This is a genomic window from Mesorhizobium sp. M7A.F.Ca.MR.245.00.0.0 (assembly GCF_003997415.1).
In the GTDB taxonomy this organism is placed as follows: Bacteria; Pseudomonadota; Alphaproteobacteria; order Rhizobiales; family Rhizobiaceae; genus Mesorhizobium.
On sequence record NZ_RZTE01000022.1, the window covers coordinates 38447 to 93876 of the forward strand.

General features: G+C 61.4%; 58 protein-coding genes, 2 tRNA genes and 1 pseudogene (2 of these 61 running past the window's edge). 29 read left to right on the top strand and 32 right to left on the bottom strand.

Annotated features, from left to right (window positions below; all coding sequences use genetic code 11):
- From EOB80_RS21295 to EOB80_RS21315, 5 genes are all read right to left on the bottom strand, one after another.
- Positions 1-2522: the 5' portion of a valine--tRNA ligase gene (locus EOB80_RS21295; protein WP_127329525.1), read on the bottom strand. Its footprint begins 268 nt before the window's first position; the window shows 2522 of its 2790 coding nt (coding positions 1-2522); it begins with the start codon at positions 2520-2522; its stop codon lies beyond the left edge, outside the window.
- Between the two features lie 219 nt (positions 2523-2741).
- On the bottom strand, positions 2742-3566 hold the full coding sequence (locus tag EOB80_RS21300; RefSeq protein ID WP_127329527.1) for a PopZ family protein: 825 nt from the start codon (positions 3564-3566) through the stop codon (positions 2742-2744).
- A 206-nt stretch (positions 3567-3772) separates the two neighbouring features.
- Positions 3773-5164 carry a TolC family outer membrane protein gene (locus EOB80_RS21305; protein ID WP_127322716.1) on the bottom strand — a complete coding sequence of 464 codons (1392 nt, stop codon included), beginning with the start codon at positions 5162-5164 and terminating at the stop codon, positions 3773-3775.
- Between the two features lie 181 nt (positions 5165-5345).
- Positions 5346-6014, bottom strand: a complete 669-nt coding sequence (locus tag EOB80_RS21310) for a protein-L-isoaspartate O-methyltransferase (protein ID WP_127329529.1) — start codon at positions 6012-6014, stop codon at positions 5346-5348.
- Positions 6015-6104: 90 nt separating this feature from the next.
- Positions 6105-6178: transfer RNA gene (locus EOB80_RS21315), tRNA-Cys, on the bottom strand.
- A gap of 221 nt (positions 6179-6399) precedes the next feature.
- Here EOB80_RS21315 and EOB80_RS21320 point away from each other — a divergent pair.
- A complete protein-coding gene (locus EOB80_RS21320) occupies positions 6400-6603 on the top strand; it encodes a hypothetical protein (protein ID WP_127267807.1) in 204 nt (67 codons plus the stop codon).
- A gap of 24 nt (positions 6604-6627) precedes the next feature.
- On the opposite strand, the gene EOB80_RS21325 is transcribed toward EOB80_RS21320, so the two are convergent.
- Entirely contained in the window at positions 6628-6885 is a 258-nt protein-coding gene (locus EOB80_RS21325; protein WP_024503836.1) for a hypothetical protein, read from the bottom strand.
- Between the two features lie 223 nt (positions 6886-7108).
- On the opposite strand from EOB80_RS21325, the gene EOB80_RS21330 reads away from it, so the two are divergent.
- Together EOB80_RS21330 and EOB80_RS21335 are read left to right on the top strand one after the other, a co-directional pair.
- Positions 7109-7183, top strand: a tRNA-Asn gene (locus EOB80_RS21330).
- A gap of 92 nt (positions 7184-7275) precedes the next feature.
- Complete coding sequence (locus tag EOB80_RS21335; protein ID WP_127329531.1) at positions 7276-8643, top strand: tyrosine-type recombinase/integrase; 1368 nt, start codon at positions 7276-7278, stop codon at positions 8641-8643.
- A gap of 8 nt (positions 8644-8651) precedes the next feature.
- Here the strand turns inward: EOB80_RS21335 and EOB80_RS21340 are convergent, their stop codons facing one another.
- The 3 genes from EOB80_RS21340 to EOB80_RS21350 form a co-directional block, all read right to left on the bottom strand.
- Entirely contained in the window at positions 8652-9686 is a 1035-nt protein-coding gene (locus tag EOB80_RS21340; protein WP_127329533.1) for a hypothetical protein, read from the bottom strand.
- Between the two features lie 70 nt (positions 9687-9756).
- Positions 9757-11778 carry an ATP-binding protein gene (locus EOB80_RS21345; RefSeq protein ID WP_127329535.1) on the bottom strand — a complete coding sequence of 674 codons (2022 nt, stop codon included), beginning with the start codon at positions 11776-11778 and terminating at the stop codon, positions 9757-9759.
- Positions 11775-13190: an SIR2 family protein gene (locus tag EOB80_RS21350; protein WP_127329537.1), complete on the bottom strand. Its 1416-nt coding sequence runs from the start codon at positions 13188-13190 to the stop codon at positions 11775-11777. The genes EOB80_RS21345 and EOB80_RS21350 overlap by 4 nt, the downstream gene beginning before the upstream one ends.
- Positions 13191-13375: 185 nt before the next feature.
- On the opposite strand from EOB80_RS21350, the gene EOB80_RS34585 reads away from it, so the two are divergent.
- Complete coding sequence (locus tag EOB80_RS34585) at positions 13376-13525, top strand: hypothetical protein (RefSeq protein ID WP_164762677.1); 150 nt, start codon at positions 13376-13378, stop codon at positions 13523-13525.
- A gap of 78 nt (positions 13526-13603) precedes the next feature.
- Here EOB80_RS34585 and EOB80_RS21355 read toward each other — a convergent pair whose 3' ends face one another.
- The gene (locus EOB80_RS21355; RefSeq protein WP_127329539.1) at positions 13604-14098 is read right to left on the bottom strand and encodes a hypothetical protein; all 495 of its coding nucleotides are present in this window, start codon (positions 14096-14098) and stop codon (positions 13604-13606) included.
- Here EOB80_RS21355 and EOB80_RS21360 point away from each other — a divergent pair.
- Positions 14070-14639, top strand: a pseudogene (locus tag EOB80_RS21360) (sulfite exporter TauE/SafE family protein); the annotation flags it as partial. The gene EOB80_RS21355 and the pseudogene EOB80_RS21360 overlap by 29 nt on opposite strands.
- A 167-nt stretch (positions 14640-14806) precedes the next feature.
- Here the strand turns inward: EOB80_RS21360 and EOB80_RS21365 are convergent.
- A complete protein-coding gene (locus EOB80_RS21365) occupies positions 14807-15049 on the bottom strand; it encodes a DUF982 domain-containing protein (protein WP_127329541.1) in 243 nt (80 codons plus the stop codon).
- Between the two features lie 199 nt (positions 15050-15248).
- Between EOB80_RS21365 and EOB80_RS21370 the strand changes: the two genes are divergently transcribed.
- The 10 genes from EOB80_RS21370 to EOB80_RS21415 all read left to right on the top strand — a co-directional run bounded on the left by EOB80_RS21370 (position 15249) and on the right by EOB80_RS21415 (position 22964).
- On the top strand, positions 15249-15956 hold the full coding sequence (locus tag EOB80_RS21370; protein ID WP_127329543.1) for a Crp/Fnr family transcriptional regulator: 708 nt from the start codon (positions 15249-15251) through the stop codon (positions 15954-15956).
- Between the two features lie 1094 nt (positions 15957-17050).
- On the top strand, positions 17051-17722 hold the full coding sequence (locus EOB80_RS21375) for a recombinase family protein (protein ID WP_127329545.1): 672 nt from the start codon (positions 17051-17053) through the stop codon (positions 17720-17722).
- Between the two features lie 326 nt (positions 17723-18048).
- Positions 18049-18642, top strand: a complete 594-nt coding sequence (locus EOB80_RS34820; protein WP_127329547.1) for a hypothetical protein — start codon at positions 18049-18051, stop codon at positions 18640-18642.
- Positions 18643-18808: 166 nt separating this feature from the next.
- Positions 18809-19576, top strand: coding sequence for a hypothetical protein (locus EOB80_RS21385; protein WP_127329549.1), 768 nt, complete (start codon positions 18809-18811; stop codon positions 19574-19576).
- A complete protein-coding gene (locus EOB80_RS21390; RefSeq protein ID WP_127329551.1) occupies positions 19573-19953 on the top strand; it encodes a hypothetical protein in 381 nt (126 codons plus the stop codon). Before EOB80_RS21385 ends, EOB80_RS21390 begins: the two co-directional genes overlap by 4 nt.
- Positions 19954-20037: 84 nt before the next feature.
- Entirely contained in the window at positions 20038-20502 is a 465-nt protein-coding gene (locus EOB80_RS21395; protein ID WP_127329553.1) for a hypothetical protein, read from the top strand.
- A 50-nt stretch (positions 20503-20552) separates the two neighbouring features.
- Positions 20553-20969: a hypothetical protein gene (locus EOB80_RS21400; RefSeq protein WP_127329555.1), complete on the top strand. Its 417-nt coding sequence runs from the start codon at positions 20553-20555 to the stop codon at positions 20967-20969.
- 136 nt (positions 20970-21105) lie between these two features.
- Complete coding sequence (locus EOB80_RS21405) at positions 21106-21570, top strand: hypothetical protein (RefSeq protein ID WP_127329557.1); 465 nt, start codon at positions 21106-21108, stop codon at positions 21568-21570.
- Positions 21560-22087, top strand: a complete 528-nt coding sequence (locus EOB80_RS21410; protein WP_127329559.1) for a hypothetical protein — start codon at positions 21560-21562, stop codon at positions 22085-22087. The genes EOB80_RS21405 and EOB80_RS21410 overlap by 11 nt, the downstream gene beginning before the upstream one ends.
- Positions 22088-22715: 628 nt before the next feature.
- Positions 22716-22964: a hypothetical protein gene (locus EOB80_RS21415; protein WP_127329561.1), complete on the top strand. Its 249-nt coding sequence runs from the start codon at positions 22716-22718 to the stop codon at positions 22962-22964.
- A gap of 381 nt (positions 22965-23345) precedes the next feature.
- Here the strand turns inward: EOB80_RS21415 and EOB80_RS21420 are convergent, their stop codons facing one another.
- The 4 genes from EOB80_RS21420 to EOB80_RS21435 all read right to left on the bottom strand — a co-directional run bounded on the left by EOB80_RS21420 (position 23346) and on the right by EOB80_RS21435 (position 25158).
- Positions 23346-23591, bottom strand: a complete 246-nt coding sequence (locus EOB80_RS21420) for a hypothetical protein (RefSeq protein WP_127329563.1) — start codon at positions 23589-23591, stop codon at positions 23346-23348.
- Between the two features lie 210 nt (positions 23592-23801).
- On the bottom strand, positions 23802-24101 hold the full coding sequence (locus EOB80_RS21425) for a DUF982 domain-containing protein (RefSeq protein ID WP_127329565.1): 300 nt from the start codon (positions 24099-24101) through the stop codon (positions 23802-23804).
- Between the two features lie 44 nt (positions 24102-24145).
- Complete coding sequence (locus EOB80_RS21430) at positions 24146-24601, bottom strand: hypothetical protein (RefSeq protein WP_127322299.1); 456 nt, start codon at positions 24599-24601, stop codon at positions 24146-24148.
- Positions 24602-24669: 68 nt separating this feature from the next.
- The gene (locus EOB80_RS21435) at positions 24670-25158 is read right to left on the bottom strand and encodes an Hsp20 family protein (RefSeq protein WP_127329611.1); all 489 of its coding nucleotides are present in this window, start codon (positions 25156-25158) and stop codon (positions 24670-24672) included.
- A gap of 222 nt (positions 25159-25380) precedes the next feature.
- On the opposite strand from EOB80_RS21435, the gene EOB80_RS21440 reads away from it, so the two are divergent.
- From EOB80_RS21440 to EOB80_RS21450, 3 genes are all read left to right on the top strand, one after another.
- Positions 25381-25812: a cupin domain-containing protein gene (locus tag EOB80_RS21440; protein ID WP_127329567.1), complete on the top strand. Its 432-nt coding sequence runs from the start codon at positions 25381-25383 to the stop codon at positions 25810-25812.
- A 97-nt stretch (positions 25813-25909) separates the two neighbouring features.
- The gene (locus EOB80_RS21445; protein ID WP_245466411.1) at positions 25910-26668 is read left to right on the top strand and encodes a copper homeostasis protein CutC; all 759 of its coding nucleotides are present in this window, start codon (positions 25910-25912) and stop codon (positions 26666-26668) included.
- Entirely contained in the window at positions 26665-27162 is a 498-nt protein-coding gene (locus tag EOB80_RS21450) for a GNAT family N-acetyltransferase (protein ID WP_127329569.1), read from the top strand. The genes EOB80_RS21445 and EOB80_RS21450 overlap by 4 nt, the downstream gene beginning before the upstream one ends.
- A gap of 42 nt (positions 27163-27204) precedes the next feature.
- Here the strand turns inward: EOB80_RS21450 and EOB80_RS21455 are convergent, their stop codons facing one another.
- The 4 genes from EOB80_RS21455 to EOB80_RS21470 form a co-directional block, all read right to left on the bottom strand.
- Entirely contained in the window at positions 27205-28227 is a 1023-nt protein-coding gene (locus EOB80_RS21455) for an acyltransferase (protein WP_127329571.1), read from the bottom strand.
- 268 nt (positions 28228-28495) lie between these two features.
- Positions 28496-29293 carry a xanthine dehydrogenase family protein subunit M gene (locus EOB80_RS21460; RefSeq protein ID WP_127329573.1) on the bottom strand — a complete coding sequence of 266 codons (798 nt, stop codon included), beginning with the start codon at positions 29291-29293 and terminating at the stop codon, positions 28496-28498.
- 85 nt (positions 29294-29378) lie between these two features.
- Entirely contained in the window at positions 29379-31727 is a 2349-nt protein-coding gene (locus tag EOB80_RS21465; RefSeq protein ID WP_023812221.1) for a xanthine dehydrogenase family protein molybdopterin-binding subunit, read from the bottom strand.
- Between the two features lie 122 nt (positions 31728-31849).
- Positions 31850-32347: a (2Fe-2S)-binding protein gene (locus EOB80_RS21470; protein ID WP_127291588.1), complete on the bottom strand. Its 498-nt coding sequence runs from the start codon at positions 32345-32347 to the stop codon at positions 31850-31852.
- Between the two features lie 264 nt (positions 32348-32611).
- On the opposite strand from EOB80_RS21470, the gene EOB80_RS21475 reads away from it, so the two are divergent.
- The gene (locus EOB80_RS21475; protein WP_127329575.1) at positions 32612-33796 is read left to right on the top strand and encodes an FIST signal transduction protein; all 1185 of its coding nucleotides are present in this window, start codon (positions 32612-32614) and stop codon (positions 33794-33796) included.
- Between the two features lie 14 nt (positions 33797-33810).
- Positions 33811-35151, top strand: coding sequence for a hybrid sensor histidine kinase/response regulator (locus EOB80_RS21480; RefSeq protein ID WP_127329577.1), 1341 nt, complete (start codon positions 33811-33813; stop codon positions 35149-35151).
- A 38-nt stretch (positions 35152-35189) separates the two neighbouring features.
- Here the strand turns inward: EOB80_RS21480 and EOB80_RS21485 are convergent, their stop codons facing one another.
- Positions 35190-35873, bottom strand: a complete 684-nt coding sequence (locus tag EOB80_RS21485) for a response regulator transcription factor (protein ID WP_164762678.1) — start codon at positions 35871-35873, stop codon at positions 35190-35192.
- A 174-nt stretch (positions 35874-36047) separates the two neighbouring features.
- Here EOB80_RS21485 and EOB80_RS21490 point away from each other — a divergent pair, with 174 nt between their 5' ends.
- On the top strand, positions 36048-36743 hold the full coding sequence (locus EOB80_RS21490) for a fumarylacetoacetate hydrolase family protein (protein ID WP_127329581.1): 696 nt from the start codon (positions 36048-36050) through the stop codon (positions 36741-36743).
- Positions 36744-36747: 4 nt separating this feature from the next.
- Entirely contained in the window at positions 36748-37398 is a 651-nt protein-coding gene (gene maiA / locus EOB80_RS21495; RefSeq protein ID WP_127321574.1) for a maleylacetoacetate isomerase, read from the top strand.
- Between the two features lie 149 nt (positions 37399-37547).
- Here the strand turns inward: maiA and EOB80_RS35440 are convergent, their stop codons facing one another.
- Together EOB80_RS35440 and EOB80_RS21505 are read right to left on the bottom strand one after the other, a co-directional pair.
- Positions 37548-37760, bottom strand: a complete 213-nt coding sequence (locus EOB80_RS35440; RefSeq protein WP_245463653.1) for a hypothetical protein — start codon at positions 37758-37760, stop codon at positions 37548-37550.
- 105 nt (positions 37761-37865) lie between these two features.
- Positions 37866-39107 carry an MFS transporter gene (locus EOB80_RS21505; protein ID WP_127329583.1) on the bottom strand — a complete coding sequence of 414 codons (1242 nt, stop codon included), beginning with the start codon at positions 39105-39107 and terminating at the stop codon, positions 37866-37868.
- A gap of 102 nt (positions 39108-39209) precedes the next feature.
- Between EOB80_RS21505 and EOB80_RS21510 the strand changes: the two genes are divergently transcribed.
- A complete protein-coding gene (locus EOB80_RS21510) occupies positions 39210-39671 on the top strand; it encodes a helix-turn-helix domain-containing protein (RefSeq protein WP_127321572.1) in 462 nt (153 codons plus the stop codon).
- Positions 39672-39769: 98 nt separating this feature from the next.
- Entirely contained in the window at positions 39770-40810 is a 1041-nt protein-coding gene (locus EOB80_RS21515) for a zinc-dependent alcohol dehydrogenase family protein (protein ID WP_127329585.1), read from the top strand.
- A gap of 121 nt (positions 40811-40931) precedes the next feature.
- On the opposite strand, the gene EOB80_RS21525 is transcribed toward EOB80_RS21515, so the two are convergent.
- A complete protein-coding gene (locus EOB80_RS21525) occupies positions 40932-41822 on the bottom strand; it encodes a DMT family transporter (protein ID WP_127329587.1) in 891 nt (296 codons plus the stop codon).
- 104 nt (positions 41823-41926) lie between these two features.
- Here EOB80_RS21525 and EOB80_RS21530 point away from each other — a divergent pair, with 104 nt between their 5' ends.
- Positions 41927-43336, top strand: coding sequence for a PLP-dependent aminotransferase family protein (locus tag EOB80_RS21530; RefSeq protein WP_127329589.1), 1410 nt, complete (start codon positions 41927-41929; stop codon positions 43334-43336).
- 213 nt (positions 43337-43549) lie between these two features.
- A complete protein-coding gene (gene cml / locus EOB80_RS21535) occupies positions 43550-44746 on the top strand; it encodes a CmlA/FloR family chloramphenicol efflux MFS transporter (protein WP_127329591.1) in 1197 nt (398 codons plus the stop codon).
- Positions 44747-44795: 49 nt separating this feature from the next.
- Here the strand turns inward: cml and EOB80_RS21540 are convergent, their stop codons facing one another.
- Entirely contained in the window at positions 44796-45689 is an 894-nt protein-coding gene (locus EOB80_RS21540; protein WP_127329593.1) for a LysR family transcriptional regulator, read from the bottom strand.
- A 128-nt stretch (positions 45690-45817) separates the two neighbouring features.
- On the opposite strand from EOB80_RS21540, the gene EOB80_RS21545 reads away from it, so the two are divergent.
- Positions 45818-47272 carry an MFS transporter gene (locus EOB80_RS21545; protein ID WP_127329595.1) on the top strand — a complete coding sequence of 485 codons (1455 nt, stop codon included), beginning with the start codon at positions 45818-45820 and terminating at the stop codon, positions 47270-47272.
- A 39-nt stretch (positions 47273-47311) separates the two neighbouring features.
- Here the strand turns inward: EOB80_RS21545 and EOB80_RS21550 are convergent, their stop codons facing one another.
- The 3 genes from EOB80_RS21550 to EOB80_RS21560 form a co-directional block, all read right to left on the bottom strand.
- Positions 47312-47809 (bottom strand): MaoC family dehydratase, encoded by a 498-nt coding sequence (locus EOB80_RS21550; protein WP_127267530.1) that lies wholly within the window; start codon positions 47807-47809, stop codon positions 47312-47314.
- A gap of 191 nt (positions 47810-48000) precedes the next feature.
- Positions 48001-48429, bottom strand: a complete 429-nt coding sequence (locus EOB80_RS21555) for a phasin family protein (RefSeq protein ID WP_127267529.1) — start codon at positions 48427-48429, stop codon at positions 48001-48003.
- Positions 48430-48541: 112 nt separating this feature from the next.
- Positions 48542-49837 carry a DUF445 domain-containing protein gene (locus EOB80_RS21560; protein WP_127329597.1) on the bottom strand — a complete coding sequence of 432 codons (1296 nt, stop codon included), beginning with the start codon at positions 49835-49837 and terminating at the stop codon, positions 48542-48544.
- A gap of 275 nt (positions 49838-50112) precedes the next feature.
- Between EOB80_RS21560 and rirA the strand changes: the two genes are divergently transcribed.
- Positions 50113-50574: an iron-responsive transcriptional regulator RirA gene (rirA, locus tag EOB80_RS21565; protein ID WP_127267528.1), complete on the top strand. Its 462-nt coding sequence runs from the start codon at positions 50113-50115 to the stop codon at positions 50572-50574.
- 29 nt (positions 50575-50603) lie between these two features.
- On the opposite strand, the gene EOB80_RS21570 is transcribed toward rirA, so the two are convergent.
- The 5 genes from EOB80_RS21570 to hemP all read right to left on the bottom strand — a co-directional run bounded on the left by EOB80_RS21570 (position 50604) and on the right by hemP (position 54825).
- Positions 50604-51392: a heme ABC transporter ATP-binding protein gene (locus tag EOB80_RS21570; protein WP_127267527.1), complete on the bottom strand. Its 789-nt coding sequence runs from the start codon at positions 51390-51392 to the stop codon at positions 50604-50606.
- A 6-nt stretch (positions 51393-51398) separates the two neighbouring features.
- On the bottom strand, positions 51399-52496 hold the full coding sequence (locus tag EOB80_RS21575; RefSeq protein WP_127267526.1) for an iron ABC transporter permease: 1098 nt from the start codon (positions 52494-52496) through the stop codon (positions 51399-51401).
- Between the two features lie 11 nt (positions 52497-52507).
- Positions 52508-53416, bottom strand: a complete 909-nt coding sequence (locus EOB80_RS21580) for a hemin ABC transporter substrate-binding protein (RefSeq protein WP_127329599.1) — start codon at positions 53414-53416, stop codon at positions 52508-52510.
- A 10-nt stretch (positions 53417-53426) separates the two neighbouring features.
- The gene (locus tag EOB80_RS21585; protein ID WP_127329601.1) at positions 53427-54488 is read right to left on the bottom strand and encodes a hemin-degrading factor; all 1062 of its coding nucleotides are present in this window, start codon (positions 54486-54488) and stop codon (positions 53427-53429) included.
- Between the two features lie 124 nt (positions 54489-54612).
- On the bottom strand, positions 54613-54825 hold the full coding sequence (hemP, locus tag EOB80_RS21590) for a hemin uptake protein HemP (RefSeq protein WP_127271521.1): 213 nt from the start codon (positions 54823-54825) through the stop codon (positions 54613-54615).
- 198 nt (positions 54826-55023) lie between these two features.
- On the opposite strand from hemP, the gene EOB80_RS21595 reads away from it, so the two are divergent.
- Positions 55024-55430: the 5' portion of a TonB-dependent hemoglobin/transferrin/lactoferrin family receptor gene (locus tag EOB80_RS21595; RefSeq protein ID WP_127329603.1), read on the top strand. 1792 nt of this gene lie beyond the right edge of the window; 407 of the gene's 2199 nt are visible here — the first part of the coding sequence; it begins with the start codon at positions 55024-55026; its stop codon lies off the right edge, out of view.

A 55430-nucleotide genomic window follows, 5' to 3' on the forward strand; every position in this document is an offset into this window, starting at 1 on the left:
GCCGAACCCTTGGGCGCGACATCGGCAAGCGAGATGTCGCCGACCCGCGCCAGCCGCTTGATCGCCGATTCTTCGCGGACAAGCCGTTCGCGTGTCACAGCGTTGGCGCCGACCACGACGAGCGGTGCAATGGCTGCCGGCGGCACGTTCATCTCCGAGCGCACGGAGCGGATGCCGGAGACGAGATCGACCAGCCAATTGATGTCGGCTGCAGCCTCGGCGTCTTCGAAGTCCGGCGACGGCCACGCGGCGTGGCACAGCAGCGAGGGGCGTTGCTTGCCTTCGCCAGCGGTCTGCGCCCACAGTTCCTCGGTCATGAACGGCATCATCGGATGCAGCAGCTTATAGATCTCGTCGAGCACGAAGGCGACGCAGGCACGGCTTTCGGCTTTGGCCGCCTCGTCGGTGCCCATGAACACCGGCTTCAGCAATTCCAGATACCAGTCGCAGAACAGGTTCCAGACGAAGCGGTAGGCGGCACCCGCCGCCTCGTTGAAGCGGTATGAGGTGATGCCGTCGGTGATCTCGCGCGCCGCGCGCGTCAGCTCGGTCAGGATCCAGCGGTTGACCGCCAGCCTGGCGTCGTTCAGCCAGAAATCGTCATTGCGCGCGACCTCGTTCATTTCGGCAAAACGCGTCGCGTTCCACAGCTTGGTGCCGAAATTGCGATAGCCGGCGATGCGCGCCGGATCGAGCTTCACGTCACGGCCTTGTGCCGCCATCACCGTCAGGGTGAAGCGCAGTGCATCCGCGCCATATTCGTCGATAAGGTCGAGCGGATCGATGACGTTGCCTTTCGACTTCGACATCTTCTGCCCGTTCTTGTCGCGCACCAGCGCATGGACATAGACGGTGTGGAATGGCTCCTCGACCATGAAGTGCAGACCCATCATCATCATGCGGGCGACCCAGAAGAAGATGATGTCGAAGCCTGTCACCAGCACGTCGGTCTGGTAGTAGGTCTTCAGCTCGGGCGTCTCGTCGGGCCAACCCAGCGTCGAAAACGGCCACAGCGCCGATGAGAACCAGGTGTCCAGCACATCCTCGTCGCGGGTCAGGATCTCGCCCGGCTTGAAGTTCTCCAGCTTGTCCTCGACCCAGGCCTTCCACGGTCCTTCCAGCGCCAGATAAAATTCGATCGCGGCGCTCAGCGCCTCTTCCTCGGTCTTCTCGACGAAGACGCGCCCGTCCGGCCCGTACCAGGCCGGGATCTGGTGACCCCACCACAGCTGGCGCGAGATGCACCAAGGCTGGATGTTCTCCATCCAGTCGAAATAGGTCTTCTCCCAGTTCTTCGGCACGAAGTTCGTGCGACCTTCGCGCACGGAAGCGATCGCCGGCTTGGCCAGTTCCGCCGCATTGGCATACCATTGCTCGGTCAGGAATGGCTCGATCGGCACGCCTCCGCGATCGCCATGCGGCACGGCGTGGCGATGCGGCTCGACCTTTTCGAGGAAGCCGCCCTCTTCCATCAACTCGACGATCTTCTTGCGTGCGACGAAGCGATCGAGGCCGTCGAGTTCGTCCCAGACAAGCTGGCGCTCCGGCGTCACCTCGAGACCGGCAAGGAAATCCTCATTACCCCTGAGGCTTACCGCCGCCTCCGTGGTCAGGATATTGATCGCCGGCAGCTTGTGGCGCTTGCCGACCTCGAAGTCATTGAAGTCATGCGCCGGCGTGATCTTGACCGCGCCCGAACCCTTTTCCGGATCGGAATACTCGTCCGCCACCACGGGAATCCTGCGACCGACGATCGGCAGGACGATGTTCTTGCCGACCAGATGCCGGAAGCGCTCGTCGTCAGGGTGCACGGCGACGGCCGTGTCGCCCAGCATCGTCTCCGGGCGCGTCGTCGCCACGGTGATGAAGGTTGTTGGGTTTTCCGGGTCGAAGACCTGGCCCTCTATGGGATAGCGGAAGTGCCAGAGATTGCCGTTGACCTCCTGCTGCTCGACCTCGAGATCGGAGATCGCGGTGAGCAGCTTGGGGTCCCAGTTCACAAGGCGCTTATCCTTGTAGATCAGCCCTTCCTTGTAGAGCGTGACGAACACTTCGAGCACGGCTTTGGACAGGCCTTCGTCCATGGTGAAGCGTTCGCGTGACCAGTCGGCCGAGGCGCCCAGCCGCTTCAGCTGGTTGAAGATGGCGCCGCCGGATTCGGCCTTCCACTCCCACACTTTCTCGATAAACTGTTCGCGGGTGAGGTCGCGGCGATGGATCTGCTTTTCCATCAGCTGGCGCTCGACAACCATCTGCGTGGCAATACCGGCATGGTCCATGCCCGGCTGCCACAGGACGTTTTTGCCGCGCATTCGCTCGAAGCGCACCAATATATCCTGCAGCGTGTTGTTGAGCGCGTGGCCCATATGCAACGAACCGGTGACGTTCGGCGGCGGGATGACGATGGTGAAGGCTTCCGCCCCCTCCTCGGCTCCGGCGCCGGCACGAAACGCGTCGGCCTCTTCCCAGACTTTGGCGATCTTCGGCTCGACGGTTTTGGCGTCGTAGGTCTTTTCAAGCATGGGAAAATGGTCCGCGCTGTCGGGAGTTTGCTGGTCCGGTGTAAATCGGAAGGTTTTGGCCAAGTCAACCGCAAGGGCTGTCTCGGACCCTCACAACCAGATAGGCGCGGCCCTGGTCATTTCAACGTAACGCGATCCGTCGTCCTGCCAACAAACTGACCTCACCAAAAGAAACGGCGCCACGAAGGCGCCGTTTCCTCTAGCAATCGGCATGGGGAGCTACTGCGCCCCGCGCGCCACGCGCTCGATCTCCTCGCGCACCAGCCTTTCGACCAGTGTCGGCAGATTGTTGTCCAGCCAATCCTGCAGCATCGGCCGCAGCATCTCTTCGGCCATCTCGTCGAATGTCTTCTTGCTGCGGCTGGCAAACGCATCGGAAAGCTCGCCAAAGGCAGCCGCGACCTGACGGCCGGTATGCTCGGAAACGATCGCCGGACGCGGCGCGTCGCTGGCCGCCACCGGCCGCACCACGCTTGCATCCGGACGAGACGGCTCGGGTTCGACGGCTACTTTCGCGGTCGGTTCGTCCCTTGGAGTCTCCACGGACGGCTGGGCAGCCGTCTTGCGTGCCTCGCTCCGGTCCGACACCGCCCTCGCCTGCTCACCGACCGCGGCGATCTCACGACGCCAATCGGCGATGGAAGCGTCGGCGACAGGACGCGATCCCGGCGATTCAACCGTGATTGGCTCGGCGGCGACGCGGGCGCTGACTTCGGCAAGTGCCATCGATGGCTTTGCCGGGCTGGGATCGGGGCGCGCAGGCGTTTCCATGCGCGCGACCACCGGCTCGGCCGCCGGCAACTGTGCCTGGACTTCCGTCAGCGTCACCGGCTTCCTGCCTTCGGGGGCGGCATGCAGGTCGGCACGGAATGCTTCCACGTCGGGGGCCGCATAGGCGCTCGACGCGCGCTCCAGATCCTGGCTCAGCTCATCGGCGTCGCCCGGCTGCTTGCGGCCGCCGTCGCTGTCCTCGATGATCCGCCTGATGGAAGCCAGTATCTCTTCCATGGAAGGTTCGCGCTGTGCGCTGCTTGCCGTTGCCATCGTCACATCCGCCGCCTTTGTGACCCCTGTGGGTTTCCGCTCCGGCAGAGCCGGATCGAATCATGGCGACAGCGTAACCGACGGATCGCCGCACGAGAATCCCCAATCTGGGGACTTGTGGGATTTCAACAGATTAGCGCAATCTGAACCCGAGTGCGAAAGATTCTGCTCAAACGAGGAATCACGACCAGTCCTGGCCAAACGCCTCAGCGACCGTCCGGCGTGCGCAGGCCGTACCACTTGTCCTTGACCGCGTTGTAATGCTCTTCAGGCTTGTACTTCGCTACCTGCAAGCCAAGGCGGTCGACGGACAGACGGCCGGTCGCCTGCAGAATGGCGTAACTCGCCACCACCACATCATGTTCGTAACCGGCCTGGTTGATCTGGGCGGTGATGACCGTCGCCTGTGCGTTGAGGACGTCGAGCGTGGTGCGCTGGCCGACATTGCGTTCTTCGATGACACCGTTCAGTGCCAGCTTCGCGGCCTCGATCACTTGCCTGTTGGCCGTCAGCTGCTGCTGCGCGGCGGTATACTCGGTCCAGGCGGCGGTGACGGCCTGGCGCACCTGGTCGCGGCTGACGTCGACCTGGATGCGGGCCTGGCTGAGTGATTCCTTGTTCTGGCGCACGATCGCCGAGGTGCGGCCACCCGAATAGATCGGGATGGTCAGCGTTGCCCCGACACTGGCTGAATTGGTCGTGCCATCCTGCGAACCGACGCCTGGCAAAGGCGAGGTATTGCGATAGGCGCTCGAAACGCCGGCCGAAGCCGACAGCTGCGGCAACAGCGCGCCTTCGGCCGACTTCACCGAAAACGCGGCGGCGTCGACCAGATGCTGCGTGGCAAGGATGGCCGGATGCTCGTTCGAGGCCACCCCGACGGCGGCGGCGAGGCTCGACGGCAACAGCTTTGCCACCGGCGAAGCGCCCTTGAGCTTGCCCGGCTCGTCGCCGACGATCTGGCGATAGAGCGCCGCACTTGCCAGCGCCTGCGCCCGGGCAGCACTCAGCGATGCCACGGCGGCGGCGCGTGAGGCGTCGGCCTGGGCGACATCGGTGCGCGTGCCTTCACCAACTTCGAAACGCGAACGCGCCGCGCGCGCCGTTTCGGTCAGGAACTGCAGGTTCTGCTCGGTCAGCACAGCGACCTGCCGGTCGCGAATCACGTTCATATAGGCCTGGGCCGCGCTGAACAGGATGCCCTCTTCGGTGTTGCGCAGGCTTTCGACCGAAGCCCGGACCTGCGCTTCGGCGGCAGCGACATTGTTCCTGGTCTGAAAGCCGTCGAACAGCGTCTGGTCGATCTGGACGCCAAAATTGCCGGTGGTCAGCCGCACGCTTGAATTGGTGCCGTTGAGATGGCTGCTCGAATAATCGATATTCGCCGAGCCGGTGACAACCGGACGGTAGCCCGACTTGGCGATGGCGACGCCCTCGTCGGTGACGCGAACGCCGGCGCGGGATGCATTCAGCGAAGAATTGTACTGGTAGGCCTTTGCAAGCGCGCCGGAGATGGTTTCGGCTGAAGCGGCCAGTGGGGACAGCATGGTCGCCGAAACGAGGACGGCGGTGAAAAGTGACTTGCGTAAAGACGGCACGGTTAAACCCTCATTCGTTTTCCATGGGAACCGCGCCGCGCCTGCTTCTCTCATAGATCAGCCGGCGCCGCGTGTTCGATGTTCCCTGCTGCTCACCCCAAAGTGCCCCCAGTTTGGCATCAGCAGCGATCGTTCAAATGCAAGCGACCATGACAAAGCCTCTGCTGCAAGGCCAAATCATTCAGAATTCGAAAGCACGAATGCGTTCAAACCCCGGTAGTGGCTTAATTGCCGCATTAAATGCCCGTCTTCCGGTTACAACCCCCCCGGCCTTGAAAAAGAGACGAGCCACGCCGGAATTGCCCTGCCCTTCGACGGCGACAAGGCGGCCGCCCTCGGCGAGCTGGTCCAGCAGCGTCACAGGGACTTCCGCGACGCTGCCGCCGACAAGGACGACGTCATAAGGCGCCTGGGCGGCATGCCCTTGCGGCAGCGCACCCTGGACGACGGTCACATTGCCGCAGCCCAGCGACGAAAGCGTCGATCTGGCGGTTTCCGCCAGCGCCGAATCACTCTCAAGCGCCACCACGGACCTGGCCAGCCGCGACAGGATGGCCGAGGCGTAGCCGGTTCCGCAACCGACATCGAGCGCCGAATCGGTCGGGTTGATCTCGGCCAGTTGGATAAGCTTGGCCAACGGGGATGCTTCCATCAGGTACCGTGCGCCGTCCGCGCCGGCGGCAATGCGGATGTCCTCGTCGATATAGGCGAGATCGCGCTGGGCGGCGCCGACAAACATCTCTCTTGGGACGACAAGCATTGCATCAAGCAGCGGCGCACTGGTCACATCGGTGGTGCGGACCTGGCCGTCGACCATCTTGACGCGTAGTTCGGAGAAATCAGCGCTCATGTCCCAACCAATCCGCTTGCCGCGCCAGAACCGCGGTCCATTGTGTCAGGAACTTCAGGCCCCTGCGCTGCCGCGCGGGGGCCCGGGCATTGGAGGCCTCGCCCGGAATCGAACCGGGGTGCAAGGATTTGCAGTCCTCTGCGTAACCACTCCGCCACGAGGCCTCATTGCTCCCGGCGTTCCACCCGGTTCCAATAGGTTGCGGCGAAAATGCCGTCAAGCGGCCACCGTGCATTCCGAACGGTTTCCTAGCGTCAGTCCGGACGGCATCCGGCAAATCGTCGGACCGGGCCTGACCGCTCCATTAGCGGACAATTAAGCATAGCCTGCCCGGAGGAGAAACTCATCGGCGGCCCGTGCGTTGGACATGGCAGGAGGAAGAGCCATGCGCCGGACAATGGCAGCAAATACGAGTGCCTCGTCCGGCCTGTCCCTGCTACAATGCGGAGAGCTTCTGCATTACGCAATCGACCGTCTGTCCATCGAAGGTGCGGACAGCCTGTCGCCGCACGACAGGGCAAGGCTTGCCTCGGCCGCGGCGATTCTCAAGCAGATCCATGAGGCACTGGAAGAACACGCCGCCCGTTGAACACCCACCCTGCGCTATCGGCGGTCAATCGGGCCGGCGACGCCGTTCCCACCAGACGACAAAGCGACGCCGGTGACGGCGAACCATGGCGAATTCATAGGACAGCACCAGCAATCCGAGCGGAACCATCCAGAAGCCGAGGATCGGCAGGAAACCGAGGATACCGCCGATGGTCAGCAGGATGCCGATCGTGATTCTGAGCCCGCGCGAGCGCGGCATTTTGAACTCGCGCCCGAAAACGGAGATTTTCCGCGCCGGCATCTGGTTGTCTTGTGCTGTCATCGTCTCGAAAAATTGACCCGTTTGATTTTTCGCAAGCATGCTGGAACCAAAGCCGCCGCCGCGCTTTCGGTTCCATATCCCTGCCAAGACGGCTAATATGAGGGCAACCGTCGACGATTGCGAGAAAGGCCTGCGCGAAAAAGCCTCGGAAAAATGTGAAAAGCTTCTTTGCAAAGCCGAAAAGGGCAGCTATAGGCTGCGCCACTCACATAAGAGCATCCGTTCCCCGGTAGCTCAGTGGTAGAGCAACCGGCTGTTAACCGGTTGGTCGCTGGTTCGAATCCGGCCCGGGGAGCCACTTATTCCAGAAATGCCTTGAAACCCAAGGACTGCAAGGGTTTCTGCTTCCCCAGAGATACACCGCGAGATACACTGCGGGGTACCCTGAGCATGAAGATTGACGTGAAGCATATACAGAAACGCGGCAAAGCCGGATGGCGCTACAGGCGCAAAATTCCGAAGAAACTTCAGCTCGCTGCTGGCAAGTTGGAAATCCTGATAACCCTTGGGAGCACAGAGCAGGAAGCCCTGAGGGCGTACCCAAAGGTGCATGCTCAGGCAGAGCAACAGTTGCGTGTATGGTCGCGCCCCCATAGCCCTATCAGTACCAATGCCACCCCCTCCCCGACTGAGTTTGAGCAATTCAGGCTGAGTCGCGCCCGGCTTAGGGCTCTCAGCCTTGACCCCGAGTGGGCCGGCCAGGAAGACGACGACGACCCAGAGGCGCTGGCAAGGGAACTGATTGCCGAACAGATCGCCGACAAGTACCCAGTGGACGAATACGGCCACCCTGTCGGCATTGAGACAGAAGACCGAGCCCTCATCCACGCTTTGGTTCTCGGTGAGCGCCGGCGGCGACCAGACCCGACGCTTGAGGACGCCAAGCGGCTCTATCTAAAGGAGCGCGTCGGAGAAGACGAAACGAAGCAGATGGAGCTTGAGAGGGTCTTCAAGCTCGTCAAGGAAGCGCTAAGCAAGGACCGCAAACTGTCGAGCCTCAAGCGAGAGGACGCCAAGGAAGTCCGCGATCACATGCTTGATGGACGCAAAGCATCTTCCGTGGACCGCTATCTGAATGTGGTCCGTGCTGTGATCAACCATGCCGTGCGGGAGTTCGACCTGGCTGGCGTCATCAACCCTTTCATGAATTTGGAAGCGGCACCAAAGGATAAGGCCGAGCCCGACAAAGACAAGCGCCGCCCTTTCACGGACGCCGAGGTCACAGCCATAACCGCCCGCATCGCGTACCATGCGAAGGCAGACCTTCAACACATCTGGGCAATCCTAAATGGTACCGGATGCCGTCTCGCTGAGGTCTCAGGTCTTCGTGTTGCGGACGTGCACGCTGACCACGTCGTTCCGCACATCACGGTTGAATGGCACGATGACCGCCGTATTAAGAATGCGGTATCTAGGCGAAATGTGCCGTTGATCGGTGGGGCGCTGGAGGCCGCAAAGGAAGCCGTCAAGGCTGCCGGCAGCGCAACAATGCTCTTTCCGACCTACGGGCGTCCCAAAGGCGCGTCGTCGGCTTCTGCCGCCCTGGGCAAGCACGTTCGGGCGTGTGTGACTGATCCAAAAGCCACTACTCACTCGCTTCGGCACCTCATGAAGGACCGCTTACGCTTAGCCGGTGTCACCAAGTCAGACCAAGACATTGTTCTGGGTCATTCCTCGGGCAGCGTTGGAGAGGACTATGGTGGCGACGAGGCTCGGCTTGAGATGGCCAGACGGGCGCTTGAGAAGGCTGTAATCTGACGGAACCTTCAGCGCATGACCTTGCTAGTCTCAGCGATGATTTTGGGGTTCGGTCCAATAGCAATCGTGTAGCTAAAGCGCGCCACACCCTTTGCCTGCTTGTGCCTTGGCAGGCTGCGGACAACCCAGTCGTATGTGCCCGAAACCATGCATCGTTCATTGGCACAGGTAACTATGACGCTCTCGTCGTGGAGGTTGTATCCCCGCTCGGGCCATCGTTGGAAATAGCTCCTTTTGTCGGCGATGATAGAGTTTAGGTCCGTTGGCTTCCCGTAATAGTCGACAATGCCAGCATATGACGTTTGAACCTGGGCGATCGCCAAATCTGCGTTATCGCCGTGGTGCTCAATGAGGCCTTTGATAAATGCTACCGCCGCACTCTCTAGCTGTCGTTCATCCACGCTGGCTTGAGCCGGGGGCAGACTGGGCGTGGACGGCACTTGCGATGTATCCACGGACTGCGGTGTGGGGATAAAGTTCGTTACGCGCAGCTCAGCCATTTCACTGGCGGACAAATATCGCATATCAGACCTGTCGTAGGTCAACGCCACGCCCATCAACTTGGGGTCTACACCCATCTCGGTCATGTAAGACATGATATCGGCAGTTGCGGCTTGAACGCTCGAAACAGCCTCATCTGTAGACATCCCGCTGTCGGGAGCGAAGGATGAGCGATGAACACCTATCGAGCCGGCATCTGCGACCCGACGAACACCACCCATAAAAGCCAATGAACAGGCAGACGCGCACTGCAATTGCCGAACTTGAAGCGTATCCAAACCTGCCGCCCGGATCATCCGTCCGAGCTGCATCGCACTTCCGATACTGCCTCCACCCGAGTCGAAGACGATCACCCTGGCTCCGCTGCTGGTAACGGCGCGGCTAAATTCATTCAACGGTTCGTTGATTTTAAATTCACCGGAAACGATGAGAAACGGAAGCGCATCTGGGGATGAAACAGGCTTGTATTCCAAAGCCTTTGCTGAACCAATCGATGCGGCAATAATTGACGCAACGGCAACAACTCTCAAAACGGAACGCATAACTCGCCATCCCAGCCTACCGCCCCAAGTAAGAGCCACTTGCAGAACTATTTCAAGAGGCAACTGAGCATCATTCCATATCGATGAAATCATCGTCGTCTAAATCACCCGCGTTGTCACCAGCGTACGACAGGCGAATGTTGGCGGGTCTTCCCACCTCGTGGAACCAAAGGTCCACAATCTTTGTGTCATCGCTACTTGGTCGCGGTGACGCTTCTCGCACCTTGAAAGTCGTAGGCAAGTTGACCGACGTCCCGAAGACAAGAGCGTGCTGCTTGGGCAGCGATGGAAGGCGTTTCAGAACTGCGTCGGATATGAATGGAGTCATTTGGCGAATCTGCGACAGGTCATCTGGGTTTTGAATGCGGTGCACCACGAAATTGGAGCACTGACTAAGAACCGTCTTGGATAGTTCGCTAGGTCGCTGCGAGGCGAGCATAATGAACATCCCGTACTTGCGCCCCTCTTTGGCTATCCGTTCAAATCCCTTGGTAGCGTCGACCGCGTAACGCGATGGCGTGGCACCGATGTAGCGGTGGGCCTCTTCCAAGAGAAGGTGAATCGGAAATCGGTTCCTTGGATCGGCGCGTCGTAGCAGCTTAAAAAGCATCCGAGCCGTGACGGAACTTACCAGTTCGACCACCTCATCCTCGACGTCGTTCATATCTAGGACGACTATCTGGTTCTTCTTAGTGACGGATACGCCTTCGCCCTCTAGCCCCAGAAGCCGAGTGAGAAAGTCGATAGGAGATGGTGCTTCAGCCAATTCCGGATTGCTATGCCGGAGAAAGGCGTACTCGGCCCGGTCTTTCAGTGACTTTAACCGGGTGACCATGGATGAGCAGTAGTCACGGATTTGGCGGTTGCCGTGAGCTTCCTCGTAGAGAATTGCAAAGTCCATGCACTCTTCCAGATCTTCAAACGCGAAGGGTGTGTGGTCGTAAGAGGGGAAATGGACGTCTTCGTGGACTCTGACGCGAACCTGCGCGAGGAAGGCCTCCTGACTGTTGGCTCCGACGAAGTTGCCGTATTGGAGGTTGGGATTGAACTGGTTCAGCAACGCCATGTTGAGGTTGGATGTCGGGTACTTTTGCAAAAGGGATACTACCCGCTGGAATTTCGCGACAGGCGAATCTCCGTCAGCTCCGCGAAAGCACTCTACGATGCAGGTGGCAATGAAATGCTCTTTGATTTGGAGAGATGCTGTGGAGCTGCCGTGGAACAGGCTTGTTAGACCAAGCGCCATCCTCAAAACGGGCAATTGGGTCCTCTCGCTGGCCTGGAGCAATAGTTCCCATTCCGCCATCTCTAGATACCAATGGGGAAGGCGGAAACCAGTGGCCGCCCCGTTGAGGACGATGTGCTCAACGCCGATCCGGCCCGGTTTGGCTAGTGGCTCAAACGCAGCCCGATACTCGCCGTTCACGTCAAAGACGACGAACGTCGCGCCACGCGCGAGGTGCTCATCCGGCTTCTCGAACAACGACTGAAGGATTGATGCAACGGTGCAGGACTTACCGCTGCCGGTGTTTCCGAGAATCGCGACGTGGCCACCGAAGAACTCGTCGAGGTGAACCTTCACTTCATAGTCCTCGAAGATCACCGACTTACCTATGGAAAGCACGCGATATCTACTGGCGTTGGCCGGAATGCAACCTTCGCCATTGAATCCAATTGACGGTTCAACAGCCGTCTGCGTCTCGAAGATGCGATCTAGCTCATGATCCAGCGCGTAGAGTGCATCGGCGTAGAGCGACGGAAAGACCGACACACCGAAGCGGAATGTTCCGCCGCGCGCGGGGAGCATCCCAACAGGTACCACGTCCAGGAATTTGGAAGAGCCCGCCCGATCAAAGTCCGAGCGCTCGTCCGTCCGGCTCACATCCCTCTCGCGCAGTCCAACGACCTCTACGACCACGTACTCCGACTGGCTAGGGATCATTAGAAACGAGCCTAGCCTTGCCACATAGTGAACGTCGTCAAATCCGACAACCGTGAAGTTGTCAGTGCCTGCGTGCATTTCAACGATGAAGTGATCGGCAGCGACAGACACCAGCTTCCCAACCGCCCGCTTGCGATCATCGTTACTCATTCCCCGTCATCCTTCGCTGGCGGTGCCATCTCCAGTATGGCCTTCCGCACAGCCTCATCGATCCGGTCGCTCGGGCGCTGGGGCATGAAATGCTCGACGATGGTATCGAAATAATGCGCGCGCGAGCCGTCGACCGGCCCATCGCCTCCAATGATCCAAATCCTTGGATCGCGAAGGCCTCGGAGCTTGGCGATATCGCCTTCGGTGTCTGGGGACGCAAAAATGACAAGCCGAAACGTGGGGATCGTTAGGGCCTGATAGATAATGTTATTTATGTGCTCGTCGCCGAAGGCATATCCAGCCGTGATCAGCACGCTCTGTTCGCGCACGACGCGCGACTGAAACTCGCGGAAGAGGTCTGCGTAAGGCGAAGCTAGTGACGCATTCTGTTTGGCGGGCGTGGGATATATAAGCATACGCTTGGGGTCATGCTGCGGCCACGCTTCGCGGATGGGGAACAACCCGTGGTCATCTTCCGTCCAGGTCACCGATCCGTGCAGCTTGCATAGGTATACGAACGCATCGACTGCCGTCCACTTTCGGCTTCCGACATCTAGTTGCTCTGCGAGAGCATAGCGGAAAGTAGCTGGGTTAAATCGACGTTCAATTATACCGCTAAAGCCGTTGGCGTAAGGGATGCCAAGACGGTCCATGGCCGTCTCATTAAACACGTCATAATTGGTCGTGAAGACCCAAGGTCGTGGTAGCGAACGGTCACGCAGGACGAGCTTCTTGTAGAAGCGTTCGTATAGGTCCCGAACTTCGGTGTCACCATTGTTGAAGGCACCATTCGTCAAGTGCGACCACAAGAAAGATTGCACCTTTCCGATGATGTTGTCGATCAGATCGCGCTGAGGCCAATGAGAGGATTTCGCACTCTGACGCAGCAAGAAGCGCTGACTGAAGAGGACTTCCATCAAGCGTTCAAGGTTGCGATTGTATCCACTCTCAAGATCGATACCAAGGACTGCCAGGTACTCGTACTCAGGCTTTGTCAGCCGCCAAGATACGGGCTTGCTGTCCAAATCAGGCACTTGGTCGCCTGCAGACTCAGGTCGGAGCATAACGTCAGCGCCGTCTTCGCCCCTCACGAAGTGCTCGCTACCTGTCTCCACTCGCTCATCGTCTTCTACCAAATCAGTTTCTGTGAAATCGGCCGCCACCGCAGCAATTGTCTCACCGCAAAACTCCTTCGCCAGCGGCGCCATTGTCGGTATGCCAAGCTCAGCGCCATCCCTCATGAGGGACGAGCACCCCGCACCCAGCAGGAACGCAATGTTCCTGGCGTTCAGCGCCTCTGAAATCGCTTGGCGCGCGCTCTCAATCCCCTTCCCCCAGTCCATATTGGACGGTTCGGCTTCACCGTTTCGCAAAAAAGCGAAAGTCCTGACACTTGCTTCGCCCCCATCCATCTATCCTGCCCCGTTCTGATTCTAACGCCCAAGCACGCCCCGTAAAAAGTATAGGCTCTATTGCTGGGAAAAGCATTCGCACCTGATATAGCGTAACAACAGTATCCCCGCGCGATTATCTTCTATTGGTTTCGCGCGAATGTGATAGCATTTGCGGGCGGCACTGAGTCGCATTGGAGACGGCAATGCCCAAGAAGCCTGCGCCACCCCCGCCAAGGAAGACGGTTTATCGCGACTCTACTGATGGCCAGTTCGTGAAGAAGAACTATGCGGAGAAGCATCCCAATACGACTGAAAAGGAGCGTGTGGTCATTGTTCCTCCGGGCAATGGCTAACGCCGGGGAGAATTTGACCGGTGCCGGCCTCACCAAAGTTAACACGAGTTTGAACGCCGACTAGTCCGACACGCCTGACTACCACTCTGGCTTATAGGCCATTTGCGAAATCACTTTCGTTGCGTCGGCACGCCCTCGGTACTTCCCGATCAAGGCTCCCTGATCTTCCTCCGAGACTGAACTTACGCGGTAGAGGTTCCACATCTTGTCCTTCGTTGGCGAGAGACGGTATGTCCTGCCGTTGGCGCGGCAATACCAATGAGGGGATTTCTGGAGCTGCGTCCACTTGCAGTCTGCGCCTGACAGGAGCCGCTGTTCGCGAGCTATCCGGTCCTCCTCACGCAAGCTCTTGTACCGTTCCTCCTGCTCGACCCGGAGCCGCTCCTCTTCCCGCTCCACGTGATCCCTAAGCAAGCCGATGATGGCCGGAAGCTCGGTGCCCTCGGCCCTTTCCTTCTCGTAGAGCGCGAGACACCCAGGGAGAAGCTCCTCTTTTGAGTACGAGAAGTATTCCTCGTCCTCGAACGCTCTCAGGCGCTGGCCGACATCTGTCGCCGTAACCTGGCCCATCATCGCGAACCTCCTGGCTGGAAGCCTAATAGGTGCCTGGCTCGGGGCCGGATGGGCGACCCGCCTTCGAGCTGAGACCCTCTACAAGACCATCTCGATCATACTGCTTCTCATCGCCGGGGTGCTGCTGTTCGGACACAACGCTCACGCCAACAGCGCCTTGCTTAGCGGCCCAGCACAGTTGATCGCCGGGGTCGTCGCTGGGTTCATCATAGGCATCGTGGCGGCACTGCTCGGGGTGGCCGGTGGCGAACTACTGATCCCAACACTGATCCTGCTGTTCGGAGCCGACATCAAGCTCGCCGGCAGCCTGTCGCTTGCTGTGAGCTTGCCGACCATGATTGTCGGTTTCGCTCGCTACAGCCGCGACCAAAGCTTCTCCGTGATCCGACGCAACGTCGCGTTCGTGTTGGTCATGGCCTGCGGCTCGGTGGTGGGGACGTTCTTGGGAGGGCAGATGCTCGGACTTGTTCCCAGCGGTGTCCTCTTGCCATTGCTGGCAGCGATCTTGGTAATCTCAGCGGTGAAGGTTTGGCGTCACTGACGACGCACCTCCCTCCCTTAGCAGCCCCTCGTGCGCTCAAATCACGACTCGGAACGATCATGTGCGACGCGAGTTAACCATGCAGAGCGGTCGATTCCTCAAGGGGATGTAGCCGCTCAAAGGGCCCGCTGCCTGTTCCCTCCGGTGGCGGGTCTTTCCTTTTGGCGCTATAAAGACCGAAGCATCCCCTGCTCCTTAGCAGCCTCCTCGAAGGCCTTCTGAACATCCTGGGGTGACGCTCGATCCTCAAAGCAGTCAATGCAGAGCTGCACCGCCTTGTTCCACTTCGGTCCCTTCTCGGGCCACTTCATGAGTTCCTCAGCAGCAGCCTCGACGTTGCTGACGCCCAGCGTGATGCCGACCTTCTCGGTCCTGACGGGGACCACAGGGCTGAACCAATGGAGTGCCATTAGCGAAATCTAATACACGTCTTGTCTGTTGGATAGTGACGTGATTGTCGGGTTCGTGCCGGCTGAGGGGACCCCGTGCAATTCACATTTCACTGTCAATCGCGCGCCACAAGGGGTAGGTTCATTAAATCGTCAGCACGTTTTACGGGCGCGGACGGCAGGGAGATTGGAAAGCTCTTGCCCCAACTGGGATTGAGCCATGACCAATCCAGTGAACCATTCCTACAAGAACGAATTGCTGCGTCGGCTTAACCCTGGTGACCTAGCGCTTTTGCAGCCACACCTTGAGTTGTGTGACCTCAAGCTGAAAATGACCCTGGAGAAAGCCGATTCTGACATCCACACAGCTTACTTCGTGGAGGATGGCATCGCTTCTGTGGTCGCCGCAACGTTGGGTAAGGAAACTGAGGTTGGGCTCGTCGGATTTGAGGGAATGACTGGTACCGCGCTGGTGATGGGCGCTGACTATTCCGCGCATGAATGTTACGTCCAGTCCCCCGGTAGCGCATTCCGGATCGGAGTTAAGCCCTTCATGGCAGCTCTTGCGAACAGCCCGTCGTTGCGGCTGTTCCTCTTACGCTATGTTCAGTCTTTCCACATCCAGACCAGCTACACAGCCTTGATCAACGCAAAATCAAGCGTTGAAGAGCGTTTGGCGCGTTGGCTTCTAATGTGTGATGATCGGATCCACGGTGAACGCCTTGCGATCACCCACGAGTTTCTCGGCGTTATGCTGGGAACAAGACGCCCAGGAATTACCGTTGGGCTTCAGGTACTGGAAGGACGCGGTCTCATCTATTCCCGACGTGGCGAAGTGTTTATCCGAGACCGCAACGGCCTTAAATCATCGGCGAATGGCACCTACGGGCAGCCCGAGGCTCATTATATTCGGCTGCTTGGAGAATGACCTGGCGTTGATAATTTAGGGTTTCCTTATGGGCGTCTTCAATGGCGTCGAGCAATGAGGCTAGAGTTGGTGGCAACTCAGGGTCAACTTCCAACCCGAAGGCCTGCCGAACTTGATGGCGGTTGTCCTCGTTTCGTATCAGCTCCAGCAGATGGTCGGCAACGGTCTTGTGGCCGGCTTTGTCACGCTTCGTCATCAGGGAGTCCCCAGCGTCCTGGCTCCCTGAACTGTTTGTCCGACAAAAGGTTCCCGTTGGGGGGGTCGGAATATTTGGTGCAAATTTCTGAGCGGGTGATCGGATAACAAGCACGCGCGCCGACCCCCCGCACCCCCTCATCTTGCCGCGCCCGCGTGGGACGCACGATGCGCGACTAAGACCGCGCGCGAAGGCTGCCTCTCCCACACATTTCCCCACATGCAAGGCGCAACGCCATATGATCCAAGGCCTTGCAAGGGATAAGGCAACCCTTTGGTGCATCCTGCCAGGTCACCAATGGGGCGCATGAGGGTCGAGCGAGGGTGTGGCAAGGGTTCGCTATGTCTCGGCGCTATCCGCCAATCGGTGGTTTTGTCAGGTAAAGGGGTGTAGGGTGGCCGATGATTGAAGACCCATTCTTCGAAATCGTCCTGTCTAGCGCGCTTCGCAACACCCTTTCTGAAACCTGCGTTGACATGGTTCGAGCGCGCGACGCTCTTGCCGAAGTTCGCATGATCGCGATGGACGACGCCGCGCGCCGATACCATGTGCGCCTTGGTCTCGCCCTAAGGCAACCCTTCCGTCGCCCTTGATCGGTCTTTAGCTCCGCGCGTATAGGTGCCCGCATGGTTTCCGCTACGGACGACGACGGGTTTCGATTAGGCCGGTCACTGGCTGGCTCGCGGTCGTCCCCGTCCCTCCTCGGCTTCACGCGGCCGAAGCTCTGAGGGTCCTCCCTTATAGCGGGGAAGTGTCTCAAGTTCGGAACTGGAGAGATCGGTGGGCTTGCCTGACCACTAGCCAACCTCAGTCCCGTTGACCGCGTACCTAATTCTCAGGTACAAGGTACACAGATCAGGCCAGATGGCTTGCAGTGCAGGGGATAGGACCACAGAGAATGATCACGGCAGTTGCATACCTTCGGACCTCCAGTCGCTCCAATCTCGACGGTGACAGCGGCCCGAGACAGCGACAGGCGATTGAGGAATACGCCAAGCGGAACGGGATCGAGGTCGTGGAGGAGTTCTATGATGAAGCTGTCAAAGGAACAGACCACATCGACACCAGACCGGGGTTCCAGAAGCTCCTTGATTACATCGCAGGGAACGGGGCCAGGCTGATCTTGGTGGAGAACGTGAGCCGCTTCTCACGCGACCTGATCGTGCAGGAGACCGGGCACAAGCTCCTCCAGAACCTTGGCTATGAGTTGATCCCGGTCGACGCCCCCGACCACTTCACAGACGCCACCGAGACTGCCGTGCTGATCAGGCAAATACTCGGGGCGGTCGCTCAGTTCGAGAAGGCACAGCTTGTGGCGAAGCTCAAGGGCGCACGGGACAGGGCTTCCAAGGCCGCTGGGAGGCGTGTGGAGGGCAACCACGGTTACCGGGTGGACAAACCGGACCTGATCAAGGAAGCCAAGCGGTTGGCCCGCAAGAGCCCCAAGAGTGGTAAGGCGAGGAGTCTGCGCGAGATCGCGGCGGAGCTTGCACAGCTTGGCCACACGACCGCGAAGGGGCAGCCGTTCTCCGCATCTCAGGTTCAGCGGTTGATCGGGGCCGGCGAATAAGGCCTCCACTAGCTAAGGAAGGTCGAATATTAGCGATAGCTGACGAGCGGACTTCCTCTCCACTGGCACCTACGAAGGCGACTTCCCCACCCACTAGGACCTACGCAGGCGATAAGGCCCCAACTAGGACCTACGCAACGCCCCTCTCCCAGATCGACCAACCTGTGCAGACTCGACAGGCACCCTCGTTGCTCCTTCCGGGGGCGCTTGAAGGTGTCGCCGGGTGGTCGGTCTTGGTGAGGTGCGAATGTTCAGACGCGTGTCTGCTTATCCGTGCATTTCGATGGGGACAACCAAGCCCGTCGACCAAACCTAACAAAGGAGCGATGGAATACACGACCGAACTACTCGACCGAACCACCGGCGACCTTCACACCGTCTCACTCGGCAACTGGGTCTCCGTGACTGAATACGGCGCTTCCAAGAGCGTCGGACCTCGGCAAGTCCGAGCAATCCTGTCCCACCTCGGGCTACTCCAAGAACAGCTTGAGGTGTCCAAGTCGGGGCACTCTCGGGTAGCCCGAAGACGCCTCACGGACGAAGCCGTCAAGGCTGGTCTTGGCAAGCGTATCTATCCGAGGAAGGCGGGAAGCTATCCCTTCGATGTCCTGTCACCCGAAGGCCAATCTTGGGCCGACCTTAGGTGGGACCACGCGGTCAAGACCATGGCGTCCGAGATCGCTTCCAACCCGCTCGTCACGACTGCCATGGAATGCCTAGACCAGTTCAAGGCATCTCGATCGTCAGACATGACACCACAGATGGAAGTCTGCTTCCTGTCCGACTACTTCCCCGACCTTCCCCAGGTCGACATCTGCAGGATCACCGGAGCATCGCCCCGAATGGTGTCCCTGCATGTGAACACCCGAGCGGACCAGATCAGGGCATGGAAGGCTTGGAGGGGTAAGGCACTGAGTTGAACCCGGACTGGGGATTTCCCTCCTTGGTCTCCCCTTCTGTGGTCTTCAACTCGCAGGGTTTCCCTATGTCCCCCAATTGGTTCGCCTATGGCGTTCCCTGACTACGTCACCATGATCGTCATCCGACTGGATACCTACATTACACAAGGAGTTACATCGTCTAAAAATGACTACCGATGAGAAGGCCCTCGCCTCTGTGCGCCGGCCAGACTTTCACCCCCATGACCGCTTCGTCACCATAGAAGCCGTCGCCACCTATCTCGCCGCATTTCATGATCAACACCCGGACGGCAGATCAATCATCGAACACCAAATCACCGAGAAATGGCAGGGTTTGGTCAGCGAGACGGGCATGTGCGTCTATCATCCGTCCGTGTTCGAGATCATGCAGCGGACCACCGACCCGAAGACCCTGACAGACCGCGAGGTTCTGTTCTTGGTCATGACCGCGGATTGCCCTGACACGTACACGGCAGCCGACTGGGACGCGATGGTCGCTCAGCGGCTTGAGGCTGCCAACCACCGCAGAGATGCTGCAAAACGAAAGGAGAGGAATAGCCACGACGATGAACGGGCCGAGCGTGGCGGTCGGGAACGGCTGATGCTCGATCCCATACCGGGCCAGCGGGTGATCCCCGACGAGGCCCTCTCACAGCGCGCCAAGATGCGCAGAACGAAGTCACTGAAAGCAGCACAGGAGCAAAGGAAATCGAGACGAATGATAGCGCAGGGCATCGTGCTCCAGCCGAGCAAGGATGAGTGGCGGGCAATGAACCCTGAACAAGTCAAGCAATACCACCAGACCATCGACCGCTTGGTTACGATGGGCACCCTCGACCCGTTCGCGGTGGACGAGATCGAGAACCCCGAGGGCTCGCCAATAGCGTATCTCTACCGAATGGGTCGGATGACCGCCAAGGGTGACCGGGCATGACGTTCGATGACATCAGGCGGCGTGACTGGGCTGCGACCTATCCCACGCGAGAGGCAGCCCTTGCCTTGGTTGAATGGATCAAGGCCGACTGGGAAACCATCTCGCAGCTGGACCGGAGACTGCCGGGGATCGGCATCGAATGGACCCAGAGCTTCAACACGGCTGCTGAACGATGCTTTGAAGTCTACGGCTATCCCGAGCTTGAGGCTGTGGCAGTCGCACGTCGTATTGCCGAGATGTCTATGAGACCCACAGCGCCGCGTGGAAGGGTCGCCGGAGGCAGCGATGGTCTTACCGGAGCAACTACCCCAACCGGCCTTGGCGCGCGTCCTGAAGGCCCACAGCCGATGACCTTTGGGTTCACGCCAAGGCGCTGACCCAACCACCACCAGACCGACATACCGCACTCGGAGCAATGACGCGCCGGGGCGATCCATCACGACGAGAAGGAACAAACACCAATGAACGATTTCAGCAAGGCCTCCGGGCTCCAGATCAACAGCAACCAGGTCGACATTCGCGGACAGGAAGCACGGGACCGACAGGGCCTTGAAAACCGCGTGGACCAGATGCGGCGCGACCATGAGCAGGCCGAGAAGGACCGGAAGCAAGCCGCCTTTCAAGAGCAGATCGCGGCCCAGACAGAGGCAGGCTTGCGGGCCAATCAACAGCTTCAGGCTAAGCGCCTTGGCATCAACACCGGGCAGGCCCTGACCGAAGGCCAGAAGGCTCAGATAACAGCAGCTAAGCCCATGAATGGCTCGGCACCGCAGGCCCTTGTGGATCAGCTTGCGGTGACCGTTGGTGGGATCCAGTTGGGACCCCAGCAAGCCAAGGACATGGCGGCACGTGGGGAGATCAGCCAGGGCGATTACGTTGCGGCTGTGAACGCCGCTCTGGTCCCCTACGGTTATTCTTTCAGGTAACCACGGAGGCCGAGAGTGACGAGGGGGCTGCGGCCCCTGAATTGCCTGCCGTGGATGACAAGGCCCAGAACGAGGAACTGACCAACGACGAGAAGGAGGAAAAGGAACATAACGAATTTGTACGCATGGCCGACCAGAGCCTTGATCGGTTCCGTGACACGCATAGCGAACCCCAACAGCAATTCATCGTGGACGCCTACGTGGAAACCGGAGAAATCCTTACCGGCGAAGCCTACGGCATCGACCCGGTTGAAGCGGCTGTGGTCGAGACTGCATTCAGTCAGCATCTGGACCGCAACGTCCTTCGGCAGCATGGGCTGACGCTGGCGACCTACTTCGAGCATGTGGACGAGGCCGATTACCCGGCGCTCCGCAGGGCTGCGGCCAAGGGCGAATGGCACGTCTTCCACGGCCATGCCCAAGCCATAGCAGCCGCCCGGAAGACCGGCACAGCCTTCACTGAGTGACGCCTATCCCATCCCCCGATGCATCGCCCCAAGAGGTGTGTCGGGGGCTGAAGCTCAAACATGGCGGTGCACTACTCAGGACCCTCTCTATCGCCGGCCCCAGATTGCGGTATGTTACTCAAAGGGGGAACTAAAGATGTGCAACTGGCTTGGGGAAAAGAGTGGTGAAATCCAGGCAGTGGCGGCAATTCTCGGCGTTGTTGTTGGTATCGTAGGGTTCGGTGCGACTGCGTGGCAGCTTCGTTCAGCAAATTATTCGCTCCAAGCGTCTAACACTTACACCATTCAACACGATGCACGAGAGTTAGCTGCACAGGTGCTTTCGCGCGGATTTGTCAAAAAATTGAGACAAGGAACGTTGCCAACGGAGGAGCGTGAGGAAGCAAAAAACGACTTCTGGGCGATGCTTAATTTCTATCTTTCTGTCTACAGGCAACTTGAGGCTGGCGGAATCAACGAGAAGATTGGCGACGCCTTCGGGCAGGATTTTTGCCAATTGCTTTCTGAAAAAAGCATGGCGGAGGCATTCGACGAGATGCTGGCCGAGAAGAGAATCACCCAAAACTACGTGGCTATGAGGGAGGCGTGGTGTGCGAATTAGGTTCTTTGCTCCGGCCTTGATTTGTATTGCACTTTGCACCGGCACCCACGCCGGAGAGTTCGGAAATGTGCTCGGCGGTTCAGCGGGTGCAGGACAGTCACGGGACGCCAGTGCAACAGCACTCGAAGCCGTGGGCAAAGTGATCGAAGGGCTTCGTCAGAGGGAGCTTCTGCCAGGCTCCGGTGGCGAACAATTCCAGCAAGCGGCCCAGTTATTTGCAGACGCAGCCAAAAAGATGGAAGCCGTACTTCCCTTTCTTCCTGATGAAGAACTCACCCAGCAGCAGTTTGCATTCCTGACCGAACTCAAGGGAGCAGATGCCCAGACCTATGCAGTGATCGGCGAAACGAAGAGCCTGAAGGACGTCTATCGGAGTTTCGCCAACGTCACACAGCAGATGTCGAGTGCGGTAGGAAGCCTTGCGGGACAAGCGAACGCTTTCCGGACAATCTCTCCCATGCTGATAACGTACTTCCGAGTGGCTGATAGCGTGGTGGCCCTGCAAGAGCGACATTGATTTGCGATCCTCATCTTGCATCGTCATTTCGCTTGACCAAGAGATACACCGCTGCTACCTCTTGAGATACACCAAGGCGGTCGACGCTTTGGAGAAGCGGTAGCCGCAAGCGATTGGAAATAAAGACTCTTCTGGTCTTTTTGCACCCGGTTCGATTTACCAAATTTGTCCGGCCCGGGGAGCCAAATTTTTCAAGGCCTTGAGACGGTCAGGTCGCCCATAGGGGCTGATCTATGGCATGTCTGCAAAATCGTGGTCAGCAGGTTGATTCTCAACTTGACCTGGCGCCGCTGTCCAGCGCTCTCGATGACGCCACGGCATCGGGAAGGTTCGCGCGAGCAGGCATAAGGCCTTGCTGCTATCTCGGCGATCTTATCTCTTGCCGCCGTTCGGGTTGGGTGCCGGTGCCTCTCGCACAACTCGGGGTGGCGGGTCGACATGCTCAAGCTCGGGCGGGGCTTCTTTGTCCCGGCGTTGCACAGGTACCTTCTCCGGTGCGGGCGTCGATGGTGGCTCTTTGATCTTGCTTGGCATAATCGAGTTAACCGCCCTGCCGGTCTCTTGTTCCGTAGCGAGCAGAAAACCTGAATGCGTGGGGAACCGGGAACATCGAAGAGCGTTTTCTCGCATGCTGAAGAAGATCGCCCTCGCCGCCGTGCTGGTCCAGGTTGCCGCGTTTTCGGCTCTCATCACCCAGACGGTCCTCTTCGCGTCCACGGCCACACAGGCCGCCAACGCGCAGCCCGATGACGCAGTTGCTGTGACCGCCGAGAACGAACGGGACAAGCCGGCGCAGCCTATTGTTGCCGGCCAATGCCCAACGCGGCTTGTGGCGAGCAAGGTCTTCACGGGGAACGTAATTACGGCGCAACAATAGCTCGCCATCGATGCCGGCCATCCGTCGATCCCCCCAATTTAAGTCAGGGCGATGTGCTTGAAAGCGCAATGATTCCTGTTACTTGCGGCGCAGGGCGAGTGCGTTTGGGTTGGGCAAGAATTGGTATGATTTCATCGAATATGGAATGCCCGCGCTGTCATGGCAGCGGCAGGGTTTTCGACTGCTCCAAGTGGCACGCGTCAAACGGGCACTGCTGCCCGCAGGGAACCCATCGGGGTGGCTGCCCCGGAAAGACGGGCGCCTGCGCGGAATGCGACGGCCTGGGGACGATGGCGGAGCCTCCGCTGAGAGCCGTGGCGTAATCTGCGAGAGCGGCCCATGCCGCTGATGACGGCGCGGAGGCGCCCGAACGAGCATATCTTACTCTGTTGGTGTTTCTACGGGTGGTGCGGTCAGAACCGTGATGTCCATCCTGGCAATCTTGGATGCCGCGCGGCCTTGCGCGCCAGCATCCATATCGCCGCCTGCGGCAACCATGATTTTGGCCAGATGTCCCACGGCGTCCGCGCTGCGGCCCGGCGAAAATCCTTCGCCGGTTTGCGGCTTCCCCACTGCCGTTTGTTTTTCCGGGACATGCGGATGTTGACTTGCGATAGCGGAAACCATTTGAATCTCCTGTGGCGACGCTTCGAACATTATATTAGCGCTGACTGTTGCGAGGCTGACCTAGCCAGTCGCCAAAAACCGCACCAGGAGTTCGAACAAACGATCGAGCCGCCCCGCTACAAGGTGAACTGGTAGGACAACTCACCTTGTAGCGATGTGAAAACGACGATGCAGGCCCGGCCATCCTGTAGCGCCGCCCTTTTATCAAGGCTAAGCGGTAACCCCACCGCGACCTGACCTTGTGCCGTCCATCCAAGGGAACTGAGCAAGCGGGTCCTGCAGGATCTTGACGGATCTTGCGAAGCCGGCGACGGCATCGCGCGCCACCGTCAGCGGAACCTGGCCGTCGTGAGCACGCTGGCAGGCTCGAAAGGCCGTCTCGAAAATCGGACCCCGCCGTTCCCTTGGCCACTCGTCAAAGAAGTCGAACGCGTCGTCGAGGCAGCCTATTTCTTGAATGAACCCGCCATTCTTGACCAGGACCGGTTGGTCGAACGTCCTGTCACTCATGTAATCCTCCATTCGGCACGGTGGGTTGTTGCTGGTTCGGGAAATCATGCGATTGCATGCTCCGGCTCGGCCAACATGCCGCCACCTCCACGCCCGGGCGGCACCGTTGCAAAGGCCGGGATTGGCGGCGGATCATCGTCGTCATCTCGCCAGGGGTGCCGCATCCAACCGAGACGGCTCTTCCTGCGGCGCCGGTCGAAAGACAGGCTGACGGTTGCCGACACCTTTGAAACACGCGTTTCCCGCCCGGATTCGTCCAGGAGGTGGAGCGCGCGAAGTATGTCGCTGACTTCCACGATGGCGCCGTTGTCCAATTGCCGCAATGCGGGATTGTCAGGAACCGCATGAACGTCGGAAGCCCAGAAAGCGAGCAAAGCCCGTTTTGCACCGATCGTCATCGTCTCCTCGTTCAGCACATCATCCGGCGTCCGCAATCCAGCGGATTCCGCGGCAAGATTTTTCGGTTCAGGTTGGTGAAAACTGTAGGTTTCGGTTCTCATCTCCATTCTCCGCGATCTGTGCCTCCCGGCCGAACCGGGAGGCGGACCGTAGATCTAGGTTCCAGGAATCAGGCGACCTCGCGCTGAGGCTCCGCATCCGAATCGATCAACTGCTTCTTGCCGGGTTGCTCGAGCGAAACCGCTTTGGCTTCGGACCCTATCTCAATGCGCCGAGGCTTGAGTTCCTCGGGCACTTCGCGGATCAGGTCCACCGACAGCAAGCCATTCTCGAGGTTGGCCGCCTTGACCTTTACATGGTCGGCAAGTTTGAACACCTGCTTGAAGTTGCCCGTCGCCAAGCCGCGATGAAGGACCTCCCGGTTTTCCTGGTCGGGTTTCCTTTGGCCGATGACAGACAATTCGGGGCCGTTCTGCATGAGTTCGACCTCATCGAGAGCGAAGCCGGCGATAGCCATCGTAATGCGATAGTCGTGCTCGCCAATCTTCTCGATATTGTAGGGAGGCCAGTCAGAGCGCACGCTTTTTTCGAGCATATCGAAGAGACGGTCGAAGCCGACCGTTGTGCGGTAAAGAGGGGTATAATCAAAGCTTCTCATAGCCATATCCTCCGTGAAGCAACATGGGTTACGAGGCTGTCGCAGCGCCTCTGCGACGCCAGTATGTCGAGCCGAAGCCTCGACGGAAAACGATCTGGTAATCGTGTTTTTTTCCGTCAAGAGGGGCGTAAAAAATTTTCTGGCCGGCAGGCAGGTGCCCAAGGCGCTGCCTTGCGTGCTGCTGGCCACTGCGCGATGTTGACGCCAGGGGTGGAGCGAATCATGCGAAAAATTTTGATGTCCGGACTGCTGCTCGCGGTGGCCTTTTCCGCGAACCCGGCCCACGCGCTGGACAGCAGCGGCACGCCTGTCGTCGTGACACCTCTTGCGTCGCGCACGACGACCGCGTCCGGCCAACCGATCACGTTGCCGCAGAAGAACGTGCAGGTGCTGGTCTCGACCTACGACATCGCGTCGGGCGCGACCTTGCCGGTCCACAGGCACCCCTTTCCGCGCTACGCCTATGTCCAGGCCGGCACGCTGAAGGTCACCAATGTCGAGACCGGCATCAGCAACACCTACAAGGCTGGCGATTTCATCATCGAAATGATCAGCCAGTGGCATCAGGCCACCAATATCGGGGATGTCGAAGTGAAGCTTCTTGTGATCGATCAGGTCGAGCAAGGCGCCAAGAATACGGAATTGCGCCAATAACCGCTAAGTCCGTGCCCGAAGGCGGAAGGCTGTTCGCGCTTTCGCTGCGACCGGCCCGGTGCTAGGGCTGGCGAGAAATCATGGACTGGATCGCCCCTTGACCAAAGCTCTCCGCCTTCCGCTGATCGAAATCTGTGTCGAAGGCATTGACGGCCTTCTCGCGGCCCAAGCCGCCGGCGCCGACCGGGTCGAACTATGCGCCAGCCTGATCGAAGGCGGTATCACGCCGAGCCTCGGCACGGTCCGCGCCGCCCTCGAGCAGGCAAGTGTGCCGTTTCACGTCATGGTGCGGCCACGCGGCGGCGATTTTCTCTACAGTGAGACCGAATATGCCTCGATGCTGGCCGATGTCTCGGCATTGCGCGAACTCGGCGTGCCCGGCGTGGTGTTTGGCTGCCTGAACGCCGATGGCACCATGGACGAGGCGCGCATGAGCGAACTGACGCAGGCGGCAGGCCCCTTGAACGTCACCTGTCATCGCGCCTTCGACATGACGCGCGACCCGGCCGAGGCGCTCGAATCGCTGATCCGCAGCAAGGTCGGCCGCGTGCTGACCAGCGGCCTGCGTGACACTGCCATCGAAGGCTTGCCGCTGTTGGCGGATCTGGTGCGGCAGGCCGGCGAGCGCATCGTCATCCTCGGCTGCGGCGGACTGGATTTGCACAACATTGCCGAAGTGCGCAGCAAAACCGGCCTTTCCGAAATGCATTTCGCCGCCCTCAAGGATGTGCCGAGTGCCATGGACTACCGCAATCCCCATGTCGGCATGGGTGGCTCCGATCTCGATCGCGAGTATCGCAACACGCTCACCGACACATCACTGGTGGCGGCAACGATCGCGGCGGCCAAGGCATGACCTCGACCCCTGCCCCGATAGCCCGTGTGTCGGCCGCAGACGAAGCGGCGATCCTGGCGCTCAACAACGAGCATGCCGCCGAACTGTCATGGCTGCAATCCGAAAAGCTGTCCTTCCTGCTCGGCGAAGCGTTTTACACCAGGCGCATCGGCGATCTCGAAGCCTTCATCATGACCTTCGACCAGGACGCCCGCTACGACAGCCCGAATTTCCTGTGGTTCCGCGAGCGCTATGAGCGGTTCGTCTATGTCGACCGCGTCGTCGTGGCGGCGCATGCGCGCGGCCGCGGCCATGCCCGCCGGCTCTATCAGGATCTGTTCGGCCATGTTGAGCGCGCCGGCTACAATCTGGTCACCTGCGAAGTCAACACCGACCCGCCGAACCCCGCCTCGGATGTCTTTCACGCCGCCCTTGGCTTCACTGAGGCCGGCGACGCCGTCATCCACGGCGGCAAGAAAGCAGTCCGCTATTACGTCAGACCGCTGCAGGCATAGCGAGGGCGGGCGCACCGCAAGACGGCCTGAACGCCCTGTTGCTCACCAGTTGCGGTTGAGCCATTCGCGCGCCGGGCGCTCGATGAGGTAATAGCTGCAGGCCGCGCAAGCGAAGACCGCGGCCAGCATCGGGATCGGCGCGCTGCCTTGCTCATAGACGAATTTGTAGAACGGCTGCTGCCACAAATAGAGCGAATACGACCACAGACCCAACGTCGCCATCGGCCAGGAGGACAGCAATCCGGAAAAATACCGTGGGCTGAAATCGAGTGCGTTGACGGCCAGAGCCAGCAGCGGCACCGCGAAGAGATAGTGGATCGGCGTCGGCACCTGATCCAGGAACAGGACAACGGCGCAGATCGTTGCCACCAGGGCCACATGCTTGCCTCTCAAAAACGCCGGCAGCATGCCGTCGGCCTTCAGCAGGCAGATCGAAGCCGACAGCAGGATCGACGCGATGTGCACGTCGGTGCGCCAATAAGTGGTTTCGTAGTCCATGCCGAAGACCCAGTACGAAACCGCACCATTGGCCATGGCCAGCAAGGCCAGCGCCAGGAGCAGCACGACCACGCGAGAGCGACTTGAGACGATGACGCTGATCAGCGCCAGGATGATGTAGGCGTGCTCCTCGATGCAGAGCGACCAGATATGGTCGAGAGCCCCTGCCCGCGTCACGAGAATGCCGGCATAGTTGTAGGTGAATGTCAGCGCCGTCAGCGCCGCCTTCCATTTGAAGGCGATGAATGTGCCGGACAGCGCAATCATCGCGACGACTACGAAGACCAAAAGAGCCGGATAGATGCGGGAGAAGCGGCGTTTGAAGAATTTTTTCAGCGGGTAGCGTTCGATGAACAGGATCTCGCCCATCAGCCGGCCGCTGAGCACGAAAAAGAATTCGACGCCCAGCACGCCAAGATTGATTCCCGGAACCGGAAAGAAATGGCCGATCAGCACCAGTGCGATCGAAAGCCCGCGCCAGCCGTCGAGATAGGCCAGTCTTGTTCTGGTTGATCTGTCGGCGGCGGATCGGGACGGAACGACATGCGTCGCGGAAATGTCGGTCATGCCGATCCTCTCGCAAATAGGCATGCGAAAGGGCACGACATTTCGAACCCGGCTCGCATTCCCGCCCAAATCCATATTGCAGTGCAATATGGATTTGTGCAAGTGCGAGATTGCCGCCGGTGCAGTTCCAGGTGAAGTGTCGGCGGAAGAAATTGCTCAGGCAAACGATTGGTGCAGGGCGATTCCATTAAAAGTTTGGACAACTACAGGTCGCCACAAAAGGAAAAGGGGCCGCATGACCCCTTCTCCGTGTCCACAACGGATCGTGTCAGGCGTTGGCGGCAGCCACCGCGCGCTTGGCCATCACCGCGATCAGATTGGCGCGGTAGTCGGCCGAGGCATGGATGTCAGTCATCAAATTCTTCGCCGGCACTTTCACCCCTTCGAGTGCCGAGGCCGCGAAGTTCCCGGCTAATACTGCCTCGATCTCCTTCGAACGAAAAACGCCGTCGTCGCCGGCACCGGTAACGGCGACGCTGACGCCATCCTTGCCCTTGGCCACGAACACGCCGACGATGGCGTAGCGCGATGCCGGATTGCGGAATTTTTCATAGGCCGCCTTGGCCGGCGCGGTGAAGGTGACGGCGGTGACGATCTCGCCATCCTTCAACGAGGTCTCGAACAGGCCCTTGAAGAACTTGTCGGCAGCGATCTCGCGCTTGTTGGTGACGATGGTCGCGCCCAACGCCAGCAGCGCCGCCGGATAATCGGCCGCCGGATCGTTGTTGGCGATCGAGCCGCCGATCGTTCCCTTGTGGCGCACCGCCGGATCGCCGATCAGCGATGCCAGATGGGAAAGCGCCGGACAGGCCTTCTTCAGCTTCTCGTCATTGGCAACAGCATTATGCGTGGTGGCAGCGCCGATGGTGACGGTCTTGCCCGACACCGTGACGCCCTGCAGCTCCGTGATCCGCGACAGGTCGACAAGGTCGGACGGCGCGGCAAGCCGCGTCTTCATCGCCGGGATCAGCGTCATACCGCCCGAAAGCAGCTTGGCGTCGCCGGTCTTGATCAGCTTGGCGGCATCGGCGACCGAGGCGGCGCGATGATAGTTGACTGCGTACATTTGTCTTTCTCCCCTGGGTGAAAGAGCGAGCAGGAAGTAGCGAACATTCTCTTCCCTATTCGCTACCCCTATTCGCCATTCGCGTTCAATGTTTCGTCGCGCGGATCGCGGCCCACACGGTGGACGGCGAAGCCGGCATGGCAAGATCGTTGCTGCCGATGGCGTCGGTGATAGCGTTGATCACCGCCGGCGGCGAGCCGATGGCGCCGGCCTCGCCGCAACCCTTGATCCCCAACGGATTGCCCGGGCAAGGGGTGTTCGAGGTCGATACCTTGAACGACGGCAAATCGCCGGCGCGCGGCATGGTGTAGTCCATGTAGCTCGCGGTCAGCAATTGTCCGCTGTTGTCGTAATAGGCGCCTTCGAGCAGCGCCTGGCCAATGCCTTGCGCCAGCCCGCCATGCACCTGGCCCTCGACGATCATCGGGTTGATGATGTTGCCGAAATCGTCGGCGGCGACGAACTGGACGATCTCGGTCACGCCGGTTTCCGGGTCGACCTCGACCTCGCAGATGTAGCAGCCCGCGGGGAAGGTGAAATTGGACGGATCGTAGAACGCCGTCTCCTTCAGCCCGGGCTCCATGCCACCAGGCAGATTGTGGGCGGTGTAGGCGGCCAGCGCCATCTGGAACCACGGCACGTTCTTGTCGGTGCCGGCCACCTTCAGCGCGCCGTTCTCGATGATGATGTCGCCTTCGTCGGCCTCAAGCAGGTGCGCCGCGATCTTCTTGGCCTTGGCCTCGACCTTGTCGAGCGCCTTGACGATGGCTGACATGCCGACCGCACCCGAGCGCGAGCCATAAGTGCCCATGCCCATCTGCACCTTGTCGGTATCGCCATGCACGATCGAGACCGAATCGAGCGGCACGCCGAAGCGCTCATTGACCAGTTGCGCGAAGGTCGTCTCATGGCCCTGGCCGTGGCTGTGAGAGCCGGTCAGCACCTCGATCGTGCCGACCGCGTTGACGCGCACTTCCGCCGATTCCCAAAGGCCGACACCGGCACCGAGCGAGCCGACGGCCGCAGACGGCGCGATGCCGCAGGCCTCGATGTAGCAGCTCATGCCGATGCCGCGCAGCAACCCCTTGTTGGCGGCGGCGGCCTTGCGCTTGGCGAAGCCGGCATAGTCCGACGCCTGCATTGCCGCATCGAGCGAAGCGGCATAGTCGCCGGCGTCATAGCACATGATGACCGGCGTCTGATGCGGAAACGCTGTGACGAAGTTCTTGCGCCGCAGCTCGGCCGGCGAAACGCCGAACTGGCGTGCCGCCGTCTCCATCATGCGCTCCATGACGAAGGTCGCTTCCGGCCGCCCTGCCCCGCGATAGGCATCGACGGGCGCGGTGTTGGTGTAGATCGCCTTCACATTGGCGTGGATGGCCGGGATGTTGTACTGGCCCGACAGCAGCGTCGCATAGAGATAGGTCGGCGTCGCCGATGAAAACAGCGACATATAGGCGCCGAGATTGGCCTGGGTTTCCACCTTCAGGCCGAGGATCCTGTGGTCCTTGTCGAAGGCCATTTCAGCATGGGTGTGATGGTCGCGGCCATGCGCGTCGGTCAGAAAACTCTCGGTCCGGTCGGCCACCCATTTGACCGGCACGCCGGTCTTCTTCGACGCCCACAGGCAGACGATCTCTTCGGGATAGATGTAGATCTTCGAGCCGAAGCCGCCGCCGACATCGGGCGCGATCACGCGCAGCTTGTTTTCCGGCGCCACATTGTAGAAGGCGCTCATCACCAGCCGCGCCACATGCGGATTCTGCGAGGTCGTCCAGCAGGTATAGTGATCCTCGGCCTTGTCGTAATGGCCAAGTGCGGCGCGCGGCTCCATGGCATTGGGCACCAGCCGGTTGTTGATGATGTCCATCTTGACGACATGGGCCGCCTTCCCGAAGGCCGCCGCGGTGTCGTCGGCGTTGCCGATGTCCCAGTCGAAGATCAGATTGTTGTCCGCTTCGGGGTGGATCTGCGGCGCACCCTTGTCCATCGCCTTGGAGGCATCGACGACGGCCTTCAGCTCCTTGTATGTGATCTCGACCGCCTCGGCGGCGTCGCGCGCCTGCCCCTTGGTCTCGGCGACGACGATGACGACGGCGTCGCCGACATAACGGACCCGGTCGAAAGCCAGTGGCGACCACGCTCCCATTTTCATCGGCGAGCCGTCCTTGGAGTGGATCATCCAGCCGCAGATGAGATTGCCGATGCCGTCGGCCTTGAGTTCCTTGCCGGTCAGCACGCCGATGACGCCGGGCATGCCTTGGGCCTTCTTCACATCGATCTTCTTGATCTGCGCATGCGCGTGCGGACTGCGCACAAAGGCGGCGTGCTTCATGCCGGGAACCACCATGTCGTCGACATAGCGGCCGGCGCCCGTGATGAACCGTTTGTCTTCCTTGCGCGCGACCCGAGCGCCAACACCTTCAATGCCCATCAGAAATTCCTCCGGAATTTATGGGAGTAGGGCAGTAGGGAGTAAGGGAGTAGGGAAAAGGGCCTCGTTGCGTTGGCCTTTTTGCCCTACTCCCCTACTGCCCTACTCCCTTATTCCCTTGCCTAAGCAGCTTGTTTCGCCTTACCCTTCGACCCCTTCATCGTCATCGATGCGGCGAGGATCGCCTTGACGATGTTGTGGTAGCCGGTGCAGCGGCAGATGTTGCCGTCGAGCTCGGCACGCACCGTCGCCTCGTCGAGCCCTTCGGGGTGGCGGCTGATCATGTCGGTCGCCGTCATGATCATGCCGGGCGTGCAGAAGCCGCATTGCAGCCCGTGATGTTCCTTGAAGGCGGCCTGCACCGGATGCAGGTCGGCGCCATTGGCCAGGCCCTCGATCGTCAGCACGGTGGAGCCGGAGGCCTGCACCGCGAGCATCGTACAGGATTTGACCGCCTTGCCATCGACGTGGACGACGCAGGCACCGCATTGCGAGGTGTCGCAACCGACATGCGTGCCGGTAAGGCCGAGATTTTCCCGCAGGAAGTGAACCAGAAGTGTTCGGTCCTCGGCAGCACCGCTGACCCGCTTTCCGTTCACCATCAACGAAACGTCCGACATGGTCCCTCCCTGGGTATCAACCTTGGTATCCACGCTGCCGACGCGGTATTCGCGCTTCGGTGGTGCATTATTCGTACACCGCACATCGGACAAAAAACAGCACGTCGCAAACGCGGAACATTGTACTTTCGGTCATGGCCGCGCCCAAACATGCGGTGCCGGTGGCCCCATTGCCAAACCGCCGATTGAAGGCAACAATGTCGGTCGACGCCCGCGCGCCAGAAGCATTTAAAAACAGCCGCGCACAAAAAAGCGTCGGAGGAAATGCGGAGAACATCGCTGGCCAATTCACAGACGCGCTATGCATGCGGCCTGTCGGCGCTCACCACGGACGAGCCCGACATGGAGGCGTTCGCCAAGGCGATCGCACTGGAAGCAGCCGCCATCGACGCAGGCTTTGCCCTGCTGTTCTTTTCCCAGAGCCTGGTCGAAGCCAGCGCCCTTTCCCAGGCGCTCATGACCCACGCACCGGCGCTCCACCACGCCGGCTGTTCGACTGCCGGCGAGATCACGCCGCAAGGTCTCGAGGATGGCCATGTGCTGGCCATGCTGCTTCCGTCCACCGCGTTCACCGCCGTCAGCGTGATGGTCGAAAATCTGTCCTCGTCGGGTATGGACAGGATCACCGGCGAGGTGGAGACCCTGCGGCGATCGCTGCGCGCGCGCCTTGGTTGCGATCGGACGAAAGGCACTTTCGCGCTCTGCTTCATCGACGGGCTCTCTTATGCCGAAGAAGCGGTGAGTTCAGCCATCCACTGGGGCCTCGACGACATTCCGCTGCTTGGCGGCTCCGCCGGCGACGATCTGAAATTCGAGACGACGCGCCTGATCTCGAACGGCAAGGTCACCTCCGACAGCGCCATCATCGTGCTGATATCGACCGAAATTCCCTTCCATGTCTTCAAGACCGACAATTTCGTTCCCACCGATGAAAAACTGGTGGTGACGGCTTCCGATCCCGATCATCGCATCGTGCGCGAGTTCAATGCCACCAATGCGGCGCAGGAATATTCCGCGTCCGTCGGCATCGTCGCGCAGATGCTGACGCCACTGAGCTTCGCCTCGCATCCCGTGGTGGTGAAGGTGGGCGGCCAATATTATTGCCGGTCGATCCAGAAGATGCATGCCGACGGCTCGCTGTCGTTCTTCTGCGCCATAGACGATGGCGTTGTGCTGTCGATCGCTCAACCCAAGGACATGGTCGAATCGACGCGCGCCGCCCTGCGCGATGTCGAGGAGAGGCTTGGCGGTATCGACATGATCCTCGGCTTCGACTGCGTGCTGCGCCGGCTGGACGCGCGCAATCGGCAGGTGTTTCGCGAGATCTCGGAACTCTACCGGGTCAACAATGTCATCGGCTTCGGCACCTATGGCGAACAGTACCGGTCGATGCATCTGAACCAGACTTTCACCGGCATCGCCTTCGGCGAACGCCAGGCGGCGGAATAGGACGGCGCAACAAGATGCCGCTGAGGGACATAAACGATCTTGAAAAGCTGAAGAAGATCAACGCGGCGCTGGTCAGCCGCGTCGAGCGCTCTATGGACCAGCAAGGCAACGCCTTTTCGCTGTTCCAGACCGCGATTTCGCTGGAAAACCGGGTGCGCACACGTACCGAGGAACTGCACTCGACCTTGCGCCGGCTGGAGCAGTCGAACATCGACCTCAGCGCCGCCAAGGAAAACGCCGAACTGGCGAACCTGTCGAAAACCCGTTTCCTCGCCGCTGCCAGCCACGACGTGCTGCAGCCGCTGAACGCGGCCCATCTCTCGGTTTCGGCGCTCGCCGAAGTTCAGACCAGCGACGAGGGCAAGAAACTGGTGCGGCAGGTCGAGCGCTCGCTGGAGACGATGGAGGACCTGCTGCGAACCCTGCTCGACATCTCAAAGCTCGATGCCGGCGTGGTGCAGCCCGACATAAGCGATGTCAGCCTGGAAGCGCTGTTCTCGTCGCTCCGCTCGGATTTCCTGCCGGTGGCGGAGATGAAAGGCCTGTCGCTGAAATTCCGGCCGGTCCATGCGGTGGTCCGCTCCGACCGCACGCTGCTGCGCCGCATCCTGCAGAACATTCTCTCCAACGCGCTGGGCTATACACGCTCGGGCGGCGTGCTTGTCGGCACCAGGCATCGCGGCGACACCATCCGCATCGACGTCGCCGATACGGGCTGCGGCATTCCCGACGACCAGCGCGAGGCGGTGTTCGAGGAATTCCATCGCGGCACCTCGCCGGCCAATGCCGAACTGGACGGTGGCGGTCTCGGGCTCGGGCTCGCCATCGTGCGCCGCATGGCCAGCGCGCTCGGCCATCCCGTGACATTCTCGTCGAAGGTCGGACGCGGCACGATCTTCCACATCGATGTTCCGGTCGGCATCGGTGCGCCAGCCGATACCATCGCCAGCGTTGCCGACATGGAACGGCCGCGCGGCTATGGCCTGTTCGGCACCAAGGTGCTGCTGGTCGAGAACGATGTCGAAGTGCTGCAGGCCATGACCTTCCTGCTCGAACGCTGGCAATGCCTGGTGCGGGCCGCGACCTCGACCGACGATGCGCTCGACATGCTTGGCGACACCGACTGGGTGCCCGACATCGTCATTGCCGACCAGCATCTCGACGGCGGCGATCTCGGCACCACGACCATCGCCGAAGTCCGCGACTATCTCGGCCGCGCCGTGCCGGCGCTGATCGTCACCGCCGACAGTTCGGAAGCGGTCGCCAAAGCCGCCCGCTCTGGCGGCATCGAACTGATGCGCAAGCCGCTGAAGCCTGCGCAATTAAGGGCGCTGCTGGCGCATTTGCTGGCTTAACTAGTCATTTGTCTCCAGAGGGCCGAGCGCAGCAAAGCTCAAAATCCCGCCTGATCCCGAAACAGCTCGGCATTGTCCAGCTTCGAAACCTCGATCACCGCCTGCGTGCGGCTGTAGACATTGAGCTTGCGCAATATTTCCGAGACATGCGCCTTCACGGTCGTCTCGCCGACCTGCAGCTCGTAGGCGATCTGCTTGTTGAGCAGGCCCTGGCGCAGCATCTGCAGCACGCGCAATTGCTGGGGCGTCAGCGTCGACAGGCGCTGCACCATGTCGGCGCGGTCGACGCTGTCGGCGTCCGGCGTGCGGCCTTCATAGGTTTCCGGGACATAGATCGCGCCTTCCATCACCGAGCGTATGGCGGCGGCGAGGTCGCTCTTGCGCGCCGATTTCGGGATGAAGCCGGCAGCGCCGTAGGACAGCGCCTCGGAAATGATCTTCGGCTCCTCATAGCCTGAGACGATGACCACGGGCAGGCGCGGATAGCGGGTCCGGAGTTGCAGCAGCCCGTCAAAACCGTGCACGTCGGGCATCGAGAGGTCGAGAAGCGCGAGGTCGAACGGCTTGGCATCGGCCAGAAGATCGAGCGCCTCGGTGATCGAGCGCGCCTCCACCGTGTCGACTTCCGGATAGGCCATCTGCACGGCGCTGTGCAGCGCCTCGCGAAACAGCGGATGGTCGTCGATGATCAGGAACCGGGCGCGATCGTGGGTTGCGGTCATGGGGTTCATTTCAGTTCGTGAGCGATTAGAATAACCTCTCCACCATGGCCAGATTATTGCCAAATAGTATATCGCCATCTCCGGCGGAAAGTGCCGCCGGCACTTTCTCGACCAAATCGCCTTGTCCAGGCCCTAAATCGGTCGAATGTTCCGGCAACCAAGCAGAGACCCTTGATGACAGAATTCGTCCTTCCCCTGCCCGCAACCGCATCGGTGGCCGTTGCCGGTTCGTCCGATCGTTTTGCGGTGCGCCGTATCTACTGCGTCGGCCGCAACTACGCGGCGCATGCCCGCGAATTCGGCAATGACGAGCGTGATCCGCCCTTCTTCTTCACCAAGCCGGCCGACGCGGTGGTCGATTCCGGCACCGCTATCCCCTACCCGCCGCTGACGGCCAATCTGCACCACGAGATCGAACTGGTGGCCGCGATCGGCAAAGCCGGCTTCCGCATTCCCCGCGACAAGGCGCTGGACCATGTCTGGGGCTATGGTGTCGGCATCGACCTCACCCGCCGCGATCTGCAGGACGAGGCCAAGAAGGCCGCCCGGCCCTGGGACTGGTCGAAGGCCTTCGACCGCTCCGCCCCTTGCGGCCCGCTGGTGCAAGCGCAGGAATCCGGCCATCCACGGAAAGGCCGCATCTGGCTCGCCGTCAACGGCAAGGTCAGGCAGGACGCCGACCTCGCCGAACTGATCTGGCCGATATCGGATATCGTGTCGATCTGCAGCGAGGCGATGGAACTCGAGCCCGGCGACCTGATCTTCACCGGTACGCCGGCAGGGGTCGGCGCGGTTGGCCCCGGCGACACCATAACCGGCGGCGTCGACGGCATCGGGACCATCGAAGTGACCATCGGCCAACCGAAGTGAGGCCATGAGCGAACTCATCCTGCACAACTACTATCGCTCCTCCACCTCCTATCGGGTGCGGATCGCGCTGGAGATGAAGGGGCTGAGCTACGACTACGTCCCGCATCATTTGCGCCATGGCGAGCATCTGGAACCAGCCTATCTCGCGGTCAATCCGCAAGGGCTGGTGCCGGCGCTGATCCTCGGCGACGGCACGCTGCTGACGCAATCGCTGGCGATCATCGAATTCCTCGACGAGACCAGCCCGGAACCACCGCTGCTGCCGAAGGACCCGGCCGGCCGGGCCCGCGTGAGAATGCTGGCGCAGATGATCGCCTGCGACATCCACCCGGTGAACAATCTGCGTGTGCTGACCTCGCTGCGCACTCTGTTCGGCGCCGGCGACGAAGACATCACCAACTGGTTCCGCCACTGGGTGAACGAGGGTTTCCGGCCGCTTGAAAAGATCATGGCGTCGTCGGCGGAGACGGGTACATTCTGCCATGGCGATGCGCCGGGCCTGGCCGACATCTGCCTCGCCGCGCAGATTGCCAGCAACTCCCGCTTCGGCGTCGACTTGACCCCCTACCCGACGATCGCGCGCATCAACGCCGCCTGCCTGGCGCTGCCCGCCTTCCAGAAAGCCGCGCCCCAGAACCAGATCGATGCCGAGTAGAAAAGCCACCGACCCAGGTGAAGCCAAGGCGCTGGCCGATATAGAGGCTTATGGCTGCCACATCTTGCATGTGCTGGAGGAAGGCGACGATCCGCCTTCCACCTATTCGGTTGGAATAGAGCACAACTTCAAGGCGCCGGAACTCATCGTCATCGGCCTGAAGCCGGAAAATCTCCCAGTTCATCATCAACGAGTATTGCAGCCGCGTCCGCTCCGGCGAGGTTTTCCAACCAGGGCAGCGATCGCCCGGTTTTATCGAAGGTTTCGACTGTCAATTCGGCGCCGTTCATATCGACCACTACCGCGAGCATTTCGGCTGGGACCTCTGGTTCTACGACGGCCTGGATTTCGGTGTTCTCCAACTGATCTATCCCACTGTGGACGGGCATCTGGCCGTGGCAGGCCGAGGCGAGCGACTGGTTCCGAGCCTGGCAGCCGCTTCTCGACACCGCGCCGTCGCCATAGGCCTATCTGCCGACGCGCAGAGTCAACGCCCAGAACAGCAGCGCCAACAGGCCGATGCCGGCGCCAAGCACACAGACGCCATTCCAGCCCATTGCACCATAAGCCATGGTCGAGGCGATGGAGCCCAGGGCGCTGCCGACCGAGTAGAAGATCATATAGCCGCCAACCAGTCGGCTGCGCGCATCCGGGCGCCGCGCGAAGATCAGGCTCTGGTTGGTGACGTGGACGGCCTGGATCGCCAGATCGAGCATGACGATGCCGGCAACGAGCAGCCACAGCGACATGCCCATGAAGGCGATCGGCAGCCAGGCTGCCATCATCAGCAGCAGGCTGAAGCCGGTGACCAACTGGCCGCGTCCGCGATCGACGAGGCCGCCGGTCCAGCGCGCACCGAGCGCGCCGGCGACGCCCGCAAGGCCGAAAAGCCCAATCTCGGTATGCGAAAGTGAAAATGGCGCAGCACTCAACGGCAGCACCAGCGGCGCCCACAGCACGTTGAAGCTGGCGAAGATCAGCATGGCCAGCACCGCCCGCACGCGCAGCAGCGGCTCCTGTACGAACAGCAGCAGCACCGAAGCGAGCAGGCGCGGATAGGATGTGCGTGGCCGCTCCGCCTCATGGCGCGGCAGGATGAGGTAGAGAACCATCGCCATGACGAGCGTCAACCCGGCCGAGACAAGATAAACCCAGCGCCAACCGGCGAAATCGGCGACGACCCCTGAAGCGAAGCGGGCAAGCAGGATGCCCAGGATGACACCGCTGGTGACGGTGCCGACCGCCCGCCCCCGCTGCGACGCTACGGCGAGGTCGGCAGCGAAGGCGACCAGCACCTGCACCACCACCGCAAGCAGCCCGACCACCGCCAGGCTCGCCAGCAGCATCGCCGCATTGGGCGCGACCCCGACCGCCACCAGCGCCACGGCAGACAGAATCGCCTGCCCGGCAATCAGCTTGCGGCGATCGAACAGGTCGCCCAGCGGCACGATGAAGAACAGGCCGAGCCCATAGCCGATCTGCGTTACCGTCACCACGATGCCAACCGAGGCCGGCGCGATAGCAAAATCATGCGCCATGGCGTCGAGCAGCGGATGGGCGAAATAGACATTGGCAACGCTCAGGCCGCAGGCGATGGCGAAGATCAGCGCGGTCAATCGTGACAATCCCGCAGGCGGCGGCGCCACCCGAGGCGGCCCATCGGATTGCTCGAGGCTTGTTGCGCCGCTGTTCGCCACCTGCATGTTCATGTCTGCTCTCTCCATAAAAGGTTTCAACTTGAAACCTCTTGCTAGATAGGCAAAACAGTTTTATGTTGCAACCGAAAATCGAATGCTGGACCAACGACTGCCATGGTGAAACGAACGAGCCACCACGAAGCGGATTGCCTCATAGCGCGACCACTGGACGCGATCGGCGACTGGTGGTCGCTGCTCATCGTGCGTGACGCGTTCGACGGCTTGCGGCGCTTCGGCGAATTCCAGAAGAGCCTCGGCGTCGCCAAGAACATCCTGTCGTCGCGGCTGCGCAATCTCGTCGCGCATGGCATCCTCGAAACGGTCCCGGCACCCGACGGCAGCGCGCATCATGAATATGTGCTGACGCAAAAGGGACGCGGCCTGTTCTATGTCCTGGTTGCCCTGCGGCAATGGGGCGAGACCTACTTCGCCGGACCGGGCGAACCCTATACCTTCATGGTCGACAATCTCACCGGCCGGCCGATCAAGCGCCTGGAAGTCCATGCCGAGGACGGTCGGCTGCTTGCCCCCGGCGAAACCCGGCTTGCCGACTTTCGCAACCGCGAAACCGGTTAAGAGCTGCTGCCTGCCAACAGGCGTGGCGGAATCGATTTCCGCTCGACCAGACAGGGAATCGGCTATCGTTTCCTGCAGCACAGAGGGTGGAGTGACCGATGAAAGCCGTCGTCTTCGAGAAATTCGGCGAAGCGCCGACGATCCAGACCGTTCCCGATCCGAAGCCGGCAGCCGATGGCGTCGTCATCAAGGTCGAGGCGACCGGTCTGTGCCGCAGCGACTGGCATGGCTGGATGGGTCATGACGACGGCATCACGCTGCCGCATGTGCCGGGCCACGAACTGGCCGGCATCGTCGTCGCCGCCGGCAAGCAGGTCACCCGCTGGAAGGCCGGCGAGCGCGTCACGGTGCCGTTCGCCGTTGGCTGCGGCCGCTGCTTCGAATGCAATTCGGGCAATCACCAGGTCTGTGAGCACCAGACGCAGCCTGGCTTCACCGGCTGGGGCTCGTTTGCCGAATATGTCGCCATCGAGCACGCCGACACCAATCTCGTGCGCTTGCCCGACGAGATGGAATTCGCCACCGCCGCCAGCCTCGGCTGCCGTTTTGTCACCTCGTTTCGAGCCATTGTCGACCAGGGCCGGGTGAAGCCGGGCGAATGGGTCGCGGTGCATGGCTGCGGCGGCGTCGGCCTGTCGGCGATCATGATCGCCAGTTCCATGGGCGCTAATGTCATTGCCATCGATCTCACCGACGAGAAACTGGATTTTGCCAAAAAGATCGGCGCCGTCGCCACCATCAATGCATCTACGACGCCGAACGTGGTCAAGGCGGTCAAGCAGATCACCAATGGCGGCGCGCATATGTCGATGGACGCGCTCGGCCACCCCACCACCTCGTTCAATTCGATATCCAATTTGCGCCGGCGCGGCCGCCATGTGCAGGTCGGCCTGATGCTGGGCGAGCATGCCCGGCCGCAGGTGCCGATGGACAAGGTGATCGCCTTCGAACTCGAAATCCTCGGCAGCCACGGCATGCAGGCCTACCGCTACCAGGCGATGATGGACATGATCCGCAACGGCAAGCTGAAGCCCGAACTGCTGGTCGGCAAGAGAATCAGTCTCGATGAGGCGCCCGCGGCCTTGATGGCGATGGGCGGCTTCGAGGGCATTGGTATTGGGGTGGTGACGAAGTTCTAAAGCGCGTCGCGTTTGAACGGATCCAGGCGACGCGCTTTAGGTCCTTGTTTTTATGCATGTCGTTCTCCCAAAACCGGGGCCACTTTTGGGCGACATGCATTGGGCGAGGACGGCACCGTCGTCAGGCGGTCGCGCGTCGTGGCAATTCCTGCTTCGCGAATCGCTTGGCGCCTACGACGCAGAGCACGACGCCAAGCGTGACGACCACCATCAGCGGGCTGACCTGCTCGTGCAGCAGCGTCGCTGCGAGTGCCAATCCGAAAAATGGCTGCAGCAGCTGCAACTGCCCGACCGCGGCGATGCCGCCTTGCGCCAGCCCGCGATACCAGAACACGAAGCCGATCAGCATGCTGAACAGCGAAACATAGGAAAGCCCTATCCACGCACTGACGCCGACGCCGTCGAACGAAGGCGGCATGGTCATCAGCGTCAGCACCAGCATGATCGGCAGCGACAGCACCAGCGCCCAGCAGATCACTTGCCAGCCGCCGAGCCTGCGAGACAGCGCAGCGCCCTCGGCATAGCCCAGGCCGCAGGCGATGATGGCAGCCAGCATCAGACCATCGCCCACCGGCGAGGCCGTCACGCCCTGCGTCAGGGCAAAACCCGCGACCAGCGCGCTGCCGATGCATGAAAACAGCCAGAACGCCGGGCGCGGACGGTCGCCGCCGCGCAGCACGCCGAAGATCGCGGTCGCCAACGGCAGCAGGCCGACGAAGATGATGGAATGGGCCGTGGTGACGTGCTTGAGCGCCAACGCGGTCAGCAAGGGAAAGCCGACAACCACGCCAAGTGCGACGATCACCAGCGACAGCAGATCGCCGCGCTCCGGGCGTTTCTGCCGGAACAGAAGCAGCAGCGCCAGGCCAAGCAGTCCGGCAATCGCCGCCCGGGCCGACGTCAGGAATGTCGGATCGAAATCCTTCACCGCCACGCGCGTTGCCGGCAGCGAGCCGCTGAAGATCAACACGCCGATGAATCCATTCATCCAGCCGCTCGCGGTCTTGTCCATCGTATGCTCCGTTTGTCGGCTCCGTATCGCGCGGAGCCGGTGGTATCGCCAGAGACAATGCGGTACAATTATGCAAAACTGTCATGCTTGGCAGAGCAGTACGGATGGACAAACAGACCACAGGAAGCGAGAGCAGCGGAACGCTGGTCGAAGGTGTCATGGCGACGATCCGCCAGCGGATCGCGGCGCGCAGCCTGACGCCGGGAGCGCAATTGCCGTCGATCCGCGCCTTTGCCAAATCCATGCGAGTGTCCAAATCCACTGTGGTCGAAGCCTATGAGCGGCTCGCCGCCGAAGGGACGATCCGCTCGCGGCCGGGCTCCGGATTCTATGCCGCCGGATCGCTGGCGCCGCTGTCGCTGGCCGAGATTGGTCCCCGCCTCGACCGCGCGGTCGATCCACTCTGGATCTCACGCCAGTCCCTGGAGGCCGGCGACGACATGCTGAAACCCGGCTGCGGCTGGCTGCCGGCCTCGTGGATGCCGCAGGCAGGTCTGCGCCGGGCACTGCGCACGGTAGCGCGTGCCGACGATGTCGCACTGGCCGATTACGGCACGCCGCTCGGCCTGCCGCCGCTGCGGCAATTGCTGGCGCGGCGTATGGCCGGGCACGGCATCGAGGCCTCTCCCGAGCAGATCATGCTGACGGAATCAGGCACGCAGGCCATCGACCTGTTGTGCCGGTTCCTGATCGAGCCCGGCGACACCGTGCTGGTCGACGACCCCTGCTACTTCAACTTCCATGCTTTGTTGCGCGCCCACCGGGCCAAGGTCGTCAGCGTTCCCTACACGCCGTCGGGGCCGGATATCGATCTGTTCGCGCAGGCGCTGGCCGAGCATCGGCCGCGCCTCTACATCACCAATTCCGCCATCCACAACCCGACCGGCGCGGTGCTGTCGCCAGTCACCGCCCATCGGCTGCTCAAGCTCGCCGACCAGTCGGAATTGACTATCGTCGAGGACGACATCTTCGCCGATTTCGAACATGCGCCCGCCCCCAGGCTGGCGGCGTTCGATGGCCTGAGCCGCGTCGTCCACATCGGCAGCTTCTCCAAGACGCTGTCGGCGTCGGTTCGCTGCGGCTTCATCGCAGCCCCCCGCGACTGGATCGAGCCCCTGACCGACCTGAAGATCGCCACCACCTTTGGCGGCGGCCGGCTTGCGGCCGAACTGGTGCTGACCCTGCTGAAGGACGGCAGCTACCGCAAGCACATGGATTTGCTCCGCGCACGGCTTGCGCGCGCCATGGGCGAGACGGGCGCCCGCCTGAAGGCGATCGGCATCACACCCTGGATCGACCAGCCGGCTGGCCTGTTCCTGTGGTGTAGCCTGCCGGATGGCGTCGATGCGGCTGAAGTGGCCCGCCGCGCGCTGGCCGACAACATCGTGCTGGCGCCCGGCAACGCATTCAGCCTGTCCGGGACGGCTGGCCGCTTCCTGCGCTTCAACGTCGCCCAATGCACGGACGAGCGGATTTTCAGGGTGATCGAGGCAGCGATGGCGCGACCAAGCTGATCCTGTTGCCTGGACAACCTCCGGCTGCTAAGGGACGGATCTGCGCGTCGAGAGAATATCCGCGCGATCCGGGATAGCGACTATGGGAACCAGCAAGTCAGCAGACAAGTAGGCCGCAACAGCAGTTCGTTGTTGCGGCGGCCCGTCATTTCCCATCTTCAGTGAGAACGGCAGATCGCCGCCAAATGTAGCCATTTGAGCGGATGTTCAATCATGCCTTGTCCAAAAAACCCGACATGGACCACTTCCCTGCCAGCAGCCATGGTGCTGATGGCGCCCTTCGACATCCTGGCCTCGCTGGCCATGGACATCTACCTCCCGATCGTCCCGGCGATGCCGGAGATCCTCAAGACAACGCCTGATGTCATCCAACTGACGCTGAGCCTCTACATGATCTGTCTTGGGCTCGGCCAAATCGTCTTCGGCCCGATTTCCGACAGGATGGGCAGGCGTCCGGTGCTGATCGGCGGCGCGCTTTTGTTTGCAGGCGCTTCCGTCCTGCTCGCCTGCACCTCGCTGGCCATGGTGTTCGTTGCCTTGCGGGTCGTGCAGGCCATCGGTGCATCCGCCGTTCTCGTTGCGACCTTTGCAACGGTTCGAGACGTCTATGCGCAGAGGCTTGAAAGTGCCGTCATCTACGGCCTGTTCAGTTCGATGCTGGCCTTCGTGCCGGCGTTAGGGCCGATTGCCGGTGCGTTGATCGCCGACAATCTCGGCTGGCGCGCGATCTTCCTGACGCTCGGCGGTCTGGCGGTAGCCGCCACCCTCAATGCATGGCCGAGATGGCATGAAACACGACCATTGAATGGCAACGACAGGCGAATGGCGTTTCGTCCCATTCTCTCCAGCTTCGCCTTCTGGGCGTATACGCTCGGCTTCAGTGCCGCCATGGGCGCCTTCTTCGTGTTCTTTTCGACGGCGCCCCGGGTGCTCATGGACCGCGCCGGCTTTTCACAGCTCGGTTTCAGCCTGGCCTTCGCCACCGCGGCGCTGGTGATGATCGTGACCACCCGCTTCGCCAAAAAGTTCATTGCACGTTGGGGCATTGCGGGCAGTGCTATCAGAGGCATGGCGATGTTGCTGCTCGGCGCGGCTCTGCTGGCGGCCGGGCAACTGTTCGCGGCGCCGTCCTTCGCGACATTCGTCTTACCGATGTGGGTCGTTGCCGCGGGTATCGTCTTCGCTGTCTCAGTCACCGCGAACGGTGCACTCGAGGCGTTCGGCGATGTCGCGGGAACCGCCGTCGCGCTCTACTTCTGCATCCAGAGCCTTGTCGTCGGCATCCTCGGCACGCTGTTCGTCATCCTGCTTGATGGAGACACGGCGTGGCCGCTGGTGGGCTACTGTTCGGTCATGGCGACGCTCACACTAGGCGCACTGAGGCATTTGCAGAAACGCCAAACCGAATAGACGGGACAGATGAGAAGCCTGGGCGGTTGGCGCAGGCTTCTCATCGTTGTCAGCGCGACGCCGCGCAGACCTCCCGCACGCGGTCGCGCAACCAGCGTTGCGCCGGATCGGCATCGAGGCGCGGATGCCAGAGCATGGAGATGGTGACCTCGGCGGTGGCAACCGGCAGGGGAAAACTGTGCATGCCGGTGCGTGCACCCTCGGTATGCCGCTCCGGAACGCTTGCGATCAGGTCTGATGTGCGGGCCATGGCAAGGGCTGCCGAGAACCCGGAAACCATGCACACGACCGTCCGCTGCAGCCCGAGCCGGTTCAAAGCCTCGTCGATCGGCCCTTTCTCGCGGCCACGCCGTGAAACGCTGATGTGCCGGCCTGCGGCATAGCGCTCCGGCGTCACCGCGCCCTCGCTCAACGGATGGCCCATTCGCACGGCGCCGATGAAGCAGTCGCGAAGCAATGCCTGGATGCGCACCTCCGGTCCGGTCTCGCCAGCGACGCCTATGTCCAGGTCGATCGCCGCATCGCGCAGCGACATGACGTCTCTATCGGACTTCGGCGCAAAGCGCAGCCGCACGCCGGGCGCATCGGCCTGGATACGGGCAACGAGACGAGGTGCGAATTCTTCGACGAAGCTCTCATTGGTGCGCAGCGTGAAGACCCTGTCCAGGCTCGGGAGATCGAGCAAGGTGGCAGGGCGCAGCAGCGCCTCCGCATCCTGGACGACACGGCCCACCTGTTGTCGCAGTTCTTCCGCACGCGGCGTCGCCACCAGGCCGCGACCGGCGCGAACCAGCAGCGGATCGCCCGTAGCCTCGCGCAACCGCGCCAGCGTCCGGCTCATCGCCGAGGGGCTGAGGCGCAGGCGGCTGGCGGCACGCGCCACGCTGCCTTCGGTCAGCAGGATGTCGAGAGCGAACAATAAGTTGAGATCGGGTGATGTCATCGGCAGATCATGGCATCATATGGCGCCAAACGCACGAATAAGATGCAAATGCTGCGCCTTCCGCCACATTGGCCAAGGAACTAGATCTCCAGCAGTTCCGGTTGTGGGACTGATGGAAGGAGATCGCCGTGGCAATCGCTGAGCAAAATCGGGACGGGCGGCTGACATCGGCGCCGCCACGGATGCAATCCGCCGGCTGGGCGTTGGCAAGCCTGTCGCTCGCCACGCTGCTATCCTCGCTGGGAACCAGCATTGCCAGCGTCGGGCTGCCGTCGCTGATGCAGAATTTCGGCGCGACGTTCCAGTCCGTACAATGGGTTGTTCTGGCCTATCTGCTCGCCATCACCACACTGATCGTCAGCGCCGGCCGGCTGGCCGACATGTTTGGACGCCGGCCGTTGCTGCTTGGCGGCATTGCGCTGTTCACATCGGCATCGGTGCTCTGCGGCCTGGCGCCGACGCTGTGGCTGCTGATCGCCGCACGCGCCGTGCAGGGACTTGGCGCGGCGCTGATGATGGCGCTGACGCTGGCCTTTGTCGTCGAAACCGTGACCAAAGACAGAATTGGCGGCGCCATGGGCCTGCTCGGCGCCATGTCCGCGATCGGCACGACACTTGGCCCCTCGCTCGGCGGCCTTTTGATCGCCGGCTTTGGCTGGCGCGCGATCTTCCTCGTCAATGTCCCGCTGGGTGTGCTCACCTTCGCTCTCGCCTGGCGTGCCTTGCCGGCACGCAATAAAACCGCGCGGCTCGACCGAGGCACGTTCGATGTCATGGGCACTGCCCTGCTGGCCCTGACATTGGCCGCCTATGCGCTGGCCATGACGCTTGGCAGAGGCAATTTCGGACCGCTCAACGTCGGCCTGCTGGTCGCTGCCGGCATCGGTGTTTTTCTTTTCGCCGCCGCGCAGGCGAGTGTGAAAAACCCCTTGATCCAGCTTGCCAGCTTCCGCGACTTCCAACTGAGCGCCAGCCTCGCCATGAGCCTCGTTGTCGCGACGGTAATGATGGCGACTTTGGTGGTTGCCCCGTTCTATCTTTCGCGAGGACTTGGGCTCGATGCCGCAATGGTCGGCCTCGTGCTGTCGACCGGGCCGCTTGTCTCGGCCCTGTCGGCGCTGGTGGCTGGACGCCTGACCGATCGCTTCGGCGCCCACAAGATGATGGTCGCCGGCCTGCTCAGCCTCACGACAGGCACGTTCCTGCTGTCGCTCGCCATGGTGACGCTCGGCATTGCCGGCTATGTCGTTCCGATCACCGTCACCTGCATCGGCTACGCGCTGTTCCAGACATCCAACAATGCAGCCGTCATGGCCGGCATCAGTGCCGGCCAGCGCGGCGTCGTCTCCGGCCTGCTCAACCTTTCGCGCAATCTCGGGCTGATCACCGGCGCCTCGTTGATGGGTGCCATATTCGCCGTCGCATCGGCCGAAAAGCACCAAAGCATTGGTCTTCTGAGTTCCGAGGCCGCCCGGGGGATGCAGGTCACATTTCAGACGGCGACAGTGCTGGCGCTGGTCGCGCTGGTCTTCGCGCTGCTCTCTGCCCGCGCCGCAGGCCGCACGGAATCCAGGGGTTCGTGACGCGCCACACCGCTCAGAGAGTAGAATTCCCAAACAGGCTCAGGCGCCTGCCCGCTTGCGGCGTTCATAGAGCATGACCAGCGTTTCAGCCGTCAAAGCAGGCTTTTCCTCGCCTTCGATCTCGACCGTATTGGCTGCCTTCATGAGATACTGGCCGGGCCCCCTGTCCTCCATGGACAGCAGCGTGATGCGCAGCCTGATGCGCGCGCCGACCTTGACCGGCGCCAGGAAGCGCACCTTGTCGAAGCCATAATTGAAGGCAGCCTGGGTGTTCTCGGGCACGATGCCCATGCCGAGCGCCAGTGCGCCGATGATCGACAGCGTCAGATAGCCATGCGCAATCGTCGTGCGGAACGGGCTTTGCCGCCGCGCCCTTTCAGGGTCGACATGGATCCATTGGTGGTCGCCGGTGCATTCGGCGAACTGGTCGATGCGGTTCTGGTCGACCGTCGTCCACTCCGATACGCCAAGCTCCTGCCCGGCCATCATCCTCAACTGCTCGTAGGTCGGCGGCGCTTTAGGCCGTATTTCGTTCATTCCTGGTTTCCCGATCGCTTCCAAAGCCTCCGGACCACGAACTGACGGCCTCTGTCAATTCGCTCGGCGCGAATCCGTTCCGCCGGTTTCGGCCGCAATCGTGCCACGCCGCGAGCGCAGTCGCAGGCTAAATCGGGATTTCCAGGCTTCAGGGGCCGCTGGCAGCAACGAGCCAGCCTCGGCCATTTCCGCTACTTCTTCTCGTAGCCGGCGCGGATTTCCTCCATCGCCTCCTTGATGCGCGTGCGCAGGATGTCGACCGATTCGGCGCCGGATTTCTTGACCAGTTCAGCCACTTCGCCCGCATTCTTCAATGCGACTTCGAAAGACTTTCTGGCAAACTCCGTCTGTTTGGTCATCAGTTCCTGCGGATTGCCCGGCGCCCTGTAGCTTTGCGCCATGTCCGTGACCTCGCGCAGCGTGTCCTCCAGCATCTCGCGCTGCCTGGACAACAGCGAGGTCGCGCCGGCGGCACTGGCTCGTGCCGATTTCTCCAGCGCTTCGAGGTTCTTGCGGTGATGGGCGAGGATCACCTCGACATCGACATTGGGCACCTTCAGGTCGCGGCCGAACCTGCCGAACATGTCCATGAAGGAATCGGATTCCGGTTGTTTCGCCATGCTCGTTTGCTCCCCTTTGCCGCATGATGCGGGCACCCTCGGCGGGAGAATAGCACTCGCATGCCGTGAGTCCATTCGGACACGGAGGAGTGAGCGCCAGTCTGGTCGCGCATCAATTCACGAGGAACAGCCGCTCGGCCACATAGAGCACGACACCGGCGAGCCCGCCGATGATCATGCCGTTGAAGCGGATATACTGCAGGTCCCGACCGATGTTCATCTCGATCAGCCGCGTCAGCTGCGCAAGATCCCAGCGCTTGACCTGGTCGGCGATGAATGTCGACACGCCGGCCTTCTGGCTGTCCACGAACGACGCCAGAGCCACCACGAACCCTTGGTTCATGTCGGCCCGGATCTGCGCATCCCCGGCAAGATGGCGACCGACCTCGACGAACATGTTGGCAAGATGCGCGCGGACAACCGAATTCGGCGCCTTGGCGTCCTGCTCGATGAACTGGCTGAGGCTTGCCCACATCTCGCCGGCCAACCCCTTGACCTCCGGCCGGGCCAGGAAGTCGCGCTTCAGCTTCTCGGCCCGTTTGGCGTATTGCTTCGATGTTCTCAGCTTCTCGACGAAGCCTTGGGCGAAGCGGTCGAATTCGGCGCGCATCGGGTGGTCGGGATCGGCCCTCACCTCGTCGAGAAGCGAGCCGGCCGAGGCGACGATCTTCTTCAGGAGATAGGCGTCGGCACGGAACAGGTTGAACAGCGACGGCAGTTCCTCGCGGATCTTTTCGCGCATCGTCGCCAGCGCCTGTTCGTCATTGAGGAACCTGCCGATCACCTTGGTGAACTCGTCGAACAGTTTCTGGTGGCGGCGGTCGTCGGTAAGCGCTGACAACAGCTCGGCGGCCAGCGGCGCCAACGGCACCTTTTCGATCTGTTCCAGCATGCGGCTGGTGACGAAGCCGCGCAGGCCGGATTGCTCGACAGCGGCCAGCGTCTGCGGCACCAGCCGCACGACGAAGCGCGACAGGCCGGCGGCGCGCTCCGTATCGGCCAGCCAGTCGGCGACGAGTGCCGAGAAATCGACCTCGGCGAGCTTTTCGCGCACCGGTTCAGGCGCCAGGAAGTTGACCTCGATGAAGCGACCGAGATTGTCGGCGATGCGGTTCTGGTTCTCCGGGATGATGGCGGTGTGCGGGATCGGCAGTCCCAGCGGCCGCCTGAACAGCGCCACCACCGCGTACCAGTCGGCCAACCCGCCGATGGTCGCGGCCTCGGCAAAGGCGGCGACGAAGCCGAGCCATGGATAGGTGCGCTCGAAGGATTTGGCGAGCGCAAACACCAGCACGCAAAGCGCCAGTGCGGCCGCCGCGAGGAATTTCGTCCGCCGCAACGCGGAAAGCTTGGCATCCGCCTCGGCATCGAAACGGACCGGCGCCAGGGGCGAAGCCGATTGTGACATGGGTGAGCCGCTCCTCATCGATCTCAGCCTATTTAGTGTTCCGATGGCCGAAATACCCGCGACAGCGGGTTTCGCCAGGAACTTTCCCCGGCCGCGCACACAAAGTTGAGGAGAAAATTCATCTATCGGGCGAAGCTAGTCTGGAATTATTCCAAGGTATAGGCCATATTCCGCCGAGGCCAATGTGGCGAATCCGGAAATTCGGGTCAAAGCCATATCAGCAAAATTTCCAGATCTGGCGTGGTTGCACCGCACCAGTGCCTTGTGAGGACAAAATGCGGCTTACGCGCCAGACCAACTATGCCATGCGCATCTTGATGTATTGCGCGGCCAATGATGACCGATTGAGCCGCATCCCCGAGATCGCGGCCGCCTATTCGGTGTCGGAGCTTTTCCTGTTCAAGATCCTGCAGCCCCTGGTCGAGCACGGCCTCGTCCAGACCGTGCGCGGTAGGAATGGCGGCGTCAAGCTTGGCCGGGCGGCCGAAGCCATCAGCCTGTTCGATGTCGTGCGCGTGACAGAAGAGAGCTTCGCTATGGCCGAATGCTTCGAGAACGATGCCGCCGAATGCCCGCTCGTCGATAGCTGCGCGCTGAACTCGGCGCTGCGCGAGGCGCTGAACGCGTTCTTCGCCGTGCTGGAGCGCTATACGATCGCCGACCTCGTGGCGGCACGTCCAAATGTGCGCAACCTGCTCGGAATCGACATGCTGGAGCGCCGCGCACCAGCTGCCTGACCCAGCAGGGGCGCGGGCTAGATCTGCAATCAGGCCGCTGACTGAGGCAGCACGAACGGCATATTGCCGGCCGGCAGCACGCCGACCCTGAGCCGGCAGTCGAACACTTTTTCGATCAGGTCATCGCTCAGCACATCCCGCGGCGACCCGGTGGCGGCTAGCCTGCCGCGATGCATGACGAAGATCCGGTCGGCATACATGGCCGTCAGATTGAGGTCGTGCAGGATGGCGACCACGCCGCCGCCCCTTCTGGCGAAGTCGCGGGCAATGTTCATGATGATCAGCTGGTGCTTGATGTCGAGGCTGGAAACCGGCTCGTCGAGGAACAGAAAGCGCGGCTTGCCGTCGAGCACCGGTGCCCAGACCTGGCTCAGCACGCGTGCGAGCTGAACGCGCTGTTGCTCGCCGCCCGAAAGCTCCTGGTAGAAACGGCCGGCAAAGCCGTCGAGATCGACACGCGCCAGCGCCCGTTCCGGCAGCCGCGCATCCTCGCCCGGCAAGACGCCTGAGCGGCCGCCGACAAGGCCGAGCTTGACCACTTCCCGCACGGTGAACGGGAACGACAGCGTCGTCGCCTGCGGCAGCACCGCACGATGGACGGCCACCTCGACCGGCTTCATCGTCGAGAGATCTCGGCCGTTGAGGGCAACGCGCCCGGTGTAGGCGAGTTCGCCGGAAAGCGCTTTGAGGAAGGTCGTCTTGCCCGAACCATTGGGGCCGACGATGGCGGCGATCTCGCCGGGCCGCGCGTGGAAATCGATACCGCTGACGATAGGCTTGCCGGCGATATCAACCGAAACATCCTTGGCCTCGATCATCAAGCCTCACAAATCAACCACGCCGCGCTTGCGCAGCAGGATCCAAAGGAAAAACGGCGCGCCCGCTATCGCGGTGACGATGCCTATCGGCAGTTCGGCCGGCGCAACGATGGTGCGTGCAACCGCGTCGGCCAGAAGCAGCAGCGAGGCACCGAGCAGCGCCGACGCCGGCAGCAGATAGCGATTGTCCGGACCAATCAGCAGGCGCAGCAGATGCGGTACCACGATGCCGACGAAGCCGATGCCGCCGCTGACGGCGACGGATGCGCCGACCGCGGCAGAGACGCCGACGATGGCCGTGTATTTCAGCCGCTGCACCGGAATGCCGAGATGACCGGCGGTCGCCTCGCCAAGCGCCAGCGCGTTGAGGCCGCGTGCCAGGAACGGCATCGCCGCCAGCGCCAGCACGATGATCGGCCCTACCGACGCGATCTTCGCCCAGGTTGCGCCGCCGAGCGATCCGAGTTGCCAGAAGGTCAGGTCGCGCAACTGGCGATCATCGGCCATGAAGATAAGAATGCCGGTCAGCGCCATGGCGAGCGCCGCCAGCGCGATGCCGGCAAGCAGCATTGTGGCAACCGAGGTTTGCCCCCGCCGCGTCGCGACCTGGTAAAGCACCAGCGTGGTGGCGAGCCCGCCACAGAAGGCCGCCAGCGGCAGTGCAAGCGTGCCGAGCAAGGCGGTCACCGGAGCCAATATCGTGGCGCCGAGCACGATGACGGCAACCGCGCCGAGGCTGGAGCCGGCCGAGACGCCGATCAGGCCGGGGTCGGCCAGCGGATTGCGGAACAGTCCCTGCATAACCGCGCCGGAGACCGCGAGCGCCGCGCCGACCAGCATGCCGAGGATGATGCGCGGCAGGCGGATGTCATAGACGATCAGGCTGTCGCGGGCGCTCACCGCGGCGTCATCAGGCACTGTGCCGAACAGCCAGCCCCCGATGACGTTGACGGCCGATGCGTCCGAAGCCCCCGATGTCAGCGACAGAAAAACGGCAGCCGCGAGCCCCAGGCACAGCAGAAGGATGACGATGCGGGCGCGGCCCGACCTGTCGCCTTCGGATACGCTTGCCATCACCGGGCCGGCGATCGATTGATCGACCATGATCCGCCCGTTCAGTCCGTGACCTGCCCGCCATAAAGCGAGACAGCGAGGTCGTGGATGGCATCGGCCGTGCGTGGCCCGAAGCCGAGCAGATAGGCGCCGTCGATGCGGATCAGTTTGCGCGCCGTTCCGGCCGGCGTCAAGGCGATCGACGGATTGCCGAACAGTTCGTCGTCCGACACCGGAGGTCCGGCATTGCTCATCATCAGGATCACGTCCGGTCTGGCGGTTATGATCGCCTCGTCGGACATTTGCTTGTAGCCGGAGAAGCCCTCGACCGCGTTGACGCCGCCAGCCAGCTTGACCATACCGTCCGCCGCGGTCTCGCTGCCGGCCGCCAGGATCTTGCCGCCTTGTATCGACAGCACGAACAGGATGCGCTTGCGTTCCTTGATCGACGTCGTCTGCTTCTCGGCTGCCGTGAGCTTGGCATCGAGTTCCCTGGCCAGCACCTCGGCCTTGGCGTCGACGCCGAGCGCCTTGCCGACGATACGGACCTTTTCGAGGATGCCTTCGTGGCTATAGTGCTCGGGCACTTCGATGAACGGGACGCTCGTCTTCTTCAAGACGTCGACGGCTTCCTTGGGACCGCTGCCATGCAACGCCAGGATGCCGGTCGGGTTGACCGAGAGCACGCCTTCCGGTGACAGCGCACGCATGTAACCGACATCGGGCAGATCAAGCGCCGCCTTTGGGTACCGGCTGGTGGAATCGCGAGCCACCAGATGCTTTTCCTCGCCGAGCGCATAGACGATCTCGGTGATCGAGCCGCCAACGGCCACGATTTTCGAAGGATCGGCAAACACGGCCGTGCCTTCCATGGCGCTGGCGGATTGCAGTGCGATAACAGCCATGGAGAGACCGATCACCGGCCCGAAAATAGATCCGCGCACGGTCGACAATCTTGGGAAAAAACGCATCGCATTTTCCTCAGGCTGCGGTCGGGCTTGGGATGCGCGGCAGGTTTTCCGCCAGGAAGCGCCAGTCGTCCCGCTCGCTTTCGCCTTCATGGCGCTTGCCGAAGAACTGGATGAACATCTTGCCGCCGGAATCATAGACCTCGAGCGAGGTGACATGACCGTCCTTGGTCGGCTTGCGCACCGCCCAGACCTCCTGGATGTGGTCGGTCCGCAAATGCAGGTGGAAGGTTTCGTCCAGCACGTTGATCCATGGCCCCATCGGTTTGATCGACTTGATCGGACCGGAATGGATCTGGATGCAGCCGCGGTTTCCCACAAAGCACATGATCGGCATCTCGCCCTCCGCAGCGTGATGAAACATGGCACGGACGGCATCATTGTCGAGCTGCCAGGCATAGTCTTGCCCGACCAGGCGCACCGCCTGCCGGCGGCTGAGCTTCAGCGTCTTCAGCATGCCGAAGAACTGGTGCACATCGGTCAGCCGGCTCCAGCGGTCGCGCAGATCGTCGAGATTGGCGGCCGCTTCGTCGCCATGGCTCTCGTCATCGGGGAGTGGTCCCGAAATGTCGACGGTCGGCTCCTGATTGGACGATTCGAGCGCGGCAACCAGCTTCTGATAGGCATAGAGGCTGGAGGCCGGACGCAAATGCACCTTGTGCACGGCCTCGCCCGCCGCATCGAAAAACTGCAGGCTGCGGCGGATTTCGTCGCCGTCTCGCTTCTCGACGGCAAAGCCGTGTGCCCAGACCTTCGGGAAGATGCGCAGGTCGATGTTTTCGCCAAGCACCATGGCATTGTGGTTGCCGGTGACGACCTTGTCATAGACGCCGATCTTTTCGTGCACCGCGCTCTCATTGCGGGTCAGCGCCATGACCTCGCCGACGGCCTCGAGGCCGGTCAGAAGATCGTTGACGCGCGGCTCGATGCGCACGACGCCGTCGCCGCAATGCGCGGCGACCAGTTCGGCTTCCGAAATGCCGAGCTGGGCAGCCAGATCACGCTCGCGCGTCTTCGGATTGTCTGTCCGTGCCCGCCGGATTTCATGCGGGGCGGGTTTTACGCGCTGATCCATGTTTCGTCCCTGCTGCCTAGAGCAATTCCGGGAAAAGTGTGAAACGGTTTTCCGTCCGGAATTGCGTTAAAACAAAGAGCTAGAGCGGTTCGGCGTTTCCGTGAAACGGTGAACCGCTCTAGCCTTACTTGTTGAGAATGAGCTTGCCCTGACGGGTGATCTTCAGCCGGTAGAGCGCACCGTGATGCTCAATGCCGATCTCGTGCTCGCCCTGGAACAGAGTGTTGCTGGACAGGGTTCGCACCGCCAGCGGAACCCGGTCGAAACGGGTGGGGGCCGAGGCATCGTCGGAACGGCGGACGCGATAGCGAAAATCGTTGGGATTGTGGGTGTTCATCTCTGTCGATCCCTTTCCTGTGCCGGGCGTCTGGCTAGGCGTTGCGTAATCCGATTCATTTCTTGACTTGAATAATCATGTTTACTAGTCAGTGCAATACCGGATTAAATGAGTCAACATTTAAGACGCCGGAGACGATCAAAAATGCCAGCCAGCCCCGGGCCAGCCAGCATGAAACCTGGACTTTGGAGTTGGGGCATGGGGTTGGTGACTTGGGAATGGCGTAGCCGGTCGGCGGCGAACGGCGCGGCGGCATTGTTGGCAAGCGTGGCGGCTATCGCCTTGTCGGCGCAATTGGCTAACGCCCAGCAAGCGGCCCAGCCGACAGAGCAAACGAAGAAGGCTGAAGAAGAAAACGCCGCACCAGCGGGAGCAACGCTGCTCGACAAGATCCTCGTCATCAGCCGCACCGGCGAGACGGCGATCGAATCGCTGGCATCGACCAGCCATGTCGGCCAGGAACAGCTCGACCGCCGCATGGCGACGACGCCGAATGAGATGCTGCTTGGCGTGCCCGGTGTCGCGGCGCAGGCCGACGCCAGACGCGTCAGCACCAGTATCAACATCCGAGGCTTGCAGGATTTTGGTCGCGTCGCGGTCATCGT

Bases quoted from the DNA above. Each gene is read 5' to 3' on its own strand.
- EOB80_RS21575 (WP_127267526.1), bottom strand. From the start codon at position 52,496: ATGGTCGATCAATCGATCGCCGGCCCGGTGATGGCAAGCGTATCCGAA.
- EOB80_RS21325 (WP_024503836.1), bottom strand. From the start codon at position 6,885: ATGACAGCACAAGACAACCAGATGCCGGCGCGGAAAATCTCCGTTTTC.
- EOB80_RS34820 (WP_127329547.1), top strand. From the start codon at position 18,049: ATGGAATACACGACCGAACTACTCGACCGAACCACCGGCGACCTTCAC.
- EOB80_RS21350 (WP_127329537.1), bottom strand. From the start codon at position 13,190: ATGGATGGGGGCGAAGCAAGTGTCAGGACTTTCGCTTTTTTGCGAAAC.
- EOB80_RS21555 (WP_127267529.1), bottom strand. From the start codon at position 48,429: ATGGCGAAACAACCGGAATCCGATTCCTTCATGGACATGTTCGGCAGG.
- EOB80_RS34585 (WP_164762677.1), top strand. From the start codon at position 13,376: ATGCCCAAGAAGCCTGCGCCACCCCCGCCAAGGAAGACGGTTTATCGC.
- EOB80_RS21385 (WP_127329549.1), top strand. From the start codon at position 18,809: ATGACTACCGATGAGAAGGCCCTCGCCTCTGTGCGCCGGCCAGACTTT.
- EOB80_RS21335 (WP_127329531.1), top strand. From the start codon at position 7,276: ATGAAGATTGACGTGAAGCATATACAGAAACGCGGCAAAGCCGGATGG.
- EOB80_RS21425 (WP_127329565.1), bottom strand. From the start codon at position 24,101: ATGAGTGACAGGACGTTCGACCAACCGGTCCTGGTCAAGAATGGCGGG.
- cml (WP_127329591.1), top strand. From the start codon at position 43,550: ATGCCTTGTCCAAAAAACCCGACATGGACCACTTCCCTGCCAGCAGCC.
- EOB80_RS21365 (WP_127329541.1), bottom strand. From the start codon at position 15,049: ATGGCACTCCATTGGTTCAGCCCTGTGGTCCCCGTCAGGACCGAGAAG.
- EOB80_RS21450 (WP_127329569.1), top strand. From the start codon at position 26,665: ATGACCTCGACCCCTGCCCCGATAGCCCGTGTGTCGGCCGCAGACGAA.
- EOB80_RS21435 (WP_127329611.1), bottom strand. From the start codon at position 25,158: ATGAGAAGCTTTGATTATACCCCTCTTTACCGCACAACGGTCGGCTTC.
- EOB80_RS21355 (WP_127329539.1), bottom strand. From the start codon at position 14,098: ATGATGGGCCAGGTTACGGCGACAGATGTCGGCCAGCGCCTGAGAGCG.
- EOB80_RS21420 (WP_127329563.1), bottom strand. From the start codon at position 23,591: ATGGTTTCCGCTATCGCAAGTCAACATCCGCATGTCCCGGAAAAACAA.
- EOB80_RS21525 (WP_127329587.1), bottom strand. From the start codon at position 41,822: ATGGACAAGACCGCGAGCGGCTGGATGAATGGATTCATCGGCGTGTTG.
- EOB80_RS21320 (WP_127267807.1), top strand. From the start codon at position 6,400: ATGCGCCGGACAATGGCAGCAAATACGAGTGCCTCGTCCGGCCTGTCC.
- EOB80_RS21455 (WP_127329571.1), bottom strand. From the start codon at position 28,227: ATGACCGACATTTCCGCGACGCATGTCGTTCCGTCCCGATCCGCCGCC.
- EOB80_RS21490 (WP_127329581.1), top strand. From the start codon at position 36,048: ATGACAGAATTCGTCCTTCCCCTGCCCGCAACCGCATCGGTGGCCGTT.
- hemP (WP_127271521.1), bottom strand. From the start codon at position 54,825: ATGAACACCCACAATCCCAACGATTTTCGCTATCGCGTCCGCCGTTCC.
- EOB80_RS21415 (WP_127329561.1), top strand. From the start codon at position 22,716: ATGCTGAAGAAGATCGCCCTCGCCGCCGTGCTGGTCCAGGTTGCCGCG.
- EOB80_RS21515 (WP_127329585.1), top strand. From the start codon at position 39,770: ATGAAAGCCGTCGTCTTCGAGAAATTCGGCGAAGCGCCGACGATCCAG.
- EOB80_RS21505 (WP_127329583.1), bottom strand. From the start codon at position 39,107: ATGAACATGCAGGTGGCGAACAGCGGCGCAACAAGCCTCGAGCAATCC.
- EOB80_RS21570 (WP_127267527.1), bottom strand. From the start codon at position 51,392: ATGATCGAGGCCAAGGATGTTTCGGTTGATATCGCCGGCAAGCCTATC.
- EOB80_RS21530 (WP_127329589.1), top strand. From the start codon at position 41,927: ATGGACAAACAGACCACAGGAAGCGAGAGCAGCGGAACGCTGGTCGAA.
- EOB80_RS21430 (WP_127322299.1), bottom strand. From the start codon at position 24,601: ATGAGAACCGAAACCTACAGTTTTCACCAACCTGAACCGAAAAATCTT.
- EOB80_RS21440 (WP_127329567.1), top strand. From the start codon at position 25,381: ATGCGAAAAATTTTGATGTCCGGACTGCTGCTCGCGGTGGCCTTTTCC.
- EOB80_RS21465 (WP_023812221.1), bottom strand. From the start codon at position 31,727: ATGGGCATTGAAGGTGTTGGCGCTCGGGTCGCGCGCAAGGAAGACAAA.
- EOB80_RS21340 (WP_127329533.1), bottom strand. From the start codon at position 9,686: ATGCGTTCCGTTTTGAGAGTTGTTGCCGTTGCGTCAATTATTGCCGCA.
- EOB80_RS21460 (WP_127329573.1), bottom strand. From the start codon at position 29,293: ATGTACGCAGTCAACTATCATCGCGCCGCCTCGGTCGCCGATGCCGCC.
- EOB80_RS21475 (WP_127329575.1), top strand. From the start codon at position 32,612: ATGCGGAGAACATCGCTGGCCAATTCACAGACGCGCTATGCATGCGGC.
- rirA (WP_127267528.1), top strand. From the start codon at position 50,113: ATGCGGCTTACGCGCCAGACCAACTATGCCATGCGCATCTTGATGTAT.
- EOB80_RS21390 (WP_127329551.1), top strand. From the start codon at position 19,573: ATGACGTTCGATGACATCAGGCGGCGTGACTGGGCTGCGACCTATCCC.
- EOB80_RS21540 (WP_127329593.1), bottom strand. From the start codon at position 45,689: ATGACATCACCCGATCTCAACTTATTGTTCGCTCTCGACATCCTGCTG.
- EOB80_RS21485 (WP_164762678.1), bottom strand. From the start codon at position 35,873: ATGACCGCAACCCACGATCGCGCCCGGTTCCTGATCATCGACGACCAT.
- EOB80_RS21510 (WP_127321572.1), top strand. From the start codon at position 39,210: ATGGTGAAACGAACGAGCCACCACGAAGCGGATTGCCTCATAGCGCGA.
- EOB80_RS21345 (WP_127329535.1), bottom strand. From the start codon at position 11,778: ATGAGTAACGATGATCGCAAGCGGGCGGTTGGGAAGCTGGTGTCTGTC.
- EOB80_RS21405 (WP_127329557.1), top strand. From the start codon at position 21,106: ATGTGCAACTGGCTTGGGGAAAAGAGTGGTGAAATCCAGGCAGTGGCG.
- EOB80_RS21370 (WP_127329543.1), top strand. From the start codon at position 15,249: ATGACCAATCCAGTGAACCATTCCTACAAGAACGAATTGCTGCGTCGG.
- EOB80_RS21550 (WP_127267530.1), bottom strand. From the start codon at position 47,809: ATGAACGAAATACGGCCTAAAGCGCCGCCGACCTACGAGCAGTTGAGG.
- EOB80_RS21480 (WP_127329577.1), top strand. From the start codon at position 33,811: ATGCCGCTGAGGGACATAAACGATCTTGAAAAGCTGAAGAAGATCAAC.
- EOB80_RS21300 (WP_127329527.1), bottom strand. From the start codon at position 3,566: ATGGCAACGGCAAGCAGCGCACAGCGCGAACCTTCCATGGAAGAGATA.
- EOB80_RS21375 (WP_127329545.1), top strand. From the start codon at position 17,051: ATGATCACGGCAGTTGCATACCTTCGGACCTCCAGTCGCTCCAATCTC.
- EOB80_RS21395 (WP_127329553.1), top strand. From the start codon at position 20,038: ATGAACGATTTCAGCAAGGCCTCCGGGCTCCAGATCAACAGCAACCAG.
- EOB80_RS21585 (WP_127329601.1), bottom strand. From the start codon at position 54,488: ATGGATCAGCGCGTAAAACCCGCCCCGCATGAAATCCGGCGGGCACGG.
- maiA (WP_127321574.1), top strand. From the start codon at position 36,748: ATGAGCGAACTCATCCTGCACAACTACTATCGCTCCTCCACCTCCTAT.
- EOB80_RS21580 (WP_127329599.1), bottom strand. From the start codon at position 53,416: ATGCGTTTTTTCCCAAGATTGTCGACCGTGCGCGGATCTATTTTCGGG.
- EOB80_RS21560 (WP_127329597.1), bottom strand. From the start codon at position 49,837: ATGTCACAATCGGCTTCGCCCCTGGCGCCGGTCCGTTTCGATGCCGAG.
- EOB80_RS21310 (WP_127329529.1), bottom strand. From the start codon at position 6,014: ATGAGCGCTGATTTCTCCGAACTACGCGTCAAGATGGTCGACGGCCAG.
- EOB80_RS21470 (WP_127291588.1), bottom strand. From the start codon at position 32,347: ATGTCGGACGTTTCGTTGATGGTGAACGGAAAGCGGGTCAGCGGTGCT.